The organism is Rhizobium sp. YAF28, from assembly GCF_052113285.1.
In the GTDB taxonomy this organism is placed as follows: Bacteria; Pseudomonadota; Alphaproteobacteria; order Rhizobiales; family Rhizobiaceae; genus Rhizobium.
In genome coordinates, this window is record NZ_JBFRCX010000011.1 from 168048 (window position 1) to 223534 (window position 55487).

The following is a 55487-nucleotide window of genomic DNA, read 5'->3' on the forward strand; positions in this document are numbered from 1 at the left end:
GCCGGTCAATGCGGCCCACTTCGGCGTACCCGTTTCGGAAGGCGAAACGCCTGTCATCGGCGTCATGCCCGGCAAGATCATCACCGAGCATCGTCGCTACCGCCTGCCGGCCAGGGGCAACCAGACCATCGTTGATCTCGGCAATGACATCATCAAGGTCGCAGTCATCGAGCGTCACGGCAAGAACGGCAATCACGCCAACGGCTTCGTCCAGGGTTTTGGATTGAAGAAAGGCGCCATCGCCTCGACAGTCGGCCACGATAGCCACAATATCTGCGTCGTCGGCGTCAGCGAGGATGACATGGCGCTTGCGGCCAATCGTCTCGGCGAGATCAAGGGCGGCTTCGTCGTCGTCGAAGACGGCAAGGTCACCGGCGAGATTGCCCTGCCGGTCGCCGGCCTGATGAGCCTGGAACCCTATGAGGCGGTGCGCGACACGCTGCACCATCTGCGCAAGGCGGCTTATGCGCTGGGCACGACGCTGGAAGAACCCTTCCTGCAGGTCGCATTTCTGCCCCTGCCCGTGATCCCGCATTTGAAGATCTCGGACAAGGGGATGGTGGACGTCGATCGCTTCGCGCTGATCAGCTGACGACTGCGTTAGCTGATACGAGCGCAGAAGGCATCAAGCGCATCGAGCTGCACTGTCTTGATGCTGGCGACGGCTTTGAACCCGGGCATGGACAATGGAGCGCCCAGCACCATGCCGGCAGGAAGTTGAAATTCCGCAGGCTCACGCGTCAGGTTGAAGACGAAGAGCAGTTTCTCGTCTCCCTTCTCGCGCACGAAGGCGAGGAGATCCTGATTGCTGCCAACGAATTCCATGCTGCCGTCGACGAGCGCCGGATAGGTTTTCCGGAATTCCAGCGTACGCCGGTAATGGTGCAGCACGGAACTGTCATTGTTTTCCTGGGTGTCCACGGAAAGCGCCGCCTGTTCGTAGGGCACCGGCAGCCAGCTCTTCTCGGCGCTGGTGAAACCGGCATGCGCCTTGCCGGCTTCCCATGGCATCGGCGTGCGGCACCCGTCGCGGCCCTTGAAGGCCGGCCAGAAGCGAATGCCATAGGGGTCGCGTAGGTCTTCGAAGGCAAGCTCCGCCTCCGGCAGCCCCAGCTCCTCGCCCTGATAGAGGCAGATCGAACCGCGAAGTGCTGCCAGAACGGAAATCGCCAGCTTGGCGATGACCGGACGCTCCTCTTCCGTCAGCGCGAAACGGCTGACGTGGCGGTTGACGTCGTGATTGGAGAAGGCCCAGCAGACCCAGCCGTCCTTCACCATATGCTGGAAACTCTCGACACAGCCGCGGATATGATCTGCCGTGAAGTCCGGACCAAGCAGGTCGAAGGTGTAGCACATATGCAGCTTGTCGCCGCCGGTCGTATAGGCCGCAACAGTCTTCAGCGAGCGCGCACCGTCACCGACTTCACCGACGGTCGTGCGCCCCTCATACTGGTCGAGCAAAGCCCGAAAGCGCTTGAGGAATTCAAGGTTTTCCGGCTGCGTCTTGTCGTAAAGGTGGTTCTGCATGCCATAGGGATTGCTGTCGGGCGCATCGAGGCCGGGCTGATCCGGGTCTGGCTCATGCGGCGGATTGTCTCGGAACTGCTTGTCGCAGAAGTAATAATTCACCGTATCCAGCCGAAAACCGTCCACGCCGCGGTCCAGCCAGAACCTCACCGTCTGCAGCAGCGCATCCTGAACCGGCGTGCTGTGAAAATTCAGGTCGGGCTGCGAGGTCAGGAAGTTATGCTGGTAATATTGCCGGCGCACGCCGTCCCATTCCCAGCCAGGCCCGCCGAAGATCGACAGCCAGTTGTTCGGCGCTGTCCCATCGGGCTTCGGGTCGGCCCATACATACCAGTCGGCCTTGTCGTTCGTGCGGCTGGAACGGCTTTCCACAAACCACGGATGCCGGTCTGATGTATGAGAAATCACCTGATCGATAATGACCCTTATGCCGAGCCTGTGAGCTTCTGCCATCATCGCATCGAAATCGTCGAGCGTGCCGAAAATCGGGTCGACGTCACAATAGTCGGAGACGTCATAACCCATGTCGGCCATGGGTGATTTGAAGAAGGGAGAGAGCCAGATGGCATCGACGCCAAGGCTTGCGATATGGGAGAGGCGCCGGGTTATCCCCTTGAGATCGCCGAGCCCGTCGCCATTCGTATCCTGAAACGATCGCGGATAGACCTGATAGATCACCGCACCGCGCCACCAATCCGCATTCCCGCCTGTCTGCAGCACCATTGACCACCGCCTCCTGCTTCATTTCGCCCGCAACACTAAAGCATGTCGCGCAAAAGTGTGCAGCGGTTTTGCGATAACGACATGCGCAAAACAAAGACTTAAAGCGTGGCAGGCGAATCTGAAAGATCGCGGCGCGCTTTAAGCGGCGAAGCAAAAAACAACAGCGCAATGGCGCATTTGGACTTGAATGATGGACGGTCGCGATCAGACAAAAGGGAGACGCTTATAAGCTTGTCCACACCCGAATGCTACCCACCGGTTTAGGGGTTGCAACGCCAAACCTTTGCGTTAAGGTGCCGTTGACCTGCACGTAACAGGTCAAATCGGGAACAAATGACTAAAGAAAAGGCGAAAAGCCTAGAAAGGTGGACCCAGTATGTCCTTTTTCACGAAAAAATTTCTCGCGTCTGCAATGGTTGGCTCATTGCTCGCATTTTCGGCCCACGCGGCCACGCTGAATATCCATAATGGTGGCGACCCCACCTCGCTGGATCCGCAAAAACTCTCCGGCGACTGGGAAAACCGTATTGCCGGCGACATCTTCGAAGGCCTCGTCACCGAAGACGCCAAGGACAACCCGGTTCCCGGCCAGGCCGAAAGCTGGACCATTTCCCCTGATGGCAAGGTCTACACTTTCAAGCTCCGTGATGGCATCAAGTGGTCCGATGGCCAACCGGTAACGGCCGGCGACTTTGTGTTCGCCTTCCAGCGCCTCATCGATCCGAAAAATGCGGCCGACTACGCCTATCTGCAGTTCACCGTCAAGAACGCAGAAAAGATCAATAAGGGCGAGATCACCGATCTCAACGAGCTCGGCGTCAAGGCAATCGATGACAAGACGCTCGAGATCACCCTTGAAAACCCGACCCCTTATTTCATCAACGCCCTGATGCACTACACGGCCTATCCGCTGCCGAAGCATGTCGTCGAGGCCAAAGGTCAGGATTGGGTCAAGATTGGCAACATCGTCACCAACGGTCCGTACAAGCCGGTCGAGTGGGTCCCCGGTTCGCACGTCACGACCGTCAAGAACGACCAGTATTACGGTGCCAAGGATGTGAAGATCGACGGCGCGAAGTTCTTCGTGCTTGAAGACCAGGAAGCCGCGCTGAAGCGCTACCGCGCCGGCGAATTCGACATCCTCACCGACTTCCCGACCGACCAGTACGAGTGGATGAAGAAGAACCTGCCGGGCCAGGCGCATGTCGCCCCCTTCTCCGGCCTCTACTACTACGTCATCAACTCGACCAAGCCGCCCTTCAACGACAAGCGCGTCCGTCAGGCTCTCTCGATGGCGATCAACCGCGAAGTCATCGGCCCGCAGATCCTCGGCACCGGCGAACTGCCGGCTTACTCCTGGGTTCCGCCGGGCACGGCAAATTACGGCGAACCGGCCTACGTTTCCTGGAAGGACCTTCCTTACAAGGACAAGGTTGAAGAAGCCAAGAAGCTGCTGAAGGAAGCCGGCTTCGGCCCGGATCATCCGCTGACCACCGAGCTCAAGTACAACACCAACGACAACCACAAGCGTATCGCCGTCGCGATCGCCTCCATGTGGAAGCCGCTGGGCGTGAATGTTGAGCTCGTCAACGCTGAGACGAAGGTCCACTACGACCAGCTGCAGCGTGGTGAAGTGCAGATCGGACGTGCCGGCTGGCTCGCCGACTACAACGATCCGGACAACTTCCTGAACCTGCTCGTCACGGGCGTTCAGATGAACTACGGCCGCTGGTCGAATGCCGACTATGACAAGCTGATCAAGGACGGCAACGCTCAGACCGATCTGACGAAGCGCGCCGAAATCTTCAAGAAGGCCGAACAGCTCGCGCTGGACGATTCCGCCGCACTTCCGATCTATTACTACGTCTCCAAGAACGTCGTCTCGCCCAAGATCGAGGGCTTCGTCGACAACGTTCAGGACATCCACCGCACCCGCTGGCTGTCCATCAAGGAATAAGGATGAAAGGCTCTTCCCGGTTCTCCCGGGAAGAGCCGCTCCACGCCCATGATCAAATATGCACTCCGTCGATTGCTGTCGACGATCCCCGTTCTGTGGATCGCCGTCACAGCTTGCTTTTTCGTTTTGCGCCTTGCCCCCGGCGGCCCCTTCGATGGCGAAAGGCCATTGCCGCCGGTGATCCTGAAAAACCTTGCGGCCCACTACAATCTGGATAAGCCGCTCATTCAGCAGTACCTGATCTATGTCGGCGACCTGCTGAAAGGTGACCTCGGCCCCTCCTTCGCGAGCGAGGACTTCACCGTCACCCAGCAGATCATGATCGGCCTGCCCTACACCTTCACCATCGGTACGGCTGCCTTCCTGATCGCCATCATCGTCGGCGTGGGTGTCGGCTGTCTTGGGGCGCTCTATCAGAACAAGGCACCGGATTATATTCTGGGTGCCCTTATTCTCGTAGGCGTCGTTCTCCCGAACTTCCTGATCGCGCCCATCATGCAGCTCGTCTTCGGCATCCACCTCGCGTGGTTTCCAGTCGGTGGCTGGGGTGACGGCTCGACCAAATACCTCGTCTTGCCGATCTTCGTTCTGGCGTTGCCGCATGCCGGCCGCATCTCGCGCATCACCCGCGGCTCGATGATCGAGGTGATGAACCAGAACTTCATCCGCACCGCCAAGGCAAAGGGCATCGGCCCGCGCCTGACGGTCATGCGCCACGCGCTGAAGCCCGCCATGATGCCCGTCGTCTCCTATCTGGGCCCGGCGGCAAGTTACCTTCTCACCGGCTCGCTGGTTGTCGAAAGCATCTTCGGATTGCCCGGCATCGGCCGCTATTTCGTCAACGCAGCGCTGAACCGCGATTACGGCATGGTTCTCGGTACGGTCATCTTCTACATGGTGCTGATCGTGTTCCTGAACCTTCTGGTCGACATCGCCTATGCCTGGCTGGACCCGAAAGTGAGAAACAGATGATCCTCAATCCTGCAAAAAGAGAGCTGCTCGCAGCCGAATTGCTGGAAGCGGAAGGCCTGGCTCCGGAAGGTCGCTCGCTGACGAAAGACGCCCTGCGCCGTCTCTCCCGCAACAAGGCGGCAGTCATCTCCATCGGCGTGCTGGTGCTGCTGATCCTCGCTGCCTTCCTCGGCCCGAACTTCATCCCCTTCAACTATGAAGACCCGGACTGGGCCGCCTTCCGCACCCCGCCCTCCTTCGAAAGCGGCCACTATTTCGGCACCGACCCGAACGGCCGCGACCTGCTCGCCCGCGTGCTCTATGGCACGCGCGTTTCGCTGGCCGTGGCGCTGACGGCAACCCTCGTCTCCGTCGTCATCGGCGTGCTCTACGGTGCGGTCTCCGGCTATATTGGCGGCCGGCTGGACTCCATCATGATGCGCTTCGTCGACATCATGTATGCGCTCCCCTACATCCTCTTCGTCATCCTGCTGATGGTCATCTTCGGCCGCAACGTCTACCTGCTCTTTGCGGCGATCGGCGCGCTCGAATGGCTGACCATGGCCCGCATCGTGCGCGGCCAGACCCTGTCGCTCAAGCACCGCGAATTCGTGGAGGCTGCCCGCGCCTCGGGTCAGAAGCCCTTCAAGATCATCACCAAGCACATCATCCCGAACCTCGTCGGCCCCGTCGTCATCTTCGCCGCCCTGACCGTGCCTGAGATCATCGCGACCGAGAGCTTCCTCTCCTATCTCGGTTTCGGCGTTCAGGAACCGCTGACCTCGCTCGGCACACTGATTGCCGAAGGTACCGATGCCATGGAAAGCATGCCGTGGCTGCTGATTTTCCCGGCAAGCTTCCTCGTTGCTCTGCTGTTGAGCCTGCTCTTCATCGGCGACGGCCTGCGCGATGCGTTCGACCCGAAGGATCGATAGGATGACCCCAGAAAATCAAAAAGAAAAACAAAACGATATCCTTCTCGAACTGAAGGACTATTCGATCACCTTCGAAACGCCCGAGGGGCAGGTGAAGGCGGTCTCCAACATGAACCTGACGGTGCGCCGCGGCGAGCGCATCGCCATCGTCGGCGAATCCGGTTCGGGCAAGAGCCAGACCTTCCTCGGCATCATGGGCCTGCTCGCCAAGAACGGTAAAACGACCGGTCAGGCTCTGCTCGAAGGCAAGGACGTGCTGGCGCTTAAACCCCGCGAGCTCGACCATGTCCGCGGCAAGGATATGGCCATGGTCTTCCAGGACCCGATGACGGCGCTGAACCCGTCGCTCCGGATTTCCCGGCAGTTGACGGAACAGCTTGAGATTCATCGCGGCTTTACCGCCAAGGCGGCCTCTGCCGCGGCTCTGGAGATGTTGAAGCGCGTCGGCATTCCCGATCCGACACGCCGTTTCAATCTTTATCCGCACGAGCTTTCGGGCGGCATGCGCCAGCGCATCGTCATTGCCATGGCGCTGCTCACCAAGCCGAAACTGCTGATCGCCGACGAGCCGACCACGGCGCTCGACGTGACCATCCAGGCCCAGATCCTGGATCTCTTCAATGATCTGACGGCCGAGATGAACACGGCGCTTCTGATGATCACCCACGACCTCGGCGTCGTGGCCGGTCTCGCGGATAGGGTTGCCGTCATGTATGCCGGCCGCATCGTCGAGGAAGCTCCGGTCGATGAGCTCTTCGAAAACCCGGCCCACCCCTATACGGCCGCGCTCCATGCTTCGATCCCGCGCCCGGACCAGGACGTCGACGACCTCGTCGTCATTCCCGGCCGCCCGCCGAACCTGCAGCACCTGCCGAAGGGCTGCAATTTCTCGCCGCGCTGTTCGCAGGTCCAGGACGATTGCATCGACCGCCCGCCGCAGCTTCAACAGCAGGGCGCAAATCATTGCGCCGCCTGTTTCCATCCCTTCCCCCGCCGCGAGGAGTTGCTGATCCATGGCTGAACGCTCGCTTCTGAGGGTCGAGAACCTGACAACCCAGTTCGAGATCCCCTCGAAATCCTTCTTCAAGCCGCCGCTGATGCTGACGGCCGTCAACAATGTCAGCTTCGATCTCGCCGAAGGCCGCACGCTTGGCATTGTCGGCGAATCCGGCTGCGGCAAGTCGACGCTCGGCCGCTCTATCCTGCGTCTTCTGAAGGCGCAGAAGGGCCGTATCCTCTGGCAGGGCCGCAACCTGCTCGATCTGACGGATGAGGAAATGCGTGCCGCACGCCGCGACATGCAGATCATCTTCCAGGATCCGATCGCGTCGCTCGATCCGCGCATGACGGTCGGCGATATCATTGCCGAGCCGCTCACCGTCTTCGAGCCGAAGCTGACAAGGTCTCAGCGTCTTGAGCGCGTGCGGGAGATCATGACCGCCGTCGGTCTGGTGCCGGAAATGATCAACCGTTATCCGCACGAATTCTCGGGCGGTCAGGCGCAGCGCATCGGCATCGCCCGCGCTGTCGTCACCCGGCCGAAGCTCATCATCTGCGACGAACCGGTCTCCGCTCTCGACGTGTCGATCCAGGGCCAGGTCATCACGCTGCTTCGCAAGCTGCGCAAGGAGTTCGGCCTGACGCTGATCTTCATCAGCCACGACCTCTCGGTCGTACGTCTGATCTCGGATGACGTGCTGGTGCTCTATCTTGGCAAGGTCGTGGAAGCCGGTGATTGCGCGACGGTCTTCGAACACCCGGCCCATCCCTACACGCAGGCGCTCTTCTCGGCGGCTCCGATCCCGGATCCTAAACTTGCGCGCCTGCGCAGCCGCATCCGCCTGCAGGGGGACCCGCCCTCGCCGCTCAATCCGCCGAAGGGCTGCGTCTTTTCGCCCCGCTGCTGGAAGGCGACGGATATCTGCCGCACCGAGATGCCGCCGACGGAACTGGTTCGTCCCGGCCAGACGGCTGCCTGCTATCATATGGACAGGCCCTGACCTGAATTCCCCATCGCCCCGGCATCGGGGCGATGGACTTTCCGCTTTCGTTGACTTGTCTCATCCCGCCTCTTCGCGTATCCGCAAGAGCAGAAAAAATCCGGGAGGATGGCTTGAGCGGACGGTTTCTGTCGATCGGCGAATGCATGGTGGAGCTCTCGCAGGCGGGTGAAGGCCTGCTGCGGAAAGGCTTTGCCGGCGATACTTTCAACACCGCATGGTATGCCCGCGCCTGCCTGCCCCCCGCCTGGTCGGTCGATTACTTCACCGCGCTCGGCGATGATCCGATGTCCGACGAGATGGTCGCCTTCATGGGCAAGGCCGGCATCGGCACGGATCTCATCCGCCGTATCAAGGGCAAGACGCCCGGCCTTTACATGATCAATCTGAGGAACGGCGAGCGCTCCTTCAGCTACTGGCGCGACAGTTCGGCCGCCCGCAGCCTCGCGACCGATCCCGACCGCCTGCGCGAAGCAGTGGAAAGTGCCGATGTCGTCTATTTCTCCGGCATCACGCTTGCCATCCTCTCCCAAGACGATGCCGAGACGCTGCTCGCGGAAATCCGCCGTGCTAAGGCCATCGGCAAATTCGTCGTCTTCGATCCCAACATTCGCCCGCGCCTATGGTCGAGCTACGACGTGATGCACATCACAATCAATGAAGGCGCACGCTCCTCCTCGCTGGTCATGCCGAGCTTCGATGATGAGGCCGCCCATTTCGGAGACGCTTCCATCGACGCCACCATTGCGCGCTATCTTGCGCTTGGTGCCTCGCATGTCGTCGTCAAGAACGGCGCCGAAGGTGCAACGCTGAGCTTCGCCAACGAGAAAGCTTACGTGCCGGCGGAAAAGGTCAAAAAGGTCGTCGACACGACGAGCGCGGGCGACAGTTTCAACGGCGCATTCCTTGCTCATTATCTGGAAAACCGGGACGCCCCGGCAGCCGCTCGCTTCGGGGCTAAAATCGCCGCCCGCGTGGTCAGCGAACATGGCGCACTCGTGCCGAAGGAAAAGCTCGGCCTCTGATATAATGATGAAGCCTGCGCATGTCGCTTATCGCGCGGCCACGCGCAGGCCGGCCCCCGCCTAAGCGGTCATTCATCATCGATCGTCAGATCAGGAATTGGGCTTCTTGTCGTCGGCGCGAACGGCTTCGTCGTGGTACCAGCAGCTGTCGAGCGCAGCGTCACACACATCAGCGGCCTCCCGCTCCATCATGCGAAAGCGCTCGAAGCGGTTCTGTGCCTGAACGGCCTTGACGGGAAACTGGTAGATTGTCGCGGATTCACGATGGAAACCGATTGCCATGAGATAGCCTTTCTTCAGTTCGGCCTATCAACATTCACGGTCTGTATAATAGCACAATGCACATAGTTTATGCAAATTGCACAAAATAACAGCAATGTTGCAATTATAAACGATCGATGCAGCATTTCCTGATTAAGCTTGCGCTGATTTGTTTAAAACTTAATCCGTCAGCCTCAACGCCAGAATTTTCATCTGGTTCCAACGCGGAAAATGCTCATCTCTAGGCGGGATAGCCACATACCGGCTCCATCCGCCTCCTGCCGCGTCCGCTCCGAAATTGCGATCGCGGGATGATTCGTAAATTTTTTATGTCGACCGCCCGATCTGGCACGCTACGTGCTTCACAAGAGGCATCCCCTGGCGGGAGAGCGCACCCTTGCGTCTACTGCCTCAGGATTTGCTCAAGTTCGCAGCAGAGAGAGTCGCGATGACAAAGTATAAGCTCGAGTATATTTGGCTCGATGGGTACACCCCGGTACCGAACCTGCGTGGCAAGACGCAGATCAAGGAATTCGATAGTTTCCCGACGCTCGAACAGCTCCCGCTCTGGGGCTTCGATGGTTCGTCGACGATGCAGGCTGAAGGCCGCAGCTCTGACTGCGTGCTGAAGCCGGTTGCCATCTATCCCGATCCGGCCCGCACCAACGGTGTGCTCGTCATGTGCGAAGTCATGATGCCGGATGGCGTGACACCGCATGCAAGCAACGCTCGTGCGACCATCCTCGACGACGAAGATGCCTGGTTCGGCTTCGAGCAGGAATATTTCTTCTACGAAAACGGCCGTCCGCTCGGCTTCCCCGAGAGCGGCTACCCGGCTCCGCAGGGTCCTTACTACACCGGCGTCGGCTACTCGAATGTCGGTTCGGTTGCCCGCGAAATCGTTGAAGAGCACCTCGACCTCTGCCTCGCTGCCGGCATCAACCACGAAGGCATCAACGCCGAAGTGGCCAAGGGCCAGTGGGAATTCCAGATTTTCGGCAAGGGCTCCAAGAAGGCCGCCGACCAGATCTGGATGGCGCGCTACCTCCTGCAGCGCCTGACCGAAAAATACGGCATCGACATCGAGTATCACTGCAAGCCGCTCGGCGACACCGACTGGAACGGTTCGGGCATGCATTGCAACTTCTCGACCAAGTTCATGCGCGAAGTCGGCGGCAAGGCCTATTTCGAAGCGCTGATGGCGCAGTTCGACAAGAACCTGATGGACCACATCAACGTTTACGGCCCCGACAACGACAAGCGTCTGACCGGCAAGCACGAGACGGCTCCGTGGAACAAGTTCTCCTACGGCGTTGCTGACCGTGGCGCCTCGATCCGTGTTCCGCATTCCTTCGTCAAGAACGACTACAAGGGCTACCTCGAAGATCGCCGCCCGAACTCCCAGGGCGACCCCTACCAGATCGCTTCGCAGGTTCTGAAGACGATCTCGGAAGTCCCGACTTCCGGTTTCGCTTCGGCTGCAGCCTAAGTTTTACTGCGGCGCCGACTTCCCCGTCGGCGCCGTTCCTTTTCAAGGCGCAAACGCCTTTCGGCCATTCATCGCCGACATAATTGCTGGCCCCGGCTGCCGCAAGTTCCTGTAAATACTCGTACAGGGCTGTAATATTTCCATCATGCACTTCCGCCAAAATAAGAATGCGGGAATCGCCATTCCGGAAACCCCGCCAGGGGTTGTGCGTTGCCAAAACTAAGCGACGCTGATGGAAATGGAAACATGCTGCAACGTCCGTCAAATTCGTATAGCGGCGAAAGCTGGGCTAGTGCCGCTGGGGCTGTGCCGGAGCGGCTTGTGATCGTCACCGATGCCTGGCATCCGCAGGTCAATGGCGTCGTCCGCTCGATCGAAAACACCAATCGCGAACTGGCCAGGATGGGCGTCGAAGTCTCGATGGTGACGCCCGAGCGTTTCGCCAGCATCCCCTGCCCCACATACCCTGAGATCCGCCTGTCGATCGCCTGGTACCGCCGCGTCGCCCGCGAGATCGAAAAGCACAATCCTTCCTACGTCCACATCGCGACGGAAGGCCCGCTCGGCCTGTCGGCGCGGCGGTGGTGCATCCGCAAGCGCATGCCCTTTTCCACCAGCTACCACACCCGCTTTCCGGAATATGTGTCGGCTCGCCTGCCGATCCCCGAGAGCTGGCTCTACGCCTTCGTGCGCTGGTTCCATAATGGCGGCGCCGGCTGCATGGTGGCGACGCCCAGCCTTGCCCGCGAACTGGCTGCCAAGGGGCTCAAGAACCTGATGCCCTGGAGCCGCGGCATCGATGCCACGCAATTTCATCCGATGCCGCAGGAGGAAAAGCCCTTTGGCCTTCCCCGGCCGATTTTCATGACAGTCGGCCGCGTGGCATTGGAAAAGAACCTGCCGGCCTTTCTGGATCTCGATCTGCCCGGCTCGAAAGTGGTGGTCGGCGACGGCCCCGCACGCGCCGAACTCGAAGAACGCTATCCGGATGTGCATTTCACCGGCGTGAAATTCGGCGAAGAACTGGCAAATGCCTATGCGCAGGCCGATGTCTTCGTCTTCCCGTCGCTGACGGATACGTTCGGCAACACCATTCTGGAGGCGCTCGCATCAGGCGTCCCGGTCGCGGCCTATCCCGTTACCGGCCCGCTGGATATCATCGGCGAAGAAAGCCTTGTCGGCGCGCTGGACGAGAACCTGCAGGCTGCCTGCATTGCTGCCCTCTCCAGCTCGCGGGAGAAGGCACGCGAGCTTGCCCTGCAATATTCCTGGGAAGCGGCAACGCTGCAATTCATCAACAATATCCGCGCCGCCAACGGCGTCATCACGCCGAAATGGAAGAAGGCGTGGCAATATGCCACCAAATCCCTTCCAAGAAGCAGAAAGCCCGGCGATACCGCCGGGTCTCTCTCTTCAGCTGATTGACCCTTACTTGTGAAGGGCGGCGCGCAGCGTATCGTTGGCGACGGAGATGGCGCCACGCACGGCCGGCGTTTCGGCAATCGCATTCAAGAGCACGAAATCGTGGATCGTGCCGTTGTAGCGGATCGATGTGACCTTCACGCCGGCCTGAGTGAGCTTGCGGCCATAGGCTTCGCCTTCATCGCGCAGCACGTCGTTTTCATCTGTGATGATGAGGGCCGGCGGCAGGCCGTTCAGCTGCTCGAGTGAGGCCTGCAGCGGCGAAGCGGTCGGATCCTTGCGCTTGGCTTCGTCCGGCAGGTAAGCGTTCCAGAACCACTTCATGGCCTCCCTGGTCAGCCACGGGCCATTGGCGAACTGGTTGTAGGAGCCAGTGTCGAAATTAGCGTCGGTGACAGGGTAGAACAGCACCTGCTGGTCGATAGCAGGACCGCCACGTTCCTTGGCAAGCAGCGTCACGACAGCCGCCATATTGCCTCCGACGCTATCGCCGGCAACGGCAAGACGGCTTGCATCCACGTGGAATTCCTTGGCATGATCGGCGACATATTTGGTGGCGGCATAAGCCTGTTCGATGGCGATCGGGTAACGCGCTTCCGGCGAACGATCATAGTCGACAAAGACGACAGCGGCTTTCGCGCCATTGGCAATTTCGCGCACCAGCCTGTCATGTGTATCGGCATCGCCCAATACCCAGCCGCCGCCATGGAAATACATAATCACAGGCAATGTGCCCTTAGCGCCCTCAGGGCGAACGACGCGCAGCTTGACACTGCCCGTCGGGCCGACCTTGATCACCTTATCCTCTTCCTGAGCCGCCAACTTCTTCACGTCGCCCTTCTGGGCACCGGCGAGAATGTTGCGGGCATCGGCAGGCGAGAACGTGTAGATCGGCTTGGAGCCGGCCAGGCTATCGATGAATTTCTGCGTTGTCGGTTCCAGTACCGGATCGGCAAACGCTCCAATGGCGGAAGCTGCCAGGATTGCTGCTGCGGAAACTGCGGTCTTGATCGTCGACATTGTCGTGTCCTCTTCGGGTTTGTTGCGTTCGTCCTGAACACGAGATTTATATCGCACACGACTAATTATCGCACGATAGAAATTATTACATAGCTGCCATGCATTAAAAGCGGTTACGATTATTTATCGCGCGATATAATATCCAGCGGTTTTGGAGATCGTGCCATGTCGAACCAACTGAAACTCGACAGTTTCATCTGCTTTGCCGTCTATACCGCAAGCCACGCCTTTAACCGCGTCTACAAGCCTCTGCTGGACGAACTCGGTCTCACCTATCCGCAATATCTGGCGATGGTTTCCCTTTGGGAAGAAGACGGCCAGACCGTCGGCGGCCTCGGTGAAAAGCTCTTCCTGGAATCGAGCACGCTGACCCCTCTCCTCAAGCGCCTGGAAACGGCAGGCTACATCCGCCGCGAACGCAGCAGGCAGGACGAGCGCGTCGTCGTGCTGCGCCTGACGGAGGAAGGCAAGCGGCTGAAGGAAAGAGCTGAGACCGTGCCGGGTTGCATCATCGACGCAAGCGGCCGCGGCGCGGATCAGCTTGCCCGGCTGCAGGCGGAGATCGTCGCGCTGCGGGAAGCGCTGAATAAGAGCACGTCTTGAGGTCTACCGGCGCGTCCGGAAGACCCACTCTGGCCCAAGCGGTAAGGCGACAACAAGAAGCGGACTAAGTCCGCCTCTTCTTGCCCTCGAAGGGATTGTCCGGCGACCGGTAATGGATCCGGATCGGTACGCTCGGCATATCGAAATCCGCCCGCAACCCGTTGATCAGATAGCGCGTATAGGATTCCGGCAGGGCATCCGACCGGGTACAGGACACCATGAAGGCCGGCGGGCGCGCCTTTACCTGCGTCATATATTTGAGCTTGATGCGGCGACCGGAAACGGCCGGTGGCGGATGCTGGACCTGCTGCTGCTCCAGCCAGCGATTGAGCTTGGCGGTGGAGATGCGCTTGTTCCAGACACGGTCCGTATCGATGATCGCCTGCATGAGCTTGTCGAGGCCCCAGCCGGTCTGGCCGGAGATCGGCACGGCGCGGATGCCGCGCGCTTGCGGCAGCAGCCGGTCGGTCTTTTCGCGCAGGTCGGCAAGCACGGCCTGGCGATCCTCGATCATATCCCACTTGTTGAAAGCGAGCACGGCCGCGCGGCCTTCGCGCAGCACGAGATCGACGATATGCAGATCCTGCTTCTCGAAGGGGATCGTCGCGTCGAAGACGATGACGACGGTCTCGGCAAAGCGGATGGCGCGCAGCCCATCGGCAACGGAAAGCTTTTCCAGCTTCTCGATCACCTTGGCCTTGCGGCGCATGCCGGCCGTGTCGAACATCTTGATGGTGCGGCCACGCCAGTCCCATTCCACCGAGATGGAATCGCGCGTAATGCCGGCTTCCGGTCCGGTCAGCAGCCGGTCTTCGCCGAGGAAGCGGTTGATCAGCGTCGACTTGCCGGCATTCGGACGACCGACAATTGCCACGCGCAGCGGCTTGGTGTCGTCATAGGCGGGCTCTTCGTCTTCTTCGCCCTCTTCACCGGTCGGCTGCGGCAGATCGACGTCGGTGACGGCAACATCGTCCTTCGACGGATAAGCGACATCCTCGCCGAGCGCGGCAACGATGGCGTCGCGCAGATCGAGCATGCCCTGCCCATGTTCGGCCGAAATCGGCACGGGTTCGCCAAGCCCCAGCGAATAGGCATCGTAGAAACCGCTGTCGGAACCGCGCGCCTCAGACTTGTTGGCAACGAGCACGACCGGCTTGCCGCGACGGCGCAGCATCTCGCCGAGCGCCGTATCGACCGGCGTCAGACCTGTTTTAGCATCGACGACGAAGAGCGATAGATCAGCCTCGTCGATTGCCGTCTCCGTCTGCTGGCGCATGCGGCCCTGCAGGCTCTCATCCGTCATCTCTTCGAGGCCTGCAGTATCGACAATTGTAAAACGCAGGTCGATTAGCCGCGCTTCACCCGGACGGCGGTCGCGGGTCACGCCCGGCGTATCATCGACAAGCGCAAGCTTCTTCCCGACCAGCCGGTTGAAAAGCGTCGACTTGCCGACATTCGGGCGTCCGACGATGGCGACCGTAAAACTCATTATTTTCCCTTAAGCTCAGCCCTGCGCGGCGGGCGCCTTGCCGGATGCGGTGATGAGATCAAGCATCATATGGGCACGATTGGCAACACCGCGCGGGCTGTCCACATCGTCGACGATCGACTGGAACCACTGGCGCGCCTGCGCCATGTTGCCGGCCTTGTAGGCTGCAAGACCGAGCGCCTCGCGCGCCGAGTGGCGAAAGGCATTGCCCGGAACGGCCATTTCCTCGACGGCGGCAGAAACCTGCTCATAGGCGCCGTTTTCGATCAGCAGCCAGCCGGCGCGCATCTTGGCGGCATCCTGCACGGCAGCAGGAACGGACTTATCCTTGGCGATGGTCTGGAAGGACGCGATCGCACCGGCATTGTCGCCCTTCTGCGACTGGACGGTCGCGGCGCGCATGCGCGCCAGGACCGGGTAAGCACCGTGGCCTTCCTTCTCCAGCTTGTCGAGAGCGGCGAGCGCCTCGTCAGTCTTGTTCTCGTCGGCAAGCTTCATCGCCGCCAGGAACTGGTCGCCGGCGCCGGAGGAACGGGTATTGTCCCAATATTCGTAGGCGACCTTGCCGATGGTTCCGAGCACGATGAGAACGGCAATGGCAATGATATAGCGTCCAAACCGGCGCACCGCGCCCTTCATCTGGTCGGAACGCAGTTCCTCATTGACTTCACGAATGAAGCTATCGTCGTTGAATGCCATTCTCGTCTCCGGCCGCGGATACCCATATACAATGCAAAACGCACATTGTCGGGCCTTCTACTCCATTTTGCAGCAGTTGTAAGGGGGATATCGCAGAATCGTCACGAAGCAAGCATCGGCAGCGGCGCGACACCGATCAGCCATTCGTGAACACGCCAGATCATCAGCGCCCAGACGACCACGCCGATGATGACGGCATAGATGTCATATTTGGCCGAAACGAAGATCGGCAGCATGATCTCGCCGCGGCGCTGGCGCCGCTTCAGCGAAATGCGCACCACCACGCCCCAGGCAAGGAATGCAGCAAAGAGCAGCACCGAATAGGCCTCGCCATTCGACAGAAGATGGGCCAACGCCCAGATCTTCACCGACAGAACGATCGGATGTTTCGTCTTCGTCTTGATATAACCGGCAGGCAGGAAACCGGCGACGAGACAGATCACTGCAATCAGCATCAGGGTGACGGTGAGATGCGCCATACCCATGGGTGGATTGTAAAGCATGCCGATCGGCTCGCTGCGAGCAACGCCAAAGGCATAGATCACGAAGATCAGCGTCAGAATGCTGGCAATCGAGTGGAAGGCGATCCAGGCGGGCTTGCCCACCCTGTCAATGATCGCCTGCCGGAAGCCCGGAACGACGACACGGATCAGATGCAGGCCGAGGAAGAGAATGAGGCTGAGGACGAGCAGAGCCATGATGATCTGGTTTTCCTATTTTGACGGTCAGCCATGAATTACCGGCAGACGGCGAAAAATGCCAGCAAGACCGCAGCTTCGCCGCATTTCTGTAACAGGAAAACCGCAATGCAAATTGTCGCGGTGCCCATGTTTCGTCTTATTTTTTCTGCGTCCCTCGCTCTCTCCTCGATTTTTCCTGCTGTTGCGGACGCCGCCGACAAGCCGAAACAGCTTGTCATCATCTCCTTTGACGGCGCGCACGACAATGCGCTCTGGCAGAAGAGCCGCGAGATGGCAGCCAAGAACGGCGCACATTTCACCTATTTCCTCTCCTGCACCTTTCTGATGAACCAGGAAGCCAAGCAGGCTTACCAGGCCCCTCATCAGAAACGTGGAAAATCCAATGTCGGCTTCGCACAGAGCGACGACGAAATCCGTGAACGCCTCGGCAATATCTGGCACGCTCACCTCGAGGGCCATGATATTTCCAGCCATGCCTGCGGCCATTTCGATGGCCGGCAATGGGGCGAGGCGGACTGGTCAGCCGAATATGCGACCTTCAAACAAACGTTGAAGAACGCCTGGAAAAGCGTCGGCCTGGAAGAGCCAGCCGGCTGGCAGGATCTCGTCGATCACGGCATCAAGGGGTTTCGCGCCCCTTACCTTTCGACCGGCGGCGGCGCGGACATGATCGCCGCCGAGAAGAAGGCCGGTTTTACCTATGATGCAAGCCTCGTCACCAGGGGGCCGGCCATGCCCGTCGAGGAAGACGGCGTCATCCGCTTCGGCCTGCCGCTCATTCCCGAAGGCCCTGGCGAAAAGCCAATCATCGGCATGGATTACAATCTCTTCGTTCGCCACTCCAAGGGCGAGGAGGATGCAGCTGACAGCGCCGCTTTCGAAGAGCGTGCCTATGCCGCCTTTAAGGAAGCCTTCGACAAGCAATATACCGGTAGCCGCATTCCCCTGCAGCTCGGCTTCCACTTCGTGGAAATGAACGGCGGCGCCTATTGGCGCGCGCTCGACAGGCTGGTCAGCGACGTTTGCCACAGATCAGATGTTGCCTGCGTCAGCTATTCCGAAGCGATCCCCATGATCGAGGCCCGCGGCAAGCTGCAGGAGACCTCCGGGTTGTAAGGCGCACTTACCGCTCAAACTGTTGGATATCAAAAACCACCTGCACCTATTGACTGCATCGAGCCTGCACTTCGATAAGCATTACCTCACAAATGCGTGGCAAGCATGGGAGGTAACGTCATGACATTTATTGAGAACCCGGAGTGCCTGGTTGACAAGGACGAATTTCCCGCCTGTGAAACTGGCTTTTTCACTTGGGATATCGTTGCGAACCTCCTCTATGGCGACGGAGCGGTCGCTGAAATGTTCGGACTTGATTTCGCCGAAACGGCAAGTGGCCTTCCACTCGAAGCCTATGTCGCCCGTATCCATCCGGAGGATCAGCCGGCCGCAGCCAAGATCATCCATGATACAATCCTGACGCAGGAGCCAGAGCAACAGAGCTACCGCGTACGTCGCGCCAACGGCTCCTTCCACCAGGTCATGGCATTTGGGCGATGCTTCCGCGACAAGAACGGCATTCCGTCTCTTTACGGCGGCATTGTCTTTCCACTTCCCGAGGAAGCGCCGGTGGCTACACCGCTGCTCGATCATTGTTTGGCGGCCTACGATATTGCCCTCAGGGAAGGCAACAGGGCCGTCGCCGACCATATTCTGGAGGCATTGATTGATATGGACCGGAAAAATACGGGCTGTACGCGCTCGAACTGACGATCCTCGTCGGATCCCCAAAAGAAAAGGGCCACCGAAGCGGTGGCCCTTACTCTTGTGATCAGCCGTCGACGTGGACGACACCGGCCTCGCGCTCCAGGTAGCGCTGGTCGATATCAGGCAGCGGCTCGTTGTCGATTGCCGCCTCGAAGGCCCTGAGACGCTTGTGGATGGAAAGCAGTTCGATGATCGTCGTCCAGGAATTGACGAGATATTGAAAGGAATTGCTGACCTGGCCGAAAGCGGTCGAGATCTGTTGGAAGATGCCGTAGGTGATGGCGCCCGCAACAAGAGTCGGCGTCATGAAGAAGTAGACAAAGAGATTGTCCGCCTGCAGATAAAACGAGCGGGCGATATTGAAATACATGTAGTGGAAATAGAGCGTAAAATAGTTTTTCCGCACCCTTGAGAACAGTTCCTGAACCGTTGGTGGCTGCGCTCGGTCGGCATGATCCTCGCCGTAGACCAATTCCTTGCGGTAGGCGGCCTCCACACGCTGGTTCTTGAAGTTCAGGCCAGGCAGCTTGATACCCGCGACAGCCAGCAGGACGGTACCGAAGGCCGACCAGAAGATAGCAAGCCAGAAAAGAGAGTTCGGCACTTCGCCGAGTATCGGCAGGCTCGTCACGTAATGTGAGAGCGCCAACATGATCGGCAGGAAGACGACCAGCGTCATCACCGAATTGATCAGGTTAATGCCGAGACCTTCCAGGGTGCTGGAAAAGCGCATCGTATCTTCCTGCACGCGCTGGGATGCGCCTTCGATGTGGCGAAGCTTTTCCCAATTGGCCATGTAGAAATTGTTCATCGCCGTCCGCCAGCGGAAGATGTAGTGGCTAGTGAAAAAGTCGGTCAGGATCGACACGAGCATGCTGAGGAACGCGATTTGCGCGAAGATCAGAAACAAGTCGTAGAAGTTTTCGACTGTGATACCCGGCTTCTTATTGAGCGCATTAACCAGCAGATCACCGAACGGCCGGCGCCAGTTGTTGATGACGACTGTGATCTGCACGCCAAAATAGGTCACGAAGATAATCAGCGCCGAGCCCCAGATGGACCACATCTTCCACGGATGGCTGAGTGCCTTCAAATGCCAGGCACCGCAAAAGATCAGCGCGGCTAAAAGGAAGTAGCCGTAAAACCAGAGATTTTCCGGCAGCAGAAAGAACGAGAGATCGATCGGTTGCTGCTCTTCAGGAACCGGCGCAAAACCAAGGGAAGCACCAAGACCGGCGGCGAAGAAATACCAGCCGAAAATTGCGGCCAACGTCCAGACTACGAGCGAAGTAAAGAACGCCTTTGGCTGGGGAAAGAAGGAATGGAACACGGGAGGATTTGCTTTCCTGAACTGGAGTCACGGAAGAGTGGCGAACCACTGATTGCCCGGAAATTAAGGCAGTTCGAAGAAAGCGGCAATGGGTTCAGCCCATTGTTACGCACTTGTAACCACTTAAGGGATTTTCTTCATCACAGGCATGACGAGTAGTGCGCAGAAAACCAGCACGATGGCAGCAATAATGGTCGGCAGCACGAAATTTCCGGTTGCCTCGGCGATCCACCCAGCAACGACTGGGCCGATAATCTGGCCGACACCGAAAGCCGCCGTCATCAGCGCCAGGATGCGGCGCGGGCTTTCCGGTGAGAGCCGGCGGCCGATCTGCAATCCATAGGCGGTGATGGCAAGGAAAGTGGCGCCGAACAGCGCGCCACCGATCAATGGTGCCACCGAATGCGGCAGTTCGACCGTTGCGAGCACGCCGATAGCCTCGATGATGAGCGCCGCGACATAGACGCCGCCAAGACCGAGCAAGCGCACGAAAGGCTTCCAGATGAACAGCGCGACCGTCGCCATCAGCCCCGCGATGAACCAGCAGAGGAACTCGACGATCGGCCCGGACGCGCTCGCGCGGGCGATGGCGACGAGGAACGTGGCGGTAATGACATAGCCGAAGCCGAACAAGCCATAGGACAGAGTCAGCAGCACCATCGGCCGGCTCCAGATTAGCGCCGGCTCCTTCACCTGCCCATTGTGCACCAGTGCCTTTGGCAGCAATGACCAGACGATAACGAGGCTGACCAGGCAGAAGAGCGCTCCACCGATCCAGTCCGCGCGCCAGCCGCCGGCCGCGTCGTCGAAAACGTAGCCGAGCGCAAGCACCATGACGGATGAAATCGCAATCCCCGCCCCCGGCCCGCCAAAATGCGTCGCCTGAACGTGATCATTGCCTGCAGCAGCACCATGGCTCAGCACGATTGCCGAACTGAAGACCAGCGTGAAGGCGCTCGCCACGCCCGCCAGGAAGCGGATGATGGCAAAGAGCAAGACTGAATCCGTCGCCGCCATGGCGGCCAGCAGGATTGCGGTCGCAAGCAACGAGAGAAGCGCCACCAACCGCTCGCGCCCCGCCGCCCAGCCATAGGCGGCAAGAACAGCGCCGACGAGATAACCGACGAAATTGGCGGAAGCGATGAAGCCCGCATCGGCGGCCGAAAGCGGCACGCCGACCATCATGCCGGGCAGGATCGGCGTGAAGGAAAAGCGCCCGAAACCCATGGCCGCCGCCATGGCGACGGCGCCTGCAAGCGCTGTGGTGAGGAGATCGACCGGCCGGTCGTTATTCGGAGCCAACATGGCTCGCTTATCGCGCTGCAACATTGGTGTCACAAGTGAGTAATTCTGATGGGTGCTTCAATTTCGCGAACAGATTTTTCGCGCTCACCTCTTGAACGACATATCTTACGATATATGTTTTACGACATAGTGAGCGATACATCAGATATAAAGGAGCATGTCGTGAGAGGTTTTCGAGGTGGTTTCGTCGGTGAGGCGATGCGTATGGGAATGGGCCGCAGGTTTTCCGCAGGCGAACTGCAGACGATTCTGCTGGCGCTTCTGGAAGAGCGTCCCAGCCACGGCTATGAGCTGATCAAGACGCTGGAAGAGCGCTCCGGCGGCCTTTACGTGCCGAGCCCAGGCGTCATCTATCCGGCACTGACCTATCTGGAAGAAACCGGACTGGCCGAAGTCGAAAACGACGGCGCAAAGAAGCTCTACAAGATCACCGAGACCGGCCGCCAGAAGGTGGAAGATAACCGCGCAGCGATCGACGAGACGCTTGCCAAGCTGGAGCGCGTTGCCGAGGGCATGGCCTTCGTCAACCGCATGTTCGACCCAGACCAGCCGCAGGGTGGCCATGGCAGAGGTGGCGGTGGCCGCAGCCAGCACCGCCGCGATCATGAGGACGATGAGTTCGGCCGCGACCACAGCAACGTACATGCCGCACGCCAGCTGCTGCGCTCAGCGCTACGCATGCGCCATCCCTGGTCGGCAAGCGAAGCCGTCAGGATATCAGGCATATTGGAGCGCGCTGCCATGGAGATCCTGCAGGGCGGCAAGACCGACCCGCAGCAGGAGTAATCTCACCTGACGAGCCCGGCCTAAATCGCCGCCCTCGTCAGCTTTCGGTTTTCAATAGACCGCCCGCAAGGCATCGGAACGCTTCGATGACCTTTGCCAGATAAGGATGAGGATCATTCTCTGCGGCGATCCAGAGTGCCGCATTGAGCGCCGCCCCATTGAGCAGGCGGGCGGCGGCCTCTGCATCGACTGACTTGACCGTGCCTTCATCGATCAGCGCCTGGATGGTCTGCGTCGTCGTGCGAAGGCAGGCATTCTGGCTCGGCCATTGCGAGGGATCTCCCAGCACCGCCGGCCCGTCGAGCAGCATGATGCGCTGGATTTCCGGCTCCAGCGACATCTCGATATAGGCGGTATATTCCGCCAATAGCCCGAGCCAGCTCGTCTCCGCCCGATCGCGCTCGATGCGCAACCGCTCCACCATCTCGCCATCGATCTGGTCGATGACGGCCTGCAGTAGGCCCTTTTTGTCTCCGAAATTATGATAGAGCGCGCCGCGCGTCAGACCGACATCGGCGGTCAAGTCGTCCATGGAGGCTGCCGCATAGCCTTTGACTGCGAAAGCCTTCCGGGCCGCATGGATAAGCTTCGCCCTCGTCTTCTCCATCATCTGTGCCCGGGTTTTTGCGGCCATTACCATCTCCAAAACTCACATACGCCCCGTATGCATATTGACATACGCGGCGTATCTCATGATATATCCACATACGGAGCGTATATCAATTGCGGCTCCGCGTAACGGGCCAACCCCGCACCCATAAAGGCCTCACCTCTCTCGACGAACGCAAGTTCGGCGATCGGTATCCTTTTGTCTGAACAGGAGTAAAACAATGACCAAGCGCAATGCGATTTTCCCCGCCGGCCGGCAGGCGCTCTATGAGATCAACCGCTATTCGGCGGCAATCCGCTCCGGTGACCTTCTCTTCGTCTCCGGCCAGGTCGGCAGCCGCGAAGACGGTTCGCCCGAGCCCGATTTCGCAAAGCAGGTACAGCTTGCCTTCGATAATCTGAAAGCCGTGCTGAAAGCTGCCGGCGCTACGTTCGACGACGTCGTCGACGTCACGACCTTCCACACCGATCCCGAGGCACAGTGGCCGGTAATTTCGGGCATCAGAATGAAGGAAATCGGCGAGGCGCCCTACCCGAACTGGACGGCCGTCGGCGTGAACTGGCTAGCCGGCTTCGATTTTGAGATCAAGGTCATCGCCCGCCTGCCGCAGGCCGCCTGACGCAGACATGAGCGTCGCGTATGAAGCGCGCGGCGCTCTACGAAATCTTCATGACCTCAAGTTCCTGATCGCCGACAGCAACGACATTGCCGACGGCCTTGCCCATGAGAATACGGGCAACCGGCGAAACATAGGAAATCGACCCGGTTTTCGGATCGGCTTCATCCTCTCCGACGATGCGATATGTCTGGACCCGCCCATCGTCACGGCTGAAGGTTACAGTGCTTCCGAAGGCAACGATTTCAGTCGAAGCCGGAGCAGGAACGAGCTGGGCTGTGCGGACGCGTTCGACAAAATAACGCAGATCACGCAGCGGATTTGCTGCCTGCCGCCGCCGCTCATTGACGTCCTCGATCGTGCTCGCAGCCTCATAGGCTTGCCGCGCTTCCTGCACTTGCAGTTCCAGCGCCTTTAGCCCTGCATCAGTCACGAGATTTGGATGAGGAGAAATCGTGCGATCTGGCAGCAGCGTTTCCGCTGCGGTTTCGGCACTTTCTTCCTTGGTAAAGGCAACAGCCATCTCGACCTCCAACAGTGAAGGGCGTTGCCCCTCAAGCCGCCAATGTCAGAATAATCGGCCCGTTGCGGGTTGCAACGACGGTATGTTCATACTGCACCGTCGGGGCCTTGGGATCGGCATAAAGCGTCCAAGCGTCATCTCCACCTTCTGCCCATGTTGCGCCGAGCGACAGGAAAGGCTCGACGGTAAAGACGAGGCCTTCCGTCATCATGCGCCGTTCGGAGGGATCCGGCCAGGTGGAAAGCTCGGCCGGCTCTTCATGCAGCGAGCGGCCGACGCCGTGGCTCGCAAGATTGGCGACGAGCGTATAGCGGTTCTTCTGCGCGAAGGCGCCGACGGCATTGCCGATCTTTGCCAGCGGCTCGCCAGCCTTGATCTGGTTGAGACCGACCCAGAGCGCCCGCTTGCCGTCCCGGCAGAGCCTCTCAATCCTCGATTTGACCGGCGGCACGGCGAAGGAGGCGCCGGTATCGGCAAAGAAGCCGTCCTTTTCCGCCGAAACATCGATATTGACGAGATCGCCCGGTCGGATGACCCGCGGCCCGGGAATGCCGTGGGCGATTTCCTCGTTGACGCTGATACAGGTCGCGCCCGGAAACTGGTAGCAGAATTCCGGAGCGGAACGCGCGCCGGAATCTTCCAGCACCTTGCGGCCGATCTGGTCGAGTTCCAGCGTCGTCATGCCCGGCTCCATGGCCGCCGCCATCACCTGTATGGCATTGGCACAGATGCGGCCGATATCCTTGAGCTTGGTAAGTTCTTCGTCGTTCTCGATAACCATAGACCGTTCCGGATTTTACCCGAGAGCGACAGGCTCTGCGTCAAGCCGTGGCTTTCGCGCCTTCGGAAGCCTCAGTCAATGCCTTTCTGACGATCGGCGCCACTTTTGTACCGTAGAGTTCGATCCCGCGCATGATCTGGTCATGCGGCATCAGGCCGATCGCCATCTGCAGCAGGAAACGGTCGTTGCGGAAAACCTTGTGTGCGGCAATGATCTTCTCGGCCACGAGTTCGGGATCGCCGAGGAAGAGATTGCCGGTCGGGCCGCGTGACATGTCGAACTGCGCCCGGCTCGTCGGACCCCATCCGCGCTCGCGGCCGATGCGGTTCATCACTTCGGCCTGCGGGCCGTAAAACTGGTCTGCTGCAGCCTCAGTCGTATCGGCAATGAAACCATGCACGTTGATGCTGGTCTTCAGCTTCGCCGCATCCTGCCCTGCCCGGCGAGCAGCTTCCCGATAGAGATCCAACAATGGCGCAAAGCGCGGATATTCGCCGCCGATGATGGCAAGCGCCACCGGCAGGCCGAGAGCGCCCGCGCGGGCAACGGATTGCGGCGTACCGCCCACCGCGATCCACAGCGGCAACGGATCCTGCAGCGGTCGCGGGTAGACGCCGCGTCCCTGGATCGGCGCACGAAGCTCGCCTTTCCAGTTGACGACCTCGTTATCGCGCAGGGCCAGAAGAAGATCGAGCTTCTCCTCGAAGAGCTGGTCGTAATCTTCGAGATTGTAGCCGAAGAGCGGGAAGGATTCGATGAAGGAGCCGCGCCCCGCCATGATTTCAGCACGGCCATTGGAGATCAGGTCGAGCGTCGCAAATTGCTGGAACACCCGCACCGGATCGTCGGAGGAAAGAACCGTGACGGCGCTGCTGAGGCGAATGTTCTTCGTCTTCGCAGCAGCCGCCGCCAGCGCAACCACCGGCGCCGAGGCCACATAATCAGGCCGATGATGTTCGCCGAGCCCGAAGACATCGAGCCCGACCTGATCGGCAAGCTCGATCTCTTCGATCAGATGCTTGATCCGCTCGGCCCCCTCCTCTCCCTTGCTGCGGGACGGGTTGGGATTGACGTCTGCGAATGTATAAAGGCCCAATTCCATGGTCGGCATCCTGTTTGACTTGCCCCTGAGATAAGGTCCGGCAGGGCTTGGAGCAAACGGAAATTCTGGAATGGATCGTTCGATAAAGTTGATAGCCGCGTCAGGCGGACGACACCCGGGTATCGATGATTTCGATGCCCATTCACTGAGAGTCGCAAGACGCGGTATCCCATGGACACACGGCTTACTTTACCACCGACCGCCCCGCCTCTTCCTGCATCTTGTCGATCTGCCGGCGGATATGGGCCGCTTCCGCAGCCGAATGGGCAAGTGCAATCGCGCGGTCGAAGGCGATCCGTGCCTGGGCGATGCGGCCGAGCTGTTTCAAGAGATTGCCGTGCAGGCCGTGATAATAGAAGTAACCGTCGAGCTTTTCGCCGAGCGGCTCCATGAGGTCGAGCGCCGCCTGCGGGCCATGAAGTTTGGAAATGACGACAGCGCGGTTCAGTGTCACGACAGGTGATGGCTGGACACGTTCGAGCGCACGATAAAGCAGATCGATTTCCACCCAGTCGGTATCCTCGGCGCGTTTGGCACGGGAATGAACGGCAGCGATTGCCGCCTGTAACTGATAGGGACCAGGCTTGCGGTGACGCAGCGCCTTGTCGAGCAGCGCCAACGCCTCGTTGATGAACGGCTGGTTCCAGAGCGAGCGGTCCTGATCCTCGAGCAGCACGATCTCGTCTTCGGCACTGAAGCGCGCCTGCCGGCGGGAAATCTGCAGCAGCATCAGGGAAAGCAGCCCCATCAGTTCCGGTTCGGCGGGGAAGATATGCAGTATCAGCCGCGCCAGCCGGATCGCCTCATCGCTAAAGGCTGCCGCCTCCTGCTCCGGATCAGCCTGGCTGTAGCCCTCATTGAAGATCAGATAGATCATCGTGCTGACGATTATCAGTCGCTCGGCCCTCTCCTGCGGGCTGGGCGTCTCGAACGGCACGCCAGCCTTTGCCACCCGCGCCTTGGCTCGAGTGATGCGCTGCTCCATGGCGCTTTCGGAGACGAGGAAGGCACGGGCAATCTGCGTCACCGACAGGCCGGAGACGATGCGCAGGGCCAGCGCGATCTGCTGGGTGGCCGGCAGGTCCGGATGGCAGCAGATGAAAAGCAATCGCAGGATATCGTCGCGATAATGGGAATCGTCCAGCCGGTCGGCGATGTCGCTTTCAGCGTCCTCTTTATCTGAAATCTGGTCCTCGTCCGGCAGCGCCTGGATCTTCGCCCGCTTGCGCACCGCATCGATGCCGCTGTTGCGGCCGACGAAGATCAGCCACGCGGTCGGATCGCGCGGCGGCCCCTTTTCCGGCCATGTCCGGATCGCCCTCAGGCACGCCTCCTGAAACGCTTCCTCCGCCGTATCGAGATTGCGGAAGTAGCGCAGCAGCGCACCGAGCGCCTTCGGCCGGGCCGAGGCAAGCGCGAGGTCGATCCAGGCAATGTCTGTCATGATGCTGTATCTCCCGGCCGGAATGTGTAGAACGGCCGAATTTCGTAAGAGGTGGAACCAGGATTGACCGCCGAAAGCTGTTTCGTGAAGCCGATCGCCTCATCCAGCGTTTCGAAATCAACCGTATAGAAGCCGAGAAGCGCCTCCTTCGTTTCAGCAAACGGACCATCGACAACGAAGGCCTCGTCCCTGCCCTTGCGCACAGTCGTTGCCGTCGTCGTCGGCATCAGCCGGCCGGTCGGGCCGAGCTTGCCGGCAGCGGCGAGCGGCTCGATCACGGCATGGAGATTTCCCATGACGGCAGCCTCTTCCTCCTCGGTCCAGGCGAAGACGGTTTCCTCATTGGCGTAGCAAAGGATTGCGTAAAGCATCGGTAGCTCCTCTTTCCGAATGACGAAGGAGTAACCGTTTGGCCGACAGGCCGCATCAAAAAATTACGAATGGGAAAATTGGTAAATCTGATGAATGCAGCGCGGTTAACTATCCACAAGGGCTCTGCAATCGCCGCCATTGAGTTGCCCAATTTGATCCAGAGAGCTCTGCGCGCTTTCCATCACCTTTCCATTCGAGAACCCATGAACAAATCTCAGAGACTTCTCGTTGCGCTTGCCACCCTCGTGTTGTCGACGCAGGCTGCCCATGCCGCCCCCGCCCCGGAAAACTTCCTCTATATGGGCTCCGGCGACCTCGCCGCCGCAAAGGCGAGGCTCGCCCGGCCCGATATCAGTGGCGTACAGGTCGTCTATAATTGGAAGAGCCTGGAAACGGCGAAGGGCCAGTATGATTTTTCGGCAATCGAGCAGGACCTGGCCATTGCCAAAAGCCTCAACAAGAAGATGTTTATCCAGGTGCAGGACCGCTTTTTTGATCCGAAGGCGCGCAACATACCGGACTACATGCTGACCGAACCGGAATATGACGGTGGCCTGACCCCGCAATTCGACAATCCCGGCGAGAACAAGCCCGTCGGTTCCGGCTGGGTCGCCCAGCAGTGGAACCCCGCCGTTCGCGAACGGTACCAGGCGCTGCTGAAGGCGCTTGCCGAAAAGTTCGACGGCGAGGTCTACGGCATCAACCTGCCGGAAACTTCTATCGATCTCGATCCCAAGCATGAGCCGAAGGGTTTCTCGTGCGACGCCTATTTCTCCGCCGAGATGAAGAACCTTGCGTTCGCCCGCAAGGCCTTCGAAAAGTCACTGGTCGTGCAATATGTGAACTTTTGGCCCTGCGAATGGGAGAACGACCACAATTACATGGGCCGTCTCTTCGATTACGCCGCCAAGAACAATGTCGGCCTCGGCGGCCCCGATATCGTGCCGAACCGCAAGGCGCAGATGAAGAACTCTTACCCCTTCTTCAACAAGTACAAGGGCAAGCTCTCCTATGTCGGCCTCGCCGTGCAGGAACCGACGCTGACCTACAAGAACCCGGCGACCAAGAAGCCTTTCACCAAGGAAGAGTTCACCGCCTTCGCCCAGGACTATCTCGGCGCCAACGTGATCTTCTGGAGCACGGCGACACCCTGGCTGAAGAAATGACGGGAACCCGAGCCTCGTCGGCAGCTATTGCGGTTTGCTGACCACGGCTTCGGCTCCTGCATGCCCCTCTCCTGCCGCAACCGCAATTTTGGCGACCGGCTGGGGAGGACGCTTGAAGACAAGCTTGATCGCGCCTCGGCCGCCGGCCTTGCCTCCAGTGCCGAGAATACTGATCTGCCCTTCCGAACTGATTTCCACAGAAAGCTCGATCTGATCGAGTGAAAGATCGGGCTTCTCCAACGTATGGCTAAAGACATACTGGACGACCTCGACGAGATTGGAAACCTGATCGCGCAACCCATCGGCACTGAGCGTGATCGTCCGGAAGAGCCCGCCATCAGAGCGAGCGCCGAAACCGCCGCCCACGTCTTCGCTGCCCCTTGCGCCGCTCGCAACAAGGGGTTCGGCGTCGGTAATAACCTGGATCTGCCTGTCCATCGTAATTCAGCTCCCTTTGCACTCAGACTTCACACACGATCCTGAAACCGATCCGTCCGGACCAGCCTCGGGAGGTTTCATTCACGCGATCCCTGTAAGCCGACCGGCAAATGGCCGGATTGTGCGACCATGAACCGCCGCGAAGCACATGAAGGTCCATCCGGCCGCCCACATAGGGACTGCCATTATCCGGAATGTCCTCGAGCCGGTCGCTCCAGTTGTCGCTGCAATATTCCCAGACGTTGCCATGCATCTCGAAGAGACCAAAGCGGTTCGTCGGGTAGGACCGTACCGGTTTTGTCTGGCCGATGAAGATGCCGGCAGGGCCGCTGCCATAGGCGCCATCAGGATAAACATTTCCATCATAGGCGAGGTCGGAGATGTCTCTTCCGTCGCTCACCCCGCAGACCGCGCCACCCGTGCCGCAATAATTGGCGAGCTTCGGCGTCAGGGTCTGTCCAAAATGAAAGGGTGTCGTCGTACGCGCCCGGCACGCATATTCCCATTCGGCCTGGCTCGGCAGACGGTAGGTGTGGCCGGTCCATGCCGAAAGCCGTGCGCAGAATTCCCACGCATGCTGCCAGGTGATCGTCTCTACCGGCAGGTCGTCCCCCTTGAAGGAGGATGGATCGACCGGCATCGCCCAGCGGATCGTGCTGGGTCGCGCCAGCACGACACTGCGCCACTGTGCCTGCGTAATCGTCGTTCGGCTGATCGCGAAATGTCCGACCTTGACGAACATAGGTCCCTCGTCGTCGCTGCGCAACAATTCTCCGTCGGGCGATCCCATGGTGAATTCGCCGGCCGGTATCATGCTGAATTCGATGGCGTTATCGCCACCAAGCGGCTGATCGAAACAATTTGCCTGCTGCCAGGCCGTCGGCTGCGGCCTGCCCTCGCTATCCACCGTTTCAATCTGCAGCATCTCTTCCCGAAGCACGGGAAATCGCGGCTTCATCAGCCGAGGCAGAACCAGAAGGCCCCCGCCAACAGCAAGCGCGGCAGCCCCGGCGGCCGCACCAATCACCAGCCTGCGCCGTGAGGTCTTCACAGTCTGATCGTCCGGCGGCAGCGGAGGTGTAGGGGGATCTGGCGCCGGCGGCTCGGGCTTCTTTGGCTGTGCCGCCAGATGTTCGAACTTCAGCGCGATACGCCTGATGGCAGCTCTCGATTGCGCGTCCGTAGGCTCGACCGCGTTGATCCGCCACCAGAGCTGCTCGGCAAGCGCCAGATCGTCATTGGCCTCCGCCTCCAGCGCCTCCAGTTTGAGCGGCTCCAGGTCTTCCGGCAGGGCAATGTCCGGCAACAGAATGAAATGCCGTTTGGACAGGGGTTCGGCAAAAGTGCACGGCGTCTGCCGCGGCTTGCCGTGCAGCCGGCATATTTCCGGCACGCGCGTCTGAAGATAGGCATCCAGCCGCTCGACGGTTGCGCAGTTCTGCTCTCCATGCAGCCGCAGCCCTTCGATCAACCCGTAAGTGAACGCTCCGTGCCCCAGGTCATCGATCTCGTAGGAAAATTCGGTGGGACTGCAGGAGCAGATCGTCACCGTGCCGCGCTGGTTGTCCAGACCGACACCCTGACCGTCGCGCGCTCCTTCGTTGCGACAGGCATCGAGCAATAGAACGACGTTTTCGGCGCCGCTTTTACGCAGCCTTTCGACGACATATCTCACGGGTATGCCGGTTTCCTCGACATTGCCCGGATCCGCATCCAGCGGCAGGATATAGTCCTGGTCGCGCTCGCGCCGGCCATGACCCGCGAAGAAGAACCAGAGATTATCGCTCGGCTGCAGAAACGGTTGTTCGAAGCGCACGCGCAGGAACCGCATAAGATTGCCGAATGTCGGCCGTGAATGCAGCGTCTGCCCAAAATCCGCCTTTAGCGGCGGTGCGTCCTCGGCAAGGAAATAGACGTTCTTGAAATGGAGCGTGTCCTTGAAAAAGTCATTCACAGCCTCGGCATCCCGCCGGGCACAATCGAGCGGCTTCAGACTGTCATAACTGTTGATGCCGATGCAGACGGCCCAGTTTTCGCTCATTCCGACGGCTCACCCCCATAAGCAAAATTGGCCAACATCGCGCATCATTCTTCAGTTGCCCATAGAGCCGCCCGGTCCGCCCATGCTGCCATTATCGTTCGATCCACCCATACCGCCATTGCCACTCGATCCAGAAGAGGAACTCGAATTGCTCATGCTGCCCATATCCGATCCACTGCGGTTGCGCTCGGCCGTGTCGGAACGAAGTGCGGACAAGGGGCATGCCCATAATGTCCTGCTGCGGATCTGAACCCGCTGACAACTTGCATATGGCCGCGACGTAGGCCGCCCATCCATCGTGAAGGCTGCGAAATACTTCGCCTGCACGCGCGTCTGCGCATAGAGCAAAGTCGGCCCAACAATGTCTGACAGCAGAGACAGTACAAGTGCAGTCGCTATTGGGTGTATGCTGTTCATGGCATTATCCCCCACAGATGCAGCGCAAGAGTATAAGCCAATACCTTAGGAAATTCTACATTAAAGCGTATATTTTTCCACACCACAAAATAGAGTTGTTTTAATTTGGGAGACGAAAGAGGCAGACGGCATCGACGCCGCCTGCCTGAGACTTAACCGATCCAGGCTGAATTGCGGATCACGCTGCAGAAATTGCCTCCGTGGAAATGCGGATCCTTATCAGCCAGTACATCCGCCTTCACATTGCCGAAGGTCGTTTCCGGCTTGTGCATGATGCCGTCATAGAAAGTCTGGAGGATATCCTCCTTGAAATGCCGCGTGCGCGGATGGGCATGCACCACCGCCTCGCGGTCGGAATCATGGAAGCCGTGATAGTCGATCCCGAGCACGTCCATTTCCACACCCGCCGTCACCAGGGCTACGACCGGATGCATGTGCTGCGGAATGCCGGGCGTCGTGTGCAGCGCAATCGCCGTCCAGACCGTATCGATATCGGCCTGCGCGATACCGTAACTCTTCAAGAAATCACGGGCGGCATTGGCGCCATCGACCTCGAAACGCTCATGCTCCGAACTGTGCCGATGCGTCAGCCCCATATCGTGGAACATGGCGCCGGCATAAAGCAGTTCGGGATCGAAGTGCAGTCCGCGGCGCTTGCCCGCAAGCGCACCAAAATAGAAGACACGGCTGGAGTGGTGGAAGAGCAGCGGCGACTCCGTGTCCCTGACAACTTCGGTAATGTCGCGTGCCAGCTTGCTGTCGGGAATACTGATATCGCCTATTGTCAATGTCATCGTCTTTCTCCTTGCTGGTGAATGTCAGGGAGAGTAAAAGCTGCCAACGATGGCAGCAATAGACGCTATCCGTCATTTCCTGCCAAAACCATTCCGATGCGGACATGAGGCCATCAGATGAAACCCAGGAACATCGCCATCCTCGCCGTTCCCGGCGTCCAGCTTCTGGATGTCTCCGGCCCGCTCGACGTCTTCGCCGAAGCTAATCTGCAAAGCGGCACGGAAGCCTATCGACCCATCGTCATCGCCAGCAGCCACGGCCATATCCGCAGCTCCTCCGGTGTGCGGTTGGTCGCCGATTACACGATCGAAGATGAGATCGGTCCGCTGGATACGCTTCTCGTCGCCGGCTGCCCGAACGCGGCTGAGATCAGACCCGATGCAAGGCTGCTGGATTGGCTCGGCAAGACCGCACCGCGCGCCCCGCGCTACGGTTCAGTCTGCAGCGGCGCATTTCTGCTCGCCGCTGCAGGATTGCTCGACGGCCGGCGAGTAACGACCCATTGGGCTGTCACCGAGAGGCTGAGGGAGGCCTACCCTTCGGTGACTGTCGAGGAAGATGCCATCCATGTAGCCGATGGAGAATTGAGGACAGCGGCTGGCGTCACTGCAGGACTGGATCTTGCCCTCTCCCTCGTCGAAGAGGATCTCGGTCGCGATGTGGCGATGCGCACCGCCGCCCAGCTCGTCATGTTCTTCAAGCGCCCCGGCGGCCAGATGCAATTCAGCCGCAAAGGTGAAGGCGCCCCCGCCGGACGCTCGGCATTGCAGGAGGTGCAGCGCTGGGTCGCAGCCAATCCGGCTGCCGATCACAGTGTGGTGGAACTGGCCCGCCGGATGGAACTGAGCCCACGCCATTTCGCCCGCCTTTTCCGCGAAGAGGTCGGAATGACACCGGCAAGCTGGGTCGAATTCACTCGTATCACGGCTGCCCGTCGCCTGCTCGAAAGCGGCCACGCGCCGAAACAGGTGGCAAGCGCATGCGGCTTTGCCGATGACGATACGCTACGCCGGGCCTTCACGCGCCATCTCGGCGTGACGCCGGCGGAATACCGCAAGCAGTATGCTCATATGAGCTCGCCAAACTGAGCAATCAAAGCTCGCTCAGCGTCCGCTTCACCGCATTCTTCCAACCCTTGAGCTTAGCGGCACGGGTCTTCTCGTCCATCGAGGGCTCGAAGCGCCGGTCACGCTTCCAGGTCGCCGAGAACTTCTTCCTGTCCGGCCACACCCCAGCCCTGCTGCCGGCAAGCCAGGCAGCACCGAGCGCCGTCGTTTCCAGGATGACGGGACGATCAACGGGAGCTTCCAGCAGATCGGCAAGCCGCTGCATCGTCCAGTCCGAGGCGACCATGCCGCCATCGACGCGCAGTACCGTGTCGTCGGTGCCATTCTTCCAGTCCTTCTGCATCGCCTCCAGTAGGTCGCGTGTCTGGTAGCAAACGGCTTCCAGTGCGGCACGGGAAAGCTCCGCCGGGCCGCTGTTGCGGGTCAGGCCGTAGATCGCACCGCGTGCCTTGGCATCCCAATGCGGGGCGCCGAGGCCGGTGAAGGCCGGCACGAGATAGACGTCCTGTGTCGGATCAGCCTTCTCCGCGAGGTCATTCGTTTCGGATGCCCTGTCGATGATGCCAAGGCCGTCGCGCAACCACTGAACCGCCGCCCCGGCAATGAAGATCGAGCCCTCCAGCGCATAGGTCGTCTCACCATCAAGGCGATAGGCAATCGTCGTCAGCAGACGGTTCTTCGATCGCACCATATCGCTGCCTGTATTCAGCAGCGCGAAGCAACCGGTGCCATAGGTCGATTTCAGCATGCCCGGCTCGAAGCAGGCCTGGCCGATCGTCGCCGCCTGCTGGTCGCCGGCAACACCGAGGATCGGGATGGCTGCACCAAACAGCTCCGGATCGACGGTGCCGAAATCATCGGCGCAATCCTTCACCTCGGGCAGCATAGCGGCCGGCACGCGCAGGATGTCGAGCAGATCCTCGTCCCACTCATTGGTCGCGATATTGAACATCAGCGTGCGCGATGCATTGGTCGCGTCGGTCACGAAGGTTTTGCCGCCAGTCAGCCGCCAGATGAGGAACGTGTCGATCGTGCCGAAGCAGAGATCGCCCCGCGCTGCCCTCGCCCTTGCGCCCTTCACATTGGCGAGCATCCAGGAGAGCTTCGTTCCCGAGAAATAGGGATCGAGGATAAGGCCGGTCTTCTTCGTGAAGGTGCGCTCGAGATCCTGCCGCTTGAGATTGTCGCAATAGCTTGCCGTGCGCCGGTCCTGCCAGACGATGGCGTTCTGGATCGGCTTGCCGGTTTCGCGCTCCCAGACGGCGACGGTCTCACGCTGGTTGGTGATGCCGAGTGCGGCAATATCCTTGGCCGTCACCTTGGCTTCGCGCAGCGCCATGTGGATCGTGGAAACGACCGAATCCCAGATCTCCTCGGGATCGTGCTCCACCCAGCCGGAGCGCGGATAGATCTGTGTGAATTCCTTCTGGCCCATGCCGGCGATCTTCATGTCGCCGTCGAAGACGATCGCCCGCGTCGAGGTCGTTCCCTGATCGACCGCCAGAACATATCCACCCATGCGATTCCTCCCGCTGCATGCTGTTGTCGTGGCAAATCAATAGGGCAGGTCCGCCTGGCTTGGAAGGGCGTAAGTGGCAGCCACGCCCCTCAGTCACTTCCCGATTGCCAGCTCGCCGCCTTTGGGCATAACCTCGCGTTGACGCTGCAATGCAGCATATCACAGTCAGGGAGGAAGAAGCATGAGCAGATCAATCGTCGTCACCGGCTCCACCAGCGGCATCGGGCTTGCGATCGCCACTGCCTTTGCTGCCAGGGGCGACAACGTCGTCATCAACGGCTTCGGAAAGGACGACGAAATCAAGGCGATAATCGAACGCCTTGAATCATCGTCGAAAGCGAAGGCACTCTATCATCCGGCCGACATGACGAAGCCATCAGAGATTGCCGATCTGATCGAGACTGCCGGCAAGACCTTCGGAACTGTCGATGTGCTCGTCAACAATGCCGGCATCCAGCATGTTGAAAAGATCGAGGATTTCCCGATCGAGAAGTGGGACCAGATCATCGCCATCAATCTCTCCAGCTCCTTCCATACGATGCGGGCTGCGATCCCGCTGATGAAGGCGAGGAAATATGGCCGCATCATCAATATTGCCTCGGCCCATGGCCTGGTCGCCTCGCCCTTCAAATCTGCCTATGTAGCGGCAAAGCATGGTATATTAGGCCTGACGAAGACGGCTGCCCTGGAGCTTGCCGAATTCGGCGTGACGGTAAACGCCATCTGCCCCGGCTATGTATTGACCCCGCTGGTCGAAAAGCAGATCCCCGATACCGCCAAGGCGCGCGGCATGACCGAGGAGCAGGTCAAGACCGAGGTCATCCTCAAGGCGCAGCCGACGCATGAATTCGTCAAGGCCGAGGAGATCGGCACGCTGGCGTTTTACCTTGCAAGCGAGGAAGCCCGGCAGGTAACCGGTACGCATATCTCGATTGACGGGGGCTGGACGGCGGCATAACCATTTTAAGAAAAACAACCGGGAATATCATGAACGACAGCATCCGCTTCATCCTCAATGGCGAGGACGTTTCCTTGAGTAAGGTCCGGCCGACGGAGACTCTTCTCGATTTTCTCCGGCTGAAGCGGCGGCTGACGGGCACCAAGGAAGGCTGCGCCGAAGGCGATTGCGGTGCCTGCACCGTGCTGGTCGGCCGGCTGATCGACGGCAAGCTTTTCTATGAATCCGTCAATGCCTGCATCCGCTTCATCGGCTCGCTGCACGCGACCCATGTGGTGACGATCGAGCATCTGGCAGCCAAGGACGGCACGCTGCATCCGGTGCAGCAGGCCATGGTCGATTGCCATGGTTCGCAATGCGGCTTCTGCACACCGGGCTTCATCATGTCTCTCTACGGCCTCTGGCTCTCCAACGAGAAGCCGGACCGTGCCGAGATCGAAAAGGCGCTGCAAGGCAATCTCTGTCGCTGCACCGGCTATGAGCCGATCGTCAAGGCCGCCGAACAGGTGAGCCTGCAGCGGCCGAGCACCCTCTTCGATCCGCTCGAAAAGACCCGTGCCGAAATCATCTCTCGCCTCTGGGTCATGCAGGCATCCGATACGATTTCGATTGTGTCAGAAGAAGGCCGCCTCATCGTGCCGCGCTCCATCGATGCGCTTGCGCGGGTGCTGGCGGCCGAGCCGACCGCAACCGTCATTGCCGGCTCCACAGATGTCGGCCTCTGGGTCACCAAGCAGATGCAGCATCTGAATCCCGTGGTCTTCATCAATCATCTGGCGGAGCTTCAGACGATCACTGCAGGTGAATATGGCATCGCGATCGGCGCCGGCGTCACCTATACCCGCGCGCTCGACACCATCGCCCGGAAGATCCCCGCCTTTGCCCGCCTCATCACCCGCATCGGCGGCGATCAGGTGCGCAACATGGGCACGATCGGCGGTAATATCGCCAATGGCTCGCCGATCGGCGACAGCCCACCGCCGCTGATTGCGCTTGGCGCGCAGCTGACGCTGCGCTCGGCCGGAGGCGCCCGTACTCTGCCGCTGGAAGATTACTTCATCGCCTATGGCAAGCAGGATCGCCGGCCGGGCGAATTCGTCGAAAGCGTCTTCGTGCCCCACCCGGTCGCGGACGCCAAATTCGCCGTCTACAAGATCAGCAAGCGCCGCGACGAGGATATCACCGCCGTGCTCGGCGCCTTCTATCTGGTGCTTAATGAGGCCGAGCGCGTGACCGAGATCCGCATCGCCTTCGGCGGCATGGCGGCAACGCCGAAGCGCGCCCGCAGCGTCGAAGCCGAGTTGATCGGCAAACCCTGGACGGAAGCAACCATAGAGGCCGCACGCCCTGCCTTTGATGCCGATTTCCAGCCGCTGACGGACTGGCGCGCTACGGCGGAATACCGCCAGTTGACGGCCAAGAACCTGCTGACGCGCTTCTATCTCGAAACCGTCGGCGCACCTGCCGAACTGAAGCGGTTCGAGGAGGTTGCCTGATGGACAAATCCACCTTCGAAGACCGCAAGCTCATCAACGGCCAGATGCATGTGTCCTTGCGCCATGATTCAGCGCATAAGCATGTCACCGGAAGTGCCGATTATATCGACGATATTCCCGAACCCGCCGATCTCCTGCACGGTGCTATCGGCATGTCCGATCGCGCCCATGCCGAGATCATCTCGATGGACCTGTCGGAGGTCGCGGCCCATCCCGGCGTGGTCTGGGTCTTCACCGGCAAGGACATCCCCGGCATCAACGACGTCAGCTCGAATGGCAGCCATGACGAGCCGCTGCTTGCCGAAACCCTGGTTCAATTCCACGGCCAGCCGATCTTCGCCGTCATAGCCGAAACCCGCGAGGCTGCTCGTCGTGCGGCCCGCATGGCAAAAATCGAATATCGCGACTTGCCGCACTGGAGCGACATCGACGGCGCCGTCGAAAACGGCAGCCCGCTTGTGATCACCCCGATGACGCTGAAACGCGGTGAGGCGAAAACCGAAATGGAAAACGCCCCTCGCCGGCTGACAGGCCGTATGCGCATCGGCGGTCAGGAGCATTTCTACCTCGAAAGCCATATCGCCATGGCGATCCCAGGCGAGGACGACGAGGTCACCGTCTGGTCTTCGACCCAGCATCCGAGCGAAATCCAGCATATCGTCGGCCATGTGCTGCATATTCCCTCGAATGCTGTCACCGTGAATGTGCGCCGCATGGGCGGCGGCTTTGGCGGCAAGGAGACGCAGGGCAACCAGTTCGCAGCCCTCGCCGCGGTCGCGGCCAAGAAGCTTAAGCGCGCCATCAAGTTCCGCCCCGATCGCGACGAGGACATGAGCGCCACCGGCAAACGCCATGATTTCCGCGTCGATTATGAACTCGGCTTCGATGACGAAGGCCGCATCCACGCTGTCGACGCCACCTATTCGGCGCGCTGCGGCTTCTCGTCGGACCTGTCGGGCCCGGTGACCGACCGTGCGCTCTTCCACGCCGATTCCAGCTATTTCTATCCGCATGTGCATCTGACCTCGCAGCCGCTGAAGACGCATACCGTCTCCAACACCGCCTTCCGCGGTTTCGGCGGCCCGCAGGGCATGCTCGGCGCCGAGCGCTTCATCGAAGAGATCGCCTATGCCGTCGGCAAGGATCCGCTCGATATCCGCAAGCTGAATTTCTACGGCCAGCCAGGCTCGGGGCGCACGACCACGCCCTATCATCAGGAAGTCGAGGACAATATCATCGCGCGCGTGGTCGAGGAGCTGGAGGACAGCGCCGACTACCGCGCCCGACGCAACACCATCGTCTCCTTCAACCGCGATAGCCGCTATATCCGCAAGGGCATTGCGCTCACGCCGGTGAAATTCGGCATCTCCTTCACCATGACCGCCTTCAACCAGGCCGGCGCCCTCGTCCATATCTATCAGGATGGCTCGATCCACCTGAACCATGGCGGGACTGAAATGGGCCAGGGCCTCTATACCAAGGTGGCGCAAGTGCTGGCGGACAGCTTCCAGGTCGATATCGACCGCGTGAAGATCACAGCGACCACGACGGGCAAGGTCCCGAACACTTCGGCGACCGCCGCCTCTTCCGGTTCGGACCTGAACGGCATGGCCGCCTATGATGCCGCCCGCCAGCTCAAAGAACGGCTGGTCGCCTTCGCGGCGGAAAAGTGGGAGGTTCCGGTTTCGGAAATCGTCTTCCTGCCGAACCGCGTGCGGGTCGGCGAGATTGAAATCCCCTTCCCCGATTTCATAAAGCAGGCCTACTTCGCTCGCGTTCAGCTGTCCGCCGCCGGCTTCTACAAGACGCCGAAGATCCACTGGGATCGCCAGGCCGGCCGCGGCACGCCCTTCTACTATTTCGCCTATGGCGCCGCCTGCACCGAGGTCACGATCGATACGCTGACCGGCGAATATCTGATCGACCGCACCGACATTCTCCACGATGTCGGCCGCTCGCTGAACCCGGCAATCGATATCGGCCAGGTCGAAGGCGCCTTCGTCCAGGGCATGGGCTGGCTGACGACCGAGGAGCTCTGGTGGGATGACAAGGGCCGCCTGCGCACGCATGCGCCTTCCACCTACAAGATCCCGCTCGCTTCCGACCGACCGAAGATCTTCAACGTGCGGCTCGCCGAATGGTCCGAGAATGCGGAAGCCACCATCGGCCGCTCCAAGGCCGTCGGCGAACCGCCCTTCATGCTGGCGATTTCAGTGCTGGAAGCGCTCTCCATGGCCGTCGCCAGCGTCGCCAACTATCGCGTCTGCCCCCATCTCGATGCGCCCGCAACGCCTGAACGCGTGCTGATGGCGGTCGAGAGGATGAAGAGGGTGTAGCCATGACACGGCGCGAAATCCTTTCCGGTTTTGTGCCCGGCAGCGACTTCCGCGCCTTCCTGGCCGTCCAGCCGGAAGCGGTCCTGATCGAGATATCAGGCACGCAGGGTTCGACACCGCGCGAGGCAGGCACCTTCATGCTGGTCTCGGCAGCAAGCCTCTGGGGCACCATTGGCGGCGGCCAATTCGAATTCATCGCCATCGCCAATGCCCGGGAATTGCTTGCCGGCACCGGCGGCACTGATGTGATGGACATTCCGCTCGGGCCGGAAATCGGCCAGTGCTGCGGCGGCCGCACCCAACTGCATTTCCGCCGTGTGACCGATGCCGTCAGGGACGAACTGGGGAAAAAGCAGGAAAGTGAAGCTGAACGCCTGCCGGAAGTCTATGTCTTCGGCGCAGGCCATGTTGGTCGCGCCCTTGCAACGGCGCTCGCGCCACTACCGCTTTCCATCACCGTCATCGAGACCCGGCGGGATGAACTCGCCAATCTTCCGGTCTCGACGAAGAGCCTGTTGGTGCCGATGCCCGAGGCATTGGTGAAGGACATGCCCGCCGGCGCAGCACTCGTCATCCTGACCCACGATCATGCCCTTGATTTCCTGATCGCCCGTGAAGCACTTGCCCGCACCGACCTCGCCTATACCGGCATGATCGGCTCGGCGACCAAACGAGCGACCTTTGCAAGCTGGCTTTCCCGCGAAGCCGGCGGCGAACGCTCTTGGCTGGAGCGCCTTACCTTGCCGATCGGCGGCTCCTTCGTGAAGGACAAACGCCCCGAAGTAATCGCCGCCATGACAGCGGCCGAAATCCTGACCGCACTTGCCGCCTACCGCGACCGGTCATCCTCGTAGCGCGGGTCGCGTCCATCCAGGAAACCGAGATCGCGCTTGATGCGATCGGGTGTGACGTCGATATCCAGCCGCGGCCTCCGGCTGCCAATCCCCCGGGCCAGCCGGCGAACGATGACGGTGAACAATGCCTCTCTTGTAGGAGAACGGCTCTCTTCGATAGCTTGGCAATCCATGACATCACCTTGATGGTTTGATGAGATGATTGCAGTTTGCCGGGAAAAATGCTGCAATTCCAATCGAACAACCGTCTGCATCCATAAAGAGAACTTATCCATGAAACTGTCGAAGCAGTTCCCGCTGAATGCGCTGCGCGTCTTCGAAGCCGTGGCCCGGCTCGGCAGTTTCACCCGGGCCGGCGATGAGCTCGGCATGACGCAGACGGCCGTCAGCTACCAGATCAAGCTTCTGGAGGAGAATATCGGCGAGCCGCTCTTCCTGCGCTTGCCCCGCCAGATCGAGCTGACAGAAGCAGGCAAACATCTGGCCCCCAGGGTCTCCGAAGCATTCAACATTCTGATCGAAGCCATGGCCTCGATGCGCAAGACGACCGGGGAAACGCTGACGATCCATTCGACGGCGACCTTCGCCCAGCAATGGCTCTCGCGTTACATCGGCGCTTTCCAGCTGCAGTTTCCGGACATTGCCGTCAGGCTCGTCACCTCAGGCACGATCGTCGACTTCCAGAAAGAGGCTGCCGACGTGGCGATCCGTTGGGGACGCGGCGATTGGCCCGGCCTGATCAGTCATCGGCTGATGAAACTTGACTACTCCCCCATGCTGAGCCCCAAGCTCGCGGCCGAAATCGGCGGCATCCACGAGCCCGCCGATCTTCTGAAACTGTTCCTGATCAGCGCCGGCGATTCCTGGTGGGCAGAATGGTTCTCCGCGGCCGGCGTCAAGGATGCCGATCTTTCCCGCTATCCGAAAAGCGAATTCGGCACCCAGATCCTCGATGCCAGCATCGCGATTGCCGGCGGCGGTGTCGCCATGCTCAATCCCGGCCATTTCCAAGACGATGTCGCCGCCGGCAGGCTTTACCAACCCTTCGAACTGACCGGCAATGACGGACGCGACTATTGGCTCGCCTATCCGGAAAACAGGCGAAACGTGCCGAAAATCAGGAATTTTCGGAAATGGCTGCTGCAGAAATTCGATGTGGAGCAGGACTGAACATGTCACGCAAAGACGACAGGGCTTAAAATCCTCTCAGTAACCCATATCGGGCGCATAGAAACATCGCGGGGTATCTTCGTTCGGGAACAGGCAGATATGATAATCGCTATCGCCTGAATGCATCGCCCTGGTCATCGGCAGCAGGAAGACATGGCTCCGCGTCACCAGCCGGTGATCGCCGGGCCTCAGCGTCACGCGATAGCCATCCGGCGTTATGGCCACAGTCTTGGACGGGATCATCTGGCAATCGCCGTTTTCGGCATTTCCATTGCAACAGTAGGGGTCGTAACTCCACCCCGTACCGGCGTCGTGGGCTGCCGCGAACGACGCATATGCAATCATCACGCATGTCAGAATGCTGCGCATGGGCATCTTCTCCGTCGATGAATGCGCCGCCGGTCTTTAGCGGTTTCCACCCTTTCCCGGCGGCTTGTGTTTCAAAACTGTAACCCGATCTTCACATTTCAAGGAATCGGCTGCTCCACATCGGAACACCCGCGGTGGATAAAATGTCGCAGAAATCTGATGTTTTTTAAGGCATGCGAATGCCACATCCGCCCGACAGCACAGCAATCAACCAGATTGCCACCTCAAATTGCGCGGATATAAGTGTTGTGATGGAAGAGCAGCGCTATGCTTTCGGCCGTTTCATGCTTGACCCCGGCAGCGGCGTGCTGCGGCGGGATGGCCAGCCAGTCCCGCTCGGCCAGCGCGCGATTTCACTGCTCAAGGTGCTGCTCGACGCCGACGGACGCCCGGTCGGAAAAGACGCTTTGATCGAAGCGGGCTGATCTTTCAGGCTGTCGCTAAAGGACCCTGTGAACGGCCCGTGCCGCGGCCGGCGCAACTGCACCGGCTTAAGCCGTAAACTAGTGCTTCTTCTGCTGCTGTTCGGCAGCCGCGACGCGGTTCAGCATCGCCACCATCTTTTTCTTGATCGAGCCATAGGTGCCGAGTTCGAAATTGCAGCTGAAACAGGTGATGATGTCGCTGTCGATCGGCTGCGGGCGCGGAAACTTCATGCGCGTGTTGCGGCACTTCGGGCAAGGGACTTCGATCTGCATGTTTCAGCGGCTCCTTAATAGCGTCGTCGGCGATGCCTTAGCACAAATGCCGCACCCGGCAAGCTCTTCCTGCAATCTCCGCTGCGGCGAGAAACCCCACGTGCCCCCTTTCCTCGCGCCGGAATTTCTCGCAATCTCACGAGTCGGGAAGAAGAACAGGGGAACTGAATGTATGAATATGCAATAGCCTGGGAGTGGCTGGCCTTTGCGGCGCGCTGGTTCCATGTCGTCACCGCGATCGCCTGGATCGGGTCGTCCTTCTATTTCATCGCGCTCGACCTCGGCCTGGTGAAGCGCCCGCATCTGCCCGCCGGTGTTCACGGCGAGGAATGGCAGGTGCATGGCGGCGGCTTCTACCACATCCAGAAATATCTGGTGGCGCCGGCTGAGATGCCGGAACACCTGACCTGGTTCAAATATGAGAGCTATTTCACCTGGCTCTCCGGCTTCCTGATGCTCTGCATCGTCTATTACGGCGGTGCTGACCTGTTCCTCATCGATCGCCACGTGCTCGATATCTCGAGGCCGGTGGCGATCCTGATCTCGCTTGCATCACTCGCCGGCGGCTGGATCATCTACGACCTGCTCTGCAAGTCGCCGCTCGGCAAGAACACCTGGGGCCTGATGGCCGTGCTCTATGTCGTGCTGGTCTTCATGGGCTGGGGCTACACGCAGGTCTTCACCGGCCGCGCCGCCTTCCTGCATCTTGGCGCCTTCACCGCCACGATCATGTCGGCCAACGTCTTCATGATCATCATTCCCAACCAGAAGATCGTCGTCGCCGACCTGATCGCCGGCCGCACGCCGGATGCCAAATATGGCTACATGGCCAAGCAGCGCTCGCTTCATAACAACTACCTGACGCTGCCCGTCATCTTCTTCATGCTGTCGAACCACTATCCGCTCGCTTTCGGCACCACCTTCAACTGGGTGATTGCAGCACTCGTCTTCCTGATGGGCGTCACGATCCGCCACTGGTTCAACACCACCCATGCTCGCAAGGGCCGGCCGACCTGGACCTGGATCGTCACGGTCGTGCTCTTCATCCTCATCATGTGGCTGTCGACGGTTCCCAAGCTTTTAACCGGCGAGACCGAAAACGCATCCGTCGCCCCGGCCTTCCAGCAGTTTGCCGGCGATCCGCATTTTCCCGCCGTGAAGCAGCTGGTCGGCACGCGCTGTTCCATGTGCCATGCGGCGGAACCGGTCTATGAGGGCATCGCCCGACCGCCGAATGGTGTGATTCTGGAAAATGACGCGGAAATTGCCGCTCATGCGCGCGAAATCTATATACAGGCCGGCCGCAGCCATGCCATGCCGCCGGGTAACGTGACCGACATTACCCCCGATGAGCGCAAGCTGCTCGTCGCCTGGTTCGAAAGCGCAGTCGAAGGCAAACAAGAATGACCACGATACTCCTGCGCGGGCGCCTGCTCTCCTTTCGCCGTGCCCCGCTCAGCCTCGCCGATAGCGAGAGCTATCTCTACGAGACAGACGGCGGTCTGTTGATCGAGGATGGCATCATCGCCGCTGTCGGCACCTATGCTGATGTCAAGGCCAAAGCACCTGCCGAGGTCTCCGAAATCGATCACCGTCCGCATCTGATCATGCCTGGCCTCATCGACATGCACCTGCATTTCCCGCAGATGCAGGTCATTGCCTCCTATGCCGCAAATCTGCTGGAATGGCTGAACACCTACACATTCCCGGAGGAATGCCGCTTCGTCGAAAGCGCCCATGCGCAGAGGATCGCGACGCATTTCTACGACGAGCTGATCCGCCACGGCACGACGACGGCCGTTGCCTATTGCTCTGTTCATAAGACTTCGGCCGATGCCTATTTCGCGGAGGCCATGCGCCGCAACATGTGCATGGTCGGCGGCAAGGTGATGATGGACCGCAACGCACCGCAAGGCCTGCTCGACACGCCTGAGATGGGCTACGACGAGACCCGGCAGGTGATTGCCGACTGGCACGGCAGGGGCCGCAACCACGTCGCCATCACGCCGCGCTTCGCGATCACCTCGACGCCCGCCCAGATGGAGGCGACGGCAACACTCGCCCGCGAATTCCCCGATCTGCACATCCAGACGCATCTGTCGGAAAACCACGACGAGATCAAATTCACCTGCGAGCTCTACCCGGAAGCGATCGACTATACCGATATCTACGCCCGCTATGGCCTGCTCGGGCCGAAGAGCCTGTTCGGTCACGCCATCCATCTTTCGGAGCGTGAAGCCGACGCCATGAGCGAGAGCGGCGCGGTCGCCGTCCATTGCCCGACATCCAACCTCTTCCTCGGCTCCGGCCTCTTCCCGCTGAAGACGCTCGCCCGCCGTGAGAAGCCCGTTCGCATCGGTGTCGCCACGGATATCGGCGGGGGCTCGAGCTATTCCATGCTGCGGACCATGGACGAAGCCTACAAAATCCAGCAGCTTCTCGGCGAACGACTGAACCCGCTGGACAGCTATTACTACATGACGCTCGGCAATGCCGAGGCGCTGTCGCTGGTTGACAAAATCGGCACACTGGAGCCTGGCACGGATGCCGACCTCGTCGTTCTCAACGCCGCAGCGACACCTGCTATGGCTTTGAAGATGGAAGTGGTGAAGACGCTTCCGGAGGAACTGTTCCTGCTGCAAACCATGGGCGACGACCGCGCTGTGGCGGAGACTTATGTGGCGGGCGTCGCAATGAAAAGCGGGCTTTAGCAAGGCGATGGCTTGATGGTAAAACTCCTCTGAAATCAAATACCAGAGAAAGAGAAAGCGTGGTATTCGACCACATCACCAGATGTGAAGGTTCGATCCATGGCCAAGCCGCTGACCATCGCCGATCTCAAGAAAATGGCTCAGCGCCGCGTCCCGAAGATGTTCTTCGACTATGCGGATTCCGGCGCCTGGACGGAATCGACCTACGCCGCCAACGAAGCCGACTTTCGGGACATCAAGCTGCGCCAGCGGGTGCTGGTCGACATGACCAACCGCACGCTTGAGACGACGATGATCGGCCAGAAGGTGTCGATGCCGGTGGCGCTTGCGCCCACCGGCATGACCGGCATGCAGCATGCCGACGGTGAAATGCTGGCGGCGCGCGCGGCGGAAGAATTCGGCGTGCCCTTCACGCTGTCGACCATGAGCATCTGCTCGATCGAGGATGTCGCCTCCGTCACGACGAAACCCTTCTGGTTCCAGCTCTATGTCATGCGTGACAGGGGCTTCGTGCTTGACCTCATCAACCGCGCCAAGGCAGCCAGATGCTCCGCGCTGGTGCTGACCGCCGACCTGCAAATCCTCAGCCAGCGCCACAAGGATCTGCGCAACGGTCTCTCGGCCCCGCCGAAATTCACGCCGAAACATATCTGGCAGATGGCGACGCGCCCCTTCTGGTGCATGGAGATGATGAAGACGAAGCGTCGCAGCTTCGGCAACATCCTCGGCCACGCCAAGGGCCTCGACGACCTTCCCTCGATCACGACCTTCGCGAATGAACAATTCGACCCGCAGCTATCGTGGAAAGATGTCGCCTGGATCAAGGAACAATGGGGCGGTCCGCTGATCATCAAGGGCATTCTCGATGTCGAGGATGCGAGGCAGGCCGCCGAAACCGGCGTCGACGCCATCATCGTCTCCAATCATGGCGGCCGCCAACTCGATGGCGCCCCCTCTACGATCAGCATGCTGCCGCGGATCGTCGATGCCGTCGGCGACCGTCTCGAAGTGCATCTGGATGGCGGTATCCGCTCCGGTCAGGATGTGCTGAAGGCCGTGGCACTCGGGGCGCGCGGCACCTATATCGGCCGCCCCTTCCTCTATGGCCTCGGCGCCATGGGCAAGGACGGCGTTACGCTGGCGCTCGAGATCATCCGTAAGGAAATGGACGTCACCATGGCGCTGTGCGGCAAACGCGATATCAAGGATGTCGACTCCTCGATCATCGCCGGCCGTCAGTAAGATTGCGGCGGCATTCGGCCTGTCGCGAGCGCGGATGCCCACTCCGCGCGTCCATTGGCTTCCGCCAGTGCCGACATCGCCATGTTGTCGTATCGGACATTGCGGAATTGTGCCGTCCATCCACTGGCCGATTTTTCCAGCACCGCATAGCTCGCCATCGCGTGGCCGGTTTCGACCTTGTGCGGATAGGGCTTGTCATCGTCATAGGCAGGGCCGCCGACGCTGCCGGGATTGACGATAAGACGGCCGCCTGAAAGTGCTGCCATGCGCGGAATATGCGTGTGACCACACAGGATCAATGGGCTTTCGATACCTTCCGCCAGCGCTTCGATCTCTGCCTGCGGCCGCAGCACCACGCTGCCGTCGGCAACGGCCATATCCAGCCAGTAGAGGTTGTCATCCTTAGGCGTCGCGTGGCAGAGATAGACCTCATCCCTGTAGATCAGGTCGACCGGCAGCGACCGTAGCCAATCGAAATGGGCTGCACCAAGCTGCGCATAGGCTGCAGCGTCCGAGATATGCATCTCCTCCGGCGGTCCTTCGATCAGATAGCGGTCGTGATTGCCGCGCACGGTCGGAATGGAGAGCGATAGCAGCCGGTCGGCCACCCTGCCCGCCTCCAGCGGGCCACTGAAACAATCGCCGAGATTGACAATATCTGTAATCCCTTGGGCAGCGATGTCAGCCAGCACAGCGTCCAGTGCGGGGTAGTTTCCATGGATATCGGCAATAGCGGCAAAGCGCATGTCAGCTCCCGCGATAGGTGGAATAGCCATAGGGCGAGATCAGCAGCGGCACATGATAATGCGCCGCGATATCGGCAATGCCAAAGCGGATCGGCACGAGATCGAGGAAGGCCGGATGCGGCAGAGGCGTGCCATTTGCCCTCAGATAATCGCCGGCGTGAAAGAGCAGTTCGTAGGTGCCGGCACGAAAGCTCTCGCCGGTGAGGATCGGTCCGCCATCGACGCGACCATCGGCATTGGTCTCGACCGTCTTGATAAGGTGGCGAAGCTCACCCTCGATGTGAAAGAGATCGATCCTCAACCCCTGTGCCGGCTTGCCCAGCGCAGTATCGAGAACATGAGTGGTCAGTCCGGTCATAGGCCTGGCTCTTTGATGATGAAGGGTTCGTCGAAAAAGAATTCTTCCAGATTGTTGCCCGGCCCGTCACGATCGACAACGAGAAAATCGCTCGGCTCACCGAGCGCCATCAGCGGATGGTGCCAGACATTGCGCCTGTAATTGACGCCCTGATCGCCGCGCGCGAGAAAGGCCTGCGGACGACCGGGACGACCGCCCTCATCTTCCGAAACGACGACGAGGAAGGGACGGCCTGATATCGGCGAGAAGCTCTGGCTGCCGAACGGATGCCGTTCCATCATGCCGAGCTCGTAGGGAAAACCGCGCGGCTGGCCACGGAAGAGATTGATGATGATACGAGCGCCCTCGCCTGCAGCTTCAGGCGTGGCAAGCGCATGGAAACGCTCGGTGTTGCCGCCATTGATCAGCCGCATGCTTGTGGGATCGGCTTCGATCACGTCACCGAACGGGGCGAAGGCAGATTTGGTAAGGCGAGAGACGTCAATAAAGCGGGACATTGGGACTACTCGCCTTGCGCACGCCAGTGGCGGACAAGATCAAGCCTGTCGAGCAGATCAGGCACGTCGTCTTTGGCTGTCGCCCAGACCTTCTCCAGATCAATGTCGAAATAGCCATCGGCAATGCGGTTACGCATGCCGCGCATCGCACCCCAGGGAAACTCGGGGTGCTCGACAGCGAATTCAGGATGGATCCTCATCAATTGAGCAGCCGTCTCCGATGCCATCAGGAGGCTCATCCCGACGGCACGCTGCAAAATGATATCCTCAAGAAACCGCTGCTTGCTGACATCTGCGATCATTGCATGAGCATCGGCCGCCGCCGAGCGCATCCGCTCCAGAAGATACGGGATACGGCTCTCGTTCATATGGGCTTGGCCTCGGAAAGAACCCGGGTCCGGATCGATTCAGGAAAATCGCCGGGGGTCAGCAAGTGGATCGACGTGCCAATCATCATCTGCTCCAAAGCATCCTGCAAACCACCAAGCGTCAGCAATGTGCTGCCTGGCAGCGCATCCACCAGAATATCCAGATCGCTATCCGGCCGATCCTCACCGCGGGCAACGGAGCCGAAGACACGCGGGTTCGCCGCGTTGAAGCGTTTGGTCGCTTCGCGGATCGCCTGCCTGTTCTTTTCCAGCACTTCCGACGGTCTCATCGCGGCGTCAACCCTGATGCCGCGAATATAAGGGACGTGGCTGAAAGAGGAAAGAACTCAAGCCTTCACCCCATAGAGCCTGAGGCGCATCGTGCCGCCATCCGGATGCATGGCGTAGCGCACATGCGTGATGGGGCCGATATCGGCGATCGTATCGCTGCCATATTCATGGATGTGATCCATCTGCAGCTTGCTGCGCGGAAGGATCGGCTTCCAGTTTTCCGAGGCGGCAATATCGGCCTCCGAGAGCGTATCGCCGAGATCAGGCAGATAGGCGCCGAACAGTTCGCAAGTGTCGGGGAAATTGCCCTTGTAGAAGGCGGTGTCGACGATCACGCGCTTGATCGTGCCGGCATGACCGAGGCGGATGATCGCCCAGTCGTGACCCGGGCCGCGACGACGCTTGGTTTCCCAGCCGTCGCCCATGTTGAGGCCGCGGCCGGGGCCGAGCAGCTTGTCGGGATGGCCGTAATGCGCATCCGACCAGGCAAGCGACTTCGCGCCATTGAAGATATAGGCAAGGTCGATCTCCTCGCCCGCGCCGACCTTAGACCAATCGAAATAGGCCGAGCCATAGACGCGCAGACGCGCCACGCCACCGTCCGGGTAAATATGCAGGCGAAGATGCGTCCAGATCTTCTCCTTGTCGGCATTCTCGAAGAAGTGGTGGGCGCTGGAGCCGAGCGGCGATTTGGGCAGGATTTCCGTCCATGCGGTCGCGTCAGTCGGATCGCCGCTCTCGACGAAGGCCGCCTCGATCGAGCAATGCGGCGGATAGTTGCCGGTGAAATAGCTGGTATCGACATCGAAGCCAAAGATGCGACCCGGCATGGCGAGCTTCACGATTGCCCAGTCATGGCCGGGAACGCGCTTGCGACGGCTTTCCCAGCCGTCCATGTACTTGCCGTTATCGTCATAGAGATCCGGATCGAAGCTTGCCGGCACATCCTGCAGCATGCGCTCCAGCGGCGCGAAGAATTCGTCCGTGGCGTAGAGACCTTTGGCGCCGAGACGGGCCGAGGCAAGATTGATGGCGCCCGTGGCGAAAGCTGGCAGGCTGGTATCGGTCGTAGCGGTCATTCAGGTCTCCGGAAGCATGGATGTCAGGCGCAGCAACGCGATCTTTTCGACCTGCGCTGCCGCAGTCACGAATTCTTCGTCGCTGGTATTGTCGATCCGCTTTTCGAAAGCGGCAAGGATATCGTCCTTGTTCAGCCCCTTCACCGCGATGATGAAGGGAAAGCCGAATTTCTGCGTATAGGCGGAATTGAGCTCGGTGAAACGCGCATGCTCGGCAGGGCTCAACCGGTCGAGCCCGGCACCAGCCTGTTCCTTTTTGCTGTCTTCAGTCAGCTCACCCGATATCGCCAGCCGCCCGGCAAGATCGGGATGAGCACGCAAGACGCCGAGGCGCTCCTCCCTGCTCGCGGCGCGGAAAATGGCGACGAGCTCCGTGTGCACACGATCCACCGTCAGCTTGTCGCCGACGAAGCCATCGTCATAAGCCCGCTCGGCGATGAAGGGCGAATGCTCGAACACCCCGCCGAAACGGGATACAAATTCGTTGCGCGAAATCATCAGACTGTTTCCGGCTTGTGGTTCGCATGCCAGTGCCGCGCGATCTCGATACGGTGAGGGATCCAGACCTTGTCGTGCTTCAGCACATATTCCATGAAGCGCCTCAGCGACGCCACGCGTCCCGGCCGGCCGACGAGACGGCAGTGCAGACCGACCGACATCATCTTCGGACTCCCCTCCTTGCCTTCCTCGTAGAGCGTATCGAAGGCGTCCTTGAGGTAGGTGAAGAACTGGTCACCGGAATTGAAGCCCTGCGGCGTGGCAAAGCGCATGTCGTTGGTTTCGAGCGTATAGGGAATGATGAGGAAGGGATTTTCGTCGATGCCCTTCACCCAATAGGGCAGATCGTCTGCATAAGAGTCCGACGAATAAAGGAACCCGCCCTCCTCCTGCACCAGCTTCAGCGTATTGTCGGAGGGCTTGCCCTGATACAGGCCATAGGGCCGCTCACCCGTCAGCTCGGTATGCAGACGCACGGCTTCGAGAATGTGCTTGCGCTCCAGATCCTCGGGGAAATCCTTGTATTCCAGCCAGCGGTAGCCGTGGCTGGCAATCTCCCAGCCCGCTTCCTTCATGGCGGCCACCGCTTCCGGATTGCGGGCCATGGCAAGCGTCACGCCATAGACGGTCGCCTGCACCTTGAGATCGGTGAAAAGACGCCAGAGCCGCCAGAAGCCGGCGCGGGAGCCGTATTCGTAGATCGACTCCATGTTGAGATTGCGCTGGTTCGGCCAGGGCTGCGCGCCGACGATTTCAGACAGCAGGTTTTCCGAAGCCGGATCGCCGTCGAGGATGGAGCTCTCGCCGCCCTCCTCGTAATTGATGACGAACTGCACTGCGACGCGTGCCTCGCCGGGCCACTTCGGATCGGGCGTATTGCGCCCGTAGCCGATGAGATTGCGCGGATAGGTCTCGGATACCATCAAATCACCTTTTGAAAAGACAGGTGAAACGGTAGCATCCGTGAGCGGAATGTCGAGCCGTAAAAGTGCGTAACTGGCCTTCGGCCCGAGGCGCGCGCCTCAGGCGATTTTGCGCGCGCTGACCTTGCCCATCGGATGCAGCGAGTGCACACGGAACGGGCCGCCGGTGCCCTCCTCGATCATCAGCGCGACATTCGAGACCGTCACCGGTTCGGCAAGCACCGGATCGAACAGTGACCGCAGTGCCTGCTCGATACGCGGCATGTCGACCGCGTTGACCGGACCTGTGACCGGCATATGAAAGCGGAACTCGTCCATCACGTAGGGATTACCCCAGCGATGCAGGTTCGTGAATTGCGCGGCCGACAGTCCATCCGGATCGCTGCGCTCGATATCCGCCTCGGAGAGCGGCGCACGAAACCGGTCGAACTCCTGGACGATAGCAGATGCGAGGTAGTGAACCTGATCGCAAGGACGGATCGGTGACAGGCTGTAGAACGTGCCGAGGCGCGCAACTTCCAGACGCGGAATCTGGAAGGGCGAAAGCGTCCCGCAAAAGCGCATCAGATCGCGCAGCAGTTGCGATTCGGAAACCTCGGGCGAGAGGTGGAAAGGGGCCTTCAGCACGCCGTGAAACCCATAGCGACGCGGCACTGCCGTATGAAAGGCGATCTCATGGATCCCGAGGCCGCGGATTGCCGGGGGCTCGACCATATCGCCTGAAAATACGTTGCGGCCAAGCCAATTGGCCGCCACATGCGAGAGCGGATCGCTCGCGGGGGGCGTGAAGCAAATGGCATAGCGCATGCGATTTCCTCCATCGGATGAAATGAGCGCAGGATCACGTCCCGCGCCGTCGATGCGCAAGCAGATAGGTGATTTGCATGACAGAATAACGAAGCGGAGCGGCCTCTAATTCACGTTTAACGTGAAGAGATTGTGATGTGGTTTGAAATTGCAAAGCTTTCCGGCAACAAAAATTCTGCATTTGCATCGCTTGCAATGCATATCGCCGCTTCCGCCAGCCGATGCGCGAGCCCGAAACTGACCTTGAAACCACCCGTCAGGGCGATGAGATTGTGATTCTCCGGATGCGCGCCGACCATTGGATCGCGGTCGATCGCCTTGGGACGCAATCCGGCCCAGCGCTCGATGACAGACGCATCGCGCAGCACAGGAACCATGTCGCGGGCGGCTTCGATCAGCGCGTCGAGTTGCTCATCGGTGGAAAACGGATCGGCAAAGCTGTTCTCGCTGGTGCTGCCGACAGCCACATGCCCGCCCTCATGCGCGACGACATAGAGCCCATCGCGGAAGATTGTCGGCAAGGCGGGGTCGATATCGGCGGCAAGCAGCGCCGCCTGCCCTTTCACGGCTTGCCCGAGAGGTTTCCGCAACCCGGGCGTCAGTTTTTCCAGAAAGGGAAACGAGCGATATCCCGCTGCGAGGATGCAGCGGCCGAAGGCGATCGTCCCGCCGTCGATCGAGGCCGTTCCCCGCGCCGGATCGAGCTCTGCTATTTCCGTATTCTCCAGCATCCGCACATGCCCTGCGTTGCCCAGAAAGGCGACAAGTGCTGCCACCAGCGAGCGTGGCGCGACACGAGCGGCAAGCGTGTCATGCACGAAACCGCTCTCGCCAGCGGCCGGATCGATCCAGCCTTCACCGGGTGGTCTATCCAGCACATGCCAATGGAAACGCCGCTCTCCCGCTCTCCAGTGAGCCTCCGCATCCTTGGAATGGCCAAGGGCGATCTCGCGCAGATGCGGCTTCGGCAGCGGGATGAGCCGGCCGGAGCGCCGATAGCCGGCCGAGAGCCCGGTCGCCTCCTCGATAGCGGCAATTTCCGCCTCCAGCGAAACCAGCGCATCGAACTGGAACTGCTTCTTTTCCGACCAGCGATTCGGCATATGCGGCATCAGGGCGCCGAGCAGTCCGCCGCTTGCGCCACTGCCGAGATGCCTGGCGTCGGCAAGCACCGTTTTTATGCCGCGGCGCTCGGCATGAACGGCTGCCCACAGGCCCATAATGCCGCCGCCGACAATGAGGAGATCGATCGATGATTGACCCGAGGCCGGGGCGGGATTATCGGCTTTTTCCATGACAGACATCAATCCCGATCAGATCGGCGCGGGCAAGCCGCAGCCCCTCGAATGGCGCGACGGCGATATGCCCTATTCGACCGCCTTTGGCGACCATTTTTATTGCCAGACCGATGGAAGGCTGGAATGCGGCCACGTCTTCCTCTCGGGAAACGGCCTGCCTGATCGATGGAGCGGCCACCCAACGTTTCTCATTGGCGAACTCGGCTTCGGCACCGGGCTGAATTTTTCCGAGACCTGGCGGCAATGGAAACTCTACCGCCAGCCCGGACAGCATCTGCATTTCATGTCCTTCGAGCTCTATCCGATGCGCCGCGCGGAAATCGACCGCGCGCTGGCACATTGGCCGGAAATCGATGCCGAGCGGCAGGCGCTCGCCGCCATCTGGCCGGATATTCCCAAAGGCATCGTCTCGCTCGATCTGGATGAGCAGACGAGGCTCAGCGTCGTCTGCGGCCGTGCGATCGATGGGGTTTCTGAAGCCGCTCCCGGATTCGACGCCTGGTATCTCGACGGCTTCGCCCCATCGCGCAACAGCGATATGTGGTCGGAAGAACTGATGCGTCTCGTCTGCGAAAAGACTGCTGCTGGCGGAAGTTTCGCGACCTATGCCGCCGCGGGTTTCGTGCGCCGCAATCTCGCGGCCGCCGGCTTTATTGTCGAGCGTCGCAAGGGGTTCGCCGGCAAGCGGGAAATGCTCTGCGGGGTAAAGCCTCAGTAGCCGGAGCGGCCCGGCTGCAATTCGCCACCACCAAGCCACTGGCGAATCTTGTCTTCCAGAAGTTCCGGGCTGATCGGCTTGGACATGTAATCGTCCATGCCGGCATCGAGGCAAAGCTCGCGGTCGCTTTCCAGCGCATGCGCGGTGACACCGATAACGGGCACGCGATGCCCCTGCCCCTGTTCCCTCTCGCGGATCAGCCTGGTCGCCTGATGGCCGTTCATGACGGGCATCGAGACATCCATCATGATCAGCCGCGGAGTATGACGCTCCCAGGCCTCCACCGCTTCCTCGCCGTTGTTGACGACGAGGAAGGAAAGCCCGGTTCCCTGCAGGATCTGCGTGAAGACGATCTGGTTGACCTCATTATCCTCGGCGACGAGCACATCGACGAAATCGGCAGCTCGTCTTTGCGGAGCAGGTGCAGGTGCGGGTGCCGGCGGCGGCACCTCGATCTCTTTCTGCAGCCGCGCAATCTCGGCCTCGGAGGCCTGTTTGACGCGGCTTGCCCGCACCACCTCGACGACCGTATTGCGCAACAAGTTGGCGCGCGCCGGTTTCATCAGATGCGCATGGCCGTTCAGCGCCGCAAACTCCTTCTCCGTTCCGGAAATATCCATCGAGGTCAGGAAGATGATCGGCAGCTCCACGAAACGGCTATCAGCGCGAAGGCGGCGGGCGACTTCGGCGCCGTTCATGTCGGGCATATGATAATCGAGCACGACGGCATCGACCTTGATGCCGAGATCAGTGGCAGCCTCCAGAATGGCAAAGCCCGTGGCGCCACCCTCTGCGGCAACGCCGTCAAAGCCCCAGAGGCCGAGCTGTTCGGTGAGGATCCGGCGATTGACCTCATTGTCGTCGACGACGAGGATGCGCGCACCCTGCACGTTGATCGGCAAAGGCTTCGGCTCGATGCGGGCGGCGGCAACGGCGAAAGGCAGCTTGACGGTAAAGACCGAGCCCTTGCCCCATTCGCTTTCAACATCGATGTAACCGCCGAAGAGATCGACGAGACCGGCGGTGATTGCCAGGCCTAGGCCCGTGCCCTCATGCCGCCGGGTCGATGAGGCATCGACCTGCGAGAATTTGTCGAAGACCGTTTCCACCTTCTCGGGCGGAATGCCGATGCCGGTATCCTCGATGCGGATGCTGATCATGATCTCGCCGCCGGCGGATTGCTCCGAGCCGA

Annotated in this window: 58 protein-coding genes (2 of these 58 cut by a window edge); 26 read left to right on the forward strand and 32 right to left on the reverse strand. The window is 60.2% G+C overall.

Annotated features, from left to right (window positions below; all coding sequences use genetic code 11):
* Positions 1-592, forward strand: the end of a protein-coding gene (ade, locus tag AB4Z13_RS24590) for an adenine deaminase (protein WP_442207016.1). 1106 nt of this gene lie to the left of the window's left edge; only the last 592 of its 1698 coding nucleotides appear in the window; its start codon lies beyond the left edge, outside the window; it ends in the stop codon at positions 590-592.
* A gap of 8 nt (positions 593-600) precedes the next feature.
* On the opposite strand, the gene bglA is transcribed toward ade, so the two are convergent.
* Positions 601-2250: a beta-galactosidase BglA gene (gene bglA, locus AB4Z13_RS24595; RefSeq protein ID WP_442207017.1), complete on the reverse strand. Its 1650-nt coding sequence runs from the start codon at positions 2248-2250 to the stop codon at positions 601-603.
* Positions 2251-2626: 376 nt separating this feature from the next.
* Here bglA and AB4Z13_RS24600 point away from each other — a divergent pair, with 376 nt between their 5' ends.
* The 6 genes from AB4Z13_RS24600 to AB4Z13_RS24625 all read left to right on the forward strand — a co-directional run bounded on the left by AB4Z13_RS24600 (position 2627) and on the right by AB4Z13_RS24625 (position 9118).
* Positions 2627-4207 carry a peptide ABC transporter substrate-binding protein gene (locus AB4Z13_RS24600; RefSeq protein ID WP_442207018.1) on the forward strand — a complete coding sequence of 527 codons (1581 nt, stop codon included), beginning with the start codon at positions 2627-2629 and terminating at the stop codon, positions 4205-4207.
* Between the two features lie 48 nt (positions 4208-4255).
* The gene (locus tag AB4Z13_RS24605; RefSeq protein ID WP_442207019.1) at positions 4256-5179 is read left to right on the forward strand and encodes an ABC transporter permease subunit; all 924 of its coding nucleotides are present in this window, start codon (positions 4256-4258) and stop codon (positions 5177-5179) included.
* Positions 5176-6093 (forward strand): ABC transporter permease, encoded by a 918-nt coding sequence (locus AB4Z13_RS24610; protein ID WP_007824543.1) that lies wholly within the window; start codon positions 5176-5178, stop codon positions 6091-6093. Before AB4Z13_RS24605 ends, AB4Z13_RS24610 begins: the two co-directional genes overlap by 4 nt.
* A gap of 1 nt (position 6094) precedes the next feature.
* Positions 6095-7114 carry an ABC transporter ATP-binding protein gene (locus tag AB4Z13_RS24615; RefSeq protein ID WP_113321966.1) on the forward strand — a complete coding sequence of 340 codons (1020 nt, stop codon included), beginning with the start codon at positions 6095-6097 and terminating at the stop codon, positions 7112-7114.
* A complete protein-coding gene (locus AB4Z13_RS24620) occupies positions 7107-8093 on the forward strand; it encodes an ABC transporter ATP-binding protein (protein ID WP_113321965.1) in 987 nt (328 codons plus the stop codon). Before AB4Z13_RS24615 ends, AB4Z13_RS24620 begins: the two co-directional genes overlap by 8 nt.
* Before the next feature lie 113 nt (positions 8094-8206).
* Positions 8207-9118 (forward strand): sugar kinase, encoded by a 912-nt coding sequence (locus AB4Z13_RS24625; protein ID WP_113321964.1) that lies wholly within the window; start codon positions 8207-8209, stop codon positions 9116-9118.
* Between the two features lie 90 nt (positions 9119-9208).
* On the opposite strand, the gene gstI is transcribed toward AB4Z13_RS24625, so the two are convergent.
* Positions 9209-9400, reverse strand: a complete 192-nt coding sequence (gene gstI, locus AB4Z13_RS24630; protein ID WP_113321963.1) for a glutamine synthetase translation inhibitor GstI — start codon at positions 9398-9400, stop codon at positions 9209-9211.
* Between the two features lie 427 nt (positions 9401-9827).
* Here gstI and AB4Z13_RS24635 point away from each other — a divergent pair, with 427 nt between their 5' ends.
* Together AB4Z13_RS24635 and AB4Z13_RS24640 are read left to right on the forward strand one after the other, a co-directional pair.
* Positions 9828-10868 carry a glutamine synthetase beta-grasp domain-containing protein gene (locus AB4Z13_RS24635; RefSeq protein ID WP_113322021.1) on the forward strand — a complete coding sequence of 347 codons (1041 nt, stop codon included), beginning with the start codon at positions 9828-9830 and terminating at the stop codon, positions 10866-10868.
* A gap of 246 nt (positions 10869-11114) precedes the next feature.
* Complete coding sequence (locus AB4Z13_RS24640; protein ID WP_442207020.1) at positions 11115-12293, forward strand: glycosyltransferase family 4 protein; 1179 nt, start codon at positions 11115-11117, stop codon at positions 12291-12293.
* 3 nt (positions 12294-12296) lie between these two features.
* On the opposite strand, the gene AB4Z13_RS24645 is transcribed toward AB4Z13_RS24640, so the two are convergent.
* Positions 12297-13310, reverse strand: a complete 1014-nt coding sequence (locus tag AB4Z13_RS24645; protein ID WP_113321961.1) for an alpha/beta hydrolase — start codon at positions 13308-13310, stop codon at positions 12297-12299.
* A gap of 165 nt (positions 13311-13475) precedes the next feature.
* Here AB4Z13_RS24645 and AB4Z13_RS24650 point away from each other — a divergent pair, with 165 nt between their 5' ends.
* Positions 13476-13913, forward strand: a complete 438-nt coding sequence (locus AB4Z13_RS24650) for a MarR family transcriptional regulator (RefSeq protein WP_113321960.1) — start codon at positions 13476-13478, stop codon at positions 13911-13913.
* Between the two features lie 64 nt (positions 13914-13977).
* Here AB4Z13_RS24650 and der read toward each other — a convergent pair whose 3' ends face one another.
* The 3 genes from der to AB4Z13_RS24665 form a co-directional block, all read right to left on the reverse strand.
* Positions 13978-15402: a ribosome biogenesis GTPase Der gene (gene der / locus AB4Z13_RS24655; RefSeq protein ID WP_113321959.1), complete on the reverse strand. Its 1425-nt coding sequence runs from the start codon at positions 15400-15402 to the stop codon at positions 13978-13980.
* 15 nt (positions 15403-15417) lie between these two features.
* On the reverse strand, positions 15418-16101 hold the full coding sequence (locus tag AB4Z13_RS24660) for a tetratricopeptide repeat protein (protein WP_113321958.1): 684 nt from the start codon (positions 16099-16101) through the stop codon (positions 15418-15420).
* A 101-nt stretch (positions 16102-16202) separates the two neighbouring features.
* Positions 16203-16799, reverse strand: coding sequence for an NnrU family protein (locus tag AB4Z13_RS24665; RefSeq protein WP_113321957.1), 597 nt, complete (start codon positions 16797-16799; stop codon positions 16203-16205).
* 129 nt (positions 16800-16928) lie between these two features.
* Between AB4Z13_RS24665 and AB4Z13_RS24670 the strand changes: the two genes are divergently transcribed.
* Both AB4Z13_RS24670 and AB4Z13_RS24675 read left to right on the forward strand, forming a co-directional pair.
* The gene (locus AB4Z13_RS24670) at positions 16929-17918 is read left to right on the forward strand and encodes a polysaccharide deacetylase (protein WP_113322020.1); all 990 of its coding nucleotides are present in this window, start codon (positions 16929-16931) and stop codon (positions 17916-17918) included.
* A gap of 120 nt (positions 17919-18038) precedes the next feature.
* Positions 18039-18569 carry a PAS domain-containing protein gene (locus tag AB4Z13_RS24675; protein WP_113321956.1) on the forward strand — a complete coding sequence of 177 codons (531 nt, stop codon included), beginning with the start codon at positions 18039-18041 and terminating at the stop codon, positions 18567-18569.
* 61 nt (positions 18570-18630) lie between these two features.
* Here the strand turns inward: AB4Z13_RS24675 and sbmA are convergent, their stop codons facing one another.
* A complete protein-coding gene (sbmA, locus tag AB4Z13_RS24680) occupies positions 18631-19896 on the reverse strand; it encodes a peptide antibiotic transporter SbmA (RefSeq protein WP_113321955.1) in 1266 nt (421 codons plus the stop codon).
* A gap of 123 nt (positions 19897-20019) precedes the next feature.
* On the reverse strand, positions 20020-21201 hold the full coding sequence (locus AB4Z13_RS24685; RefSeq protein ID WP_113321954.1) for a YbfB/YjiJ family MFS transporter: 1182 nt from the start codon (positions 21199-21201) through the stop codon (positions 20020-20022).
* Between the two features lie 162 nt (positions 21202-21363).
* Between AB4Z13_RS24685 and AB4Z13_RS24690 the strand changes: the two genes are divergently transcribed.
* Positions 21364-21987: a PadR family transcriptional regulator gene (locus tag AB4Z13_RS24690; RefSeq protein ID WP_113321953.1), complete on the forward strand. Its 624-nt coding sequence runs from the start codon at positions 21364-21366 to the stop codon at positions 21985-21987.
* 37 nt (positions 21988-22024) lie between these two features.
* On the opposite strand, the gene AB4Z13_RS24695 is transcribed toward AB4Z13_RS24690, so the two are convergent.
* Entirely contained in the window at positions 22025-22621 is a 597-nt protein-coding gene (locus AB4Z13_RS24695) for a TetR/AcrR family transcriptional regulator (RefSeq protein ID WP_113321952.1), read from the reverse strand.
* 196 nt (positions 22622-22817) lie between these two features.
* Between AB4Z13_RS24695 and AB4Z13_RS24700 the strand changes: the two genes are divergently transcribed.
* Positions 22818-23216: a RidA family protein gene (locus tag AB4Z13_RS24700; RefSeq protein WP_113321951.1), complete on the forward strand. Its 399-nt coding sequence runs from the start codon at positions 22818-22820 to the stop codon at positions 23214-23216.
* 37 nt (positions 23217-23253) lie between these two features.
* Here AB4Z13_RS24700 and greA read toward each other — a convergent pair whose 3' ends face one another.
* The 5 genes from greA to AB4Z13_RS24725 all read right to left on the reverse strand — a co-directional run bounded on the left by greA (position 23254) and on the right by AB4Z13_RS24725 (position 27434).
* Complete coding sequence (gene greA, locus AB4Z13_RS24705) at positions 23254-23736, reverse strand: transcription elongation factor GreA (RefSeq protein ID WP_442207021.1); 483 nt, start codon at positions 23734-23736, stop codon at positions 23254-23256.
* 31 nt (positions 23737-23767) lie between these two features.
* The gene (map, locus tag AB4Z13_RS24710) at positions 23768-24517 is read right to left on the reverse strand and encodes a type I methionyl aminopeptidase (protein WP_442207022.1); all 750 of its coding nucleotides are present in this window, start codon (positions 24515-24517) and stop codon (positions 23768-23770) included.
* 40 nt (positions 24518-24557) lie between these two features.
* The gene (locus AB4Z13_RS24715) at positions 24558-25619 is read right to left on the reverse strand and encodes an LLM class flavin-dependent oxidoreductase (protein WP_442207023.1); all 1062 of its coding nucleotides are present in this window, start codon (positions 25617-25619) and stop codon (positions 24558-24560) included.
* A 184-nt stretch (positions 25620-25803) separates the two neighbouring features.
* On the reverse strand, positions 25804-27063 hold the full coding sequence (locus AB4Z13_RS24720; RefSeq protein ID WP_442207024.1) for an RNA polymerase sigma factor: 1260 nt from the start codon (positions 27061-27063) through the stop codon (positions 25804-25806).
* Positions 27060-27434, reverse strand: a complete 375-nt coding sequence (locus AB4Z13_RS24725) for a YciI family protein (RefSeq protein ID WP_113325623.1) — start codon at positions 27432-27434, stop codon at positions 27060-27062. The genes AB4Z13_RS24720 and AB4Z13_RS24725 overlap by 4 nt, the downstream gene beginning before the upstream one ends.
* Before the next feature lie 204 nt (positions 27435-27638).
* On the opposite strand from AB4Z13_RS24725, the gene AB4Z13_RS24730 reads away from it, so the two are divergent.
* On the forward strand, positions 27639-28601 hold the full coding sequence (locus AB4Z13_RS24730; protein ID WP_442207025.1) for a hypothetical protein: 963 nt from the start codon (positions 27639-27641) through the stop codon (positions 28599-28601).
* Between the two features lie 24 nt (positions 28602-28625).
* Here the strand turns inward: AB4Z13_RS24730 and AB4Z13_RS24735 are convergent, their stop codons facing one another.
* The 3 genes from AB4Z13_RS24735 to AB4Z13_RS24745 form a co-directional block, all read right to left on the reverse strand.
* A complete protein-coding gene (locus AB4Z13_RS24735; protein ID WP_442207026.1) occupies positions 28626-29039 on the reverse strand; it encodes a Pepco domain-containing protein in 414 nt (137 codons plus the stop codon).
* A 22-nt stretch (positions 29040-29061) separates the two neighbouring features.
* A complete protein-coding gene (locus AB4Z13_RS24740) occupies positions 29062-31080 on the reverse strand; it encodes an SUMF1/EgtB/PvdO family nonheme iron enzyme (RefSeq protein WP_442207027.1) in 2019 nt (672 codons plus the stop codon).
* Between the two features lie 569 nt (positions 31081-31649).
* Entirely contained in the window at positions 31650-32291 is a 642-nt protein-coding gene (locus AB4Z13_RS24745; RefSeq protein WP_442207028.1) for an HD domain-containing protein, read from the reverse strand.
* A 117-nt stretch (positions 32292-32408) separates the two neighbouring features.
* Between AB4Z13_RS24745 and AB4Z13_RS24750 the strand changes: the two genes are divergently transcribed.
* Positions 32409-33380 (forward strand): GlxA family transcriptional regulator, encoded by a 972-nt coding sequence (locus AB4Z13_RS24750; RefSeq protein WP_442207029.1) that lies wholly within the window; start codon positions 32409-32411, stop codon positions 33378-33380.
* 4 nt (positions 33381-33384) lie between these two features.
* Here AB4Z13_RS24750 and glpK read toward each other — a convergent pair whose 3' ends face one another.
* Positions 33385-34878 (reverse strand): glycerol kinase GlpK, encoded by a 1494-nt coding sequence (glpK, locus tag AB4Z13_RS24755; protein ID WP_442207030.1) that lies wholly within the window; start codon positions 34876-34878, stop codon positions 33385-33387.
* A gap of 181 nt (positions 34879-35059) precedes the next feature.
* On the opposite strand from glpK, the gene AB4Z13_RS24760 reads away from it, so the two are divergent.
* Genes AB4Z13_RS24760 through xdhC form a run of 4 tightly spaced genes read left to right on the forward strand, consistent with a single transcriptional unit; the run spans position 35060 to position 40522 of the window.
* Positions 35060-35836 (forward strand): 3-hydroxybutyrate dehydrogenase, encoded by a 777-nt coding sequence (locus AB4Z13_RS24760; RefSeq protein WP_442207031.1) that lies wholly within the window; start codon positions 35060-35062, stop codon positions 35834-35836.
* A 29-nt stretch (positions 35837-35865) separates the two neighbouring features.
* Positions 35866-37332, forward strand: a complete 1467-nt coding sequence (xdhA, locus tag AB4Z13_RS24765) for a xanthine dehydrogenase small subunit (RefSeq protein ID WP_442207032.1) — start codon at positions 35866-35868, stop codon at positions 37330-37332.
* Positions 37332-39668, forward strand: a complete 2337-nt coding sequence (gene xdhB / locus AB4Z13_RS24770; protein ID WP_442207033.1) for a xanthine dehydrogenase molybdopterin binding subunit — start codon at positions 37332-37334, stop codon at positions 39666-39668. Before xdhA ends, xdhB begins: the two co-directional genes overlap by 1 nt.
* A gap of 2 nt (positions 39669-39670) precedes the next feature.
* Complete coding sequence (xdhC, locus tag AB4Z13_RS24775) at positions 39671-40522, forward strand: xanthine dehydrogenase accessory protein XdhC (protein ID WP_442207034.1); 852 nt, start codon at positions 39671-39673, stop codon at positions 40520-40522.
* On the opposite strand, the gene AB4Z13_RS24780 is transcribed toward xdhC, so the two are convergent.
* A complete protein-coding gene (locus AB4Z13_RS24780; protein WP_113323251.1) occupies positions 40498-40695 on the reverse strand; it encodes a hypothetical protein in 198 nt (65 codons plus the stop codon). The genes xdhC and AB4Z13_RS24780 overlap by 25 nt on opposite strands.
* A 100-nt stretch (positions 40696-40795) precedes the next feature.
* Here AB4Z13_RS24780 and AB4Z13_RS24785 point away from each other — a divergent pair, with 100 nt between their 5' ends.
* Positions 40796-41692, forward strand: coding sequence for a LysR substrate-binding domain-containing protein (locus AB4Z13_RS24785; RefSeq protein WP_442207035.1), 897 nt, complete (start codon positions 40796-40798; stop codon positions 41690-41692).
* 36 nt (positions 41693-41728) lie between these two features.
* Here AB4Z13_RS24785 and AB4Z13_RS24790 read toward each other — a convergent pair whose 3' ends face one another.
* Positions 41729-42061 (reverse strand): hypothetical protein, encoded by a 333-nt coding sequence (locus tag AB4Z13_RS24790; protein ID WP_113323240.1) that lies wholly within the window; start codon positions 42059-42061, stop codon positions 41729-41731.
* Between the two features lie 179 nt (positions 42062-42240).
* Here AB4Z13_RS24790 and AB4Z13_RS24795 point away from each other — a divergent pair, with 179 nt between their 5' ends.
* Positions 42241-42486 (forward strand): winged helix-turn-helix domain-containing protein, encoded by a 246-nt coding sequence (locus tag AB4Z13_RS24795; protein WP_442207036.1) that lies wholly within the window; start codon positions 42241-42243, stop codon positions 42484-42486.
* Positions 42487-42564: 78 nt separating this feature from the next.
* Here the strand turns inward: AB4Z13_RS24795 and AB4Z13_RS24800 are convergent, their stop codons facing one another.
* Positions 42565-42759: a hypothetical protein gene (locus tag AB4Z13_RS24800; RefSeq protein ID WP_113323241.1), complete on the reverse strand. Its 195-nt coding sequence runs from the start codon at positions 42757-42759 to the stop codon at positions 42565-42567.
* 168 nt (positions 42760-42927) lie between these two features.
* On the opposite strand from AB4Z13_RS24800, the gene AB4Z13_RS24805 reads away from it, so the two are divergent.
* The 3 genes from AB4Z13_RS24805 (at position 42928) to AB4Z13_RS24815 (ending at position 46712) form a co-directional block, all read left to right on the forward strand.
* Entirely contained in the window at positions 42928-44166 is a 1239-nt protein-coding gene (locus AB4Z13_RS24805; RefSeq protein WP_442207037.1) for a urate hydroxylase PuuD, read from the forward strand.
* A complete protein-coding gene (guaD, locus tag AB4Z13_RS24810; protein ID WP_442207038.1) occupies positions 44163-45470 on the forward strand; it encodes a guanine deaminase in 1308 nt (435 codons plus the stop codon). Before AB4Z13_RS24805 ends, guaD begins: the two co-directional genes overlap by 4 nt.
* Before the next feature lie 99 nt (positions 45471-45569).
* On the forward strand, positions 45570-46712 hold the full coding sequence (locus tag AB4Z13_RS24815; protein WP_442207039.1) for an alpha-hydroxy acid oxidase: 1143 nt from the start codon (positions 45570-45572) through the stop codon (positions 46710-46712).
* Here AB4Z13_RS24815 and AB4Z13_RS24820 read toward each other — a convergent pair.
* The 10 genes from AB4Z13_RS24820 to AB4Z13_RS24865 all read right to left on the reverse strand — a co-directional run bounded on the left by AB4Z13_RS24820 (position 46706) and on the right by AB4Z13_RS24865 (position 53574).
* A complete protein-coding gene (locus AB4Z13_RS24820) occupies positions 46706-47458 on the reverse strand; it encodes a metallophosphoesterase family protein (protein ID WP_113323245.1) in 753 nt (250 codons plus the stop codon). The two genes, AB4Z13_RS24815 and AB4Z13_RS24820, sit on opposite strands and share 7 nt — an antisense overlap.
* 1 nt (position 47459) lies before the next feature.
* Positions 47460-47816 (reverse strand): hydroxyisourate hydrolase, encoded by a 357-nt coding sequence (gene uraH / locus AB4Z13_RS24825; RefSeq protein WP_113323246.1) that lies wholly within the window; start codon positions 47814-47816, stop codon positions 47460-47462.
* Positions 47813-48313, reverse strand: a complete 501-nt coding sequence (locus AB4Z13_RS24830; protein ID WP_442207040.1) for an ureidoglycolate lyase — start codon at positions 48311-48313, stop codon at positions 47813-47815. The genes uraH and AB4Z13_RS24830 overlap by 4 nt, the downstream gene beginning before the upstream one ends.
* 5 nt (positions 48314-48318) lie before the next feature.
* Positions 48319-48645 (reverse strand): HepT-like ribonuclease domain-containing protein, encoded by a 327-nt coding sequence (locus tag AB4Z13_RS24835; protein ID WP_442207041.1) that lies wholly within the window; start codon positions 48643-48645, stop codon positions 48319-48321.
* Between the two features lie 32 nt (positions 48646-48677).
* Positions 48678-48971, reverse strand: coding sequence for a nucleotidyltransferase family protein (locus tag AB4Z13_RS24840; protein WP_442207042.1), 294 nt, complete (start codon positions 48969-48971; stop codon positions 48678-48680).
* Positions 48972-49028: 57 nt separating this feature from the next.
* Positions 49029-50051: an allantoicase gene (gene alc, locus AB4Z13_RS24845; RefSeq protein WP_310386754.1), complete on the reverse strand. Its 1023-nt coding sequence runs from the start codon at positions 50049-50051 to the stop codon at positions 49029-49031.
* Positions 50052-50549 carry a 2-oxo-4-hydroxy-4-carboxy-5-ureidoimidazoline decarboxylase gene (gene uraD, locus AB4Z13_RS24850; protein WP_442207043.1) on the reverse strand — a complete coding sequence of 166 codons (498 nt, stop codon included), beginning with the start codon at positions 50547-50549 and terminating at the stop codon, positions 50052-50054.
* Positions 50549-51472, reverse strand: coding sequence for an allantoinase PuuE (gene puuE, locus AB4Z13_RS24855; RefSeq protein WP_442207044.1), 924 nt, complete (start codon positions 51470-51472; stop codon positions 50549-50551). Before puuE ends, uraD begins: the two co-directional genes overlap by 1 nt.
* Positions 51473-51571: 99 nt before the next feature.
* Entirely contained in the window at positions 51572-52279 is a 708-nt protein-coding gene (locus AB4Z13_RS24860; protein WP_310386749.1) for a DUF1045 domain-containing protein, read from the reverse strand.
* A 116-nt stretch (positions 52280-52395) separates the two neighbouring features.
* Positions 52396-53574, reverse strand: a complete 1179-nt coding sequence (locus tag AB4Z13_RS24865) for an NAD(P)/FAD-dependent oxidoreductase (protein ID WP_442207045.1) — start codon at positions 53572-53574, stop codon at positions 52396-52398.
* Here AB4Z13_RS24865 and mnmD point away from each other — a divergent pair.
* Entirely contained in the window at positions 53573-54295 is a 723-nt protein-coding gene (gene mnmD, locus AB4Z13_RS24870; RefSeq protein WP_439016129.1) for a tRNA (5-methylaminomethyl-2-thiouridine)(34)-methyltransferase MnmD, read from the forward strand. The two genes, AB4Z13_RS24865 and mnmD, sit on opposite strands and share 2 nt — an antisense overlap.
* On the opposite strand, the gene AB4Z13_RS24875 is transcribed toward mnmD, so the two are convergent.
* On the reverse strand, positions 54289-55487 hold the 3' portion of the coding sequence (locus AB4Z13_RS24875; protein WP_442207046.1) for a response regulator. It continues 2239 nt past the right edge of the window; 1199 of the gene's 3438 nt are visible here — the last part of the coding sequence; its start codon lies off the right edge, out of view; the stop codon is at positions 54289-54291. The genes mnmD and AB4Z13_RS24875 overlap by 7 nt on opposite strands.

Excerpts from the sequence above, each read along its gene's own strand:
- bglA (WP_442207017.1), bottom strand. The coding sequence starts at position 2,250 with ATGGTGCTGCAGACAGGCGGGAATGCGGATTGGTGGCGCGGTGCGGTG.
- AB4Z13_RS24600 (WP_442207018.1), top strand. The coding sequence starts at position 2,627 with ATGTCCTTTTTCACGAAAAAATTTCTCGCGTCTGCAATGGTTGGCTCA.
- AB4Z13_RS24605 (WP_442207019.1), top strand. The coding sequence starts at position 4,256 with ATGATCAAATATGCACTCCGTCGATTGCTGTCGACGATCCCCGTTCTG.
- AB4Z13_RS24610 (WP_007824543.1), top strand. The coding sequence starts at position 5,176 with ATGATCCTCAATCCTGCAAAAAGAGAGCTGCTCGCAGCCGAATTGCTG.
- AB4Z13_RS24615 (WP_113321966.1), top strand. The coding sequence starts at position 6,095 with ATGACCCCAGAAAATCAAAAAGAAAAACAAAACGATATCCTTCTCGAA.
- AB4Z13_RS24620 (WP_113321965.1), top strand. The coding sequence starts at position 7,107 with ATGGCTGAACGCTCGCTTCTGAGGGTCGAGAACCTGACAACCCAGTTC.
- gstI (WP_113321963.1), bottom strand. The coding sequence starts at position 9,400 with ATGGCAATCGGTTTCCATCGTGAATCCGCGACAATCTACCAGTTTCCC.
- AB4Z13_RS24635 (WP_113322021.1), top strand. The coding sequence starts at position 9,828 with ATGACAAAGTATAAGCTCGAGTATATTTGGCTCGATGGGTACACCCCG.
- AB4Z13_RS24640 (WP_442207020.1), top strand. The coding sequence starts at position 11,115 with ATGCTGCAACGTCCGTCAAATTCGTATAGCGGCGAAAGCTGGGCTAGT.
- AB4Z13_RS24645 (WP_113321961.1), bottom strand. The coding sequence starts at position 13,310 with ATGTCGACGATCAAGACCGCAGTTTCCGCAGCAGCAATCCTGGCAGCT.
- AB4Z13_RS24650 (WP_113321960.1), top strand. The coding sequence starts at position 13,476 with ATGTCGAACCAACTGAAACTCGACAGTTTCATCTGCTTTGCCGTCTAT.
- der (WP_113321959.1), bottom strand. The coding sequence starts at position 15,402 with ATGAGTTTTACGGTCGCCATCGTCGGACGCCCGAATGTCGGCAAGTCG.
- AB4Z13_RS24660 (WP_113321958.1), bottom strand. The coding sequence starts at position 16,101 with ATGGCATTCAACGACGATAGCTTCATTCGTGAAGTCAATGAGGAACTG.
- AB4Z13_RS24665 (WP_113321957.1), bottom strand. The coding sequence starts at position 16,799 with ATGGCTCTGCTCGTCCTCAGCCTCATTCTCTTCCTCGGCCTGCATCTG.
- AB4Z13_RS24670 (WP_113322020.1), top strand. The coding sequence starts at position 16,929 with ATGTTTCGTCTTATTTTTTCTGCGTCCCTCGCTCTCTCCTCGATTTTT.
- AB4Z13_RS24675 (WP_113321956.1), top strand. The coding sequence starts at position 18,039 with ATGACATTTATTGAGAACCCGGAGTGCCTGGTTGACAAGGACGAATTT.
- AB4Z13_RS24685 (WP_113321954.1), bottom strand. The coding sequence starts at position 21,201 with ATGTTGGCTCCGAATAACGACCGGCCGGTCGATCTCCTCACCACAGCG.
- AB4Z13_RS24695 (WP_113321952.1), bottom strand. The coding sequence starts at position 22,621 with ATGGCCGCAAAAACCCGGGCACAGATGATGGAGAAGACGAGGGCGAAG.
- AB4Z13_RS24700 (WP_113321951.1), top strand. The coding sequence starts at position 22,818 with ATGACCAAGCGCAATGCGATTTTCCCCGCCGGCCGGCAGGCGCTCTAT.
- greA (WP_442207021.1), bottom strand. The coding sequence starts at position 23,736 with ATGGCTGTTGCCTTTACCAAGGAAGAAAGTGCCGAAACCGCAGCGGAA.
- map (WP_442207022.1), bottom strand. The coding sequence starts at position 24,517 with ATGGTTATCGAGAACGACGAAGAACTTACCAAGCTCAAGGATATCGGC.
- AB4Z13_RS24715 (WP_442207023.1), bottom strand. The coding sequence starts at position 25,619 with ATGGAATTGGGCCTTTATACATTCGCAGACGTCAATCCCAACCCGTCC.
- AB4Z13_RS24720 (WP_442207024.1), bottom strand. The coding sequence starts at position 27,063 with ATGACAGACATTGCCTGGATCGACCTCGCGCTTGCCTCGGCCCGGCCG.
- AB4Z13_RS24725 (WP_113325623.1), bottom strand. The coding sequence starts at position 27,434 with ATGCTTTACGCAATCCTTTGCTACGCCAATGAGGAAACCGTCTTCGCC.
- AB4Z13_RS24730 (WP_442207025.1), top strand. The coding sequence starts at position 27,639 with ATGAACAAATCTCAGAGACTTCTCGTTGCGCTTGCCACCCTCGTGTTG.
- AB4Z13_RS24735 (WP_442207026.1), bottom strand. The coding sequence starts at position 29,039 with ATGGACAGGCAGATCCAGGTTATTACCGACGCCGAACCCCTTGTTGCG.
- AB4Z13_RS24740 (WP_442207027.1), bottom strand. The coding sequence starts at position 31,080 with ATGAGCGAAAACTGGGCCGTCTGCATCGGCATCAACAGTTATGACAGT.
- AB4Z13_RS24745 (WP_442207028.1), bottom strand. The coding sequence starts at position 32,291 with ATGACATTGACAATAGGCGATATCAGTATTCCCGACAGCAAGCTGGCA.
- AB4Z13_RS24750 (WP_442207029.1), top strand. The coding sequence starts at position 32,409 with ATGAAACCCAGGAACATCGCCATCCTCGCCGTTCCCGGCGTCCAGCTT.
- glpK (WP_442207030.1), bottom strand. The coding sequence starts at position 34,878 with ATGGGTGGATATGTTCTGGCGGTCGATCAGGGAACGACCTCGACGCGG.
- AB4Z13_RS24760 (WP_442207031.1), top strand. The coding sequence starts at position 35,060 with ATGAGCAGATCAATCGTCGTCACCGGCTCCACCAGCGGCATCGGGCTT.
- xdhA (WP_442207032.1), top strand. The coding sequence starts at position 35,866 with ATGAACGACAGCATCCGCTTCATCCTCAATGGCGAGGACGTTTCCTTG.
- xdhB (WP_442207033.1), top strand. The coding sequence starts at position 37,332 with ATGGACAAATCCACCTTCGAAGACCGCAAGCTCATCAACGGCCAGATG.
- xdhC (WP_442207034.1), top strand. The coding sequence starts at position 39,671 with ATGACACGGCGCGAAATCCTTTCCGGTTTTGTGCCCGGCAGCGACTTC.
- AB4Z13_RS24780 (WP_113323251.1), bottom strand. The coding sequence starts at position 40,695 with ATGGATTGCCAAGCTATCGAAGAGAGCCGTTCTCCTACAAGAGAGGCA.
- AB4Z13_RS24785 (WP_442207035.1), top strand. The coding sequence starts at position 40,796 with ATGAAACTGTCGAAGCAGTTCCCGCTGAATGCGCTGCGCGTCTTCGAA.
- AB4Z13_RS24790 (WP_113323240.1), bottom strand. The coding sequence starts at position 42,061 with ATGCGCAGCATTCTGACATGCGTGATGATTGCATATGCGTCGTTCGCG.
- AB4Z13_RS24795 (WP_442207036.1), top strand. The coding sequence starts at position 42,241 with ATGCCACATCCGCCCGACAGCACAGCAATCAACCAGATTGCCACCTCA.
- AB4Z13_RS24800 (WP_113323241.1), bottom strand. The coding sequence starts at position 42,759 with ATGCAGATCGAAGTCCCTTGCCCGAAGTGCCGCAACACGCGCATGAAG.
- AB4Z13_RS24805 (WP_442207037.1), top strand. The coding sequence starts at position 42,928 with ATGTATGAATATGCAATAGCCTGGGAGTGGCTGGCCTTTGCGGCGCGC.
- guaD (WP_442207038.1), top strand. The coding sequence starts at position 44,163 with ATGACCACGATACTCCTGCGCGGGCGCCTGCTCTCCTTTCGCCGTGCC.
- AB4Z13_RS24815 (WP_442207039.1), top strand. The coding sequence starts at position 45,570 with ATGGCCAAGCCGCTGACCATCGCCGATCTCAAGAAAATGGCTCAGCGC.
- AB4Z13_RS24820 (WP_113323245.1), bottom strand. The coding sequence starts at position 47,458 with ATGCGCTTTGCCGCTATTGCCGATATCCATGGAAACTACCCCGCACTG.
- uraH (WP_113323246.1), bottom strand. The coding sequence starts at position 47,816 with ATGACCGGACTGACCACTCATGTTCTCGATACTGCGCTGGGCAAGCCG.
- AB4Z13_RS24830 (WP_442207040.1), bottom strand. The coding sequence starts at position 48,313 with ATGTCCCGCTTTATTGACGTCTCTCGCCTTACCAAATCTGCCTTCGCC.
- AB4Z13_RS24835 (WP_442207041.1), bottom strand. The coding sequence starts at position 48,645 with ATGCGCTCGGCGGCGGCCGATGCTCATGCAATGATCGCAGATGTCAGC.
- AB4Z13_RS24840 (WP_442207042.1), bottom strand. The coding sequence starts at position 48,971 with ATGAGACCGTCGGAAGTGCTGGAAAAGAACAGGCAGGCGATCCGCGAA.
- alc (WP_310386754.1), bottom strand. The coding sequence starts at position 50,051 with ATGACCGCTACGACCGATACCAGCCTGCCAGCTTTCGCCACGGGCGCC.
- uraD (WP_442207043.1), bottom strand. The coding sequence starts at position 50,549 with ATGATTTCGCGCAACGAATTTGTATCCCGTTTCGGCGGGGTGTTCGAG.
- puuE (WP_442207044.1), bottom strand. The coding sequence starts at position 51,472 with ATGGTATCCGAGACCTATCCGCGCAATCTCATCGGCTACGGGCGCAAT.
- AB4Z13_RS24860 (WP_310386749.1), bottom strand. The coding sequence starts at position 52,279 with ATGCGCTATGCCATTTGCTTCACGCCCCCCGCGAGCGATCCGCTCTCG.
- mnmD (WP_439016129.1), top strand. The coding sequence starts at position 53,573 with ATGACAGACATCAATCCCGATCAGATCGGCGCGGGCAAGCCGCAGCCC.
- AB4Z13_RS24865 (WP_442207045.1), bottom strand. The coding sequence starts at position 53,574 with ATGGAAAAAGCCGATAATCCCGCCCCGGCCTCGGGTCAATCATCGATC.